This is a genomic window from Streptomyces sp. NPDC048565 (assembly GCF_040650935.1).
Lineage (GTDB): Bacteria > Actinomycetota > Actinomycetes > Streptomycetales > Streptomycetaceae > Streptomyces.
The window spans coordinates 46,842-101,527 of record NZ_JBEZIH010000021.1 but is presented as its reverse complement, the minus strand read 5'-3'; the positions used below and the strand labels follow the sequence as shown (position 1 = coordinate 101,527).

At 70.6% G+C, this 54,686-nt stretch carries 52 protein-coding genes and 7 pseudogenes; 24 read left to right on the top strand and 35 right to left on the bottom strand.

The window, feature by feature from the left end; all coding sequences use genetic code 11:
* Positions 1-42 precede the first annotated feature (42 nt).
* The 5 genes from AB0C75_RS24410 (at position 43) to AB0C75_RS24390 (ending at position 6,000) form a co-directional block, all read left to right on the top strand.
* Positions 43-687 (top strand): ScbR family autoregulator-binding transcription factor, encoded by a 645-nt coding sequence (locus tag AB0C75_RS24410; RefSeq protein ID WP_362893818.1) that lies wholly within the window; start codon positions 43-45, stop codon positions 685-687.
* A gap of 94 nt (positions 688-781) precedes the next feature.
* Positions 782-1,516 (top strand): peptidoglycan recognition protein, encoded by a 735-nt coding sequence (locus tag AB0C75_RS24405; protein WP_362893817.1) that lies wholly within the window; start codon positions 782-784, stop codon positions 1,514-1,516.
* Positions 1,517-1,734: 218 nt separating this feature from the next.
* Positions 1,735-2,586 (top strand): transglycosylase family protein, encoded by an 852-nt coding sequence (locus AB0C75_RS24400; RefSeq protein WP_362893816.1) that lies wholly within the window; start codon positions 1,735-1,737, stop codon positions 2,584-2,586.
* 196 nt (positions 2,587-2,782) lie between these two features.
* The gene (locus AB0C75_RS24395) at positions 2,783-3,544 is read left to right on the top strand and encodes an HAD-IA family hydrolase (RefSeq protein WP_362893815.1); all 762 of its coding nucleotides are present in this window, start codon (positions 2,783-2,785) and stop codon (positions 3,542-3,544) included.
* Positions 3,544-6,000 (top strand): glycosyl hydrolase family 65 protein, encoded by a 2,457-nt coding sequence (locus tag AB0C75_RS24390; protein ID WP_362893814.1) that lies wholly within the window; start codon positions 3,544-3,546, stop codon positions 5,998-6,000. Before AB0C75_RS24395 ends, AB0C75_RS24390 begins: the two co-directional genes overlap by 1 nt.
* Here AB0C75_RS24390 and AB0C75_RS24385 read toward each other — a convergent pair.
* The 3 genes and pseudogenes from AB0C75_RS24385 to AB0C75_RS24375 form a co-directional block, all read right to left on the bottom strand.
* Entirely contained in the window at positions 5,995-6,648 is a 654-nt protein-coding gene (locus AB0C75_RS24385) for a class E sortase (protein ID WP_362893813.1), read from the bottom strand. The genes AB0C75_RS24390 and AB0C75_RS24385 overlap by 6 nt on opposite strands.
* 94 nt (positions 6,649-6,742) lie before the next feature.
* Positions 6,743-8,407, bottom strand: coding sequence for an ABC-F family ATP-binding cassette domain-containing protein (locus AB0C75_RS24380; protein ID WP_362893812.1), 1,665 nt, complete (start codon positions 8,405-8,407; stop codon positions 6,743-6,745).
* Positions 8,408-8,866: 459 nt separating this feature from the next.
* Positions 8,867-9,151: pseudogene (locus AB0C75_RS24375) on the bottom strand (VOC family protein); the annotation flags it as partial.
* 3 nt (positions 9,152-9,154) lie between these two features.
* Between AB0C75_RS24375 and AB0C75_RS24370 the strand changes: the two are divergent.
* A pseudogene (locus AB0C75_RS24370) lies at positions 9,155-9,436 on the top strand (WYL domain-containing protein); the annotation flags it as partial.
* On the opposite strand, the pseudogene AB0C75_RS24365 reads toward AB0C75_RS24370, so the two are convergent.
* A pseudogene (locus tag AB0C75_RS24365) lies at positions 9,364-9,674 on the bottom strand (SDR family oxidoreductase); the annotation flags it as partial. The pseudogenes AB0C75_RS24370 and AB0C75_RS24365 sit on opposite strands and share 73 nt — an antisense overlap.
* 6 nt (positions 9,675-9,680) lie before the next feature.
* Positions 9,681-10,433, bottom strand: a complete 753-nt coding sequence (locus tag AB0C75_RS24360) for a DUF1838 family protein (RefSeq protein WP_362893811.1) — start codon at positions 10,431-10,433, stop codon at positions 9,681-9,683.
* A 237-nt stretch (positions 10,434-10,670) separates the two neighbouring features.
* On the opposite strand from AB0C75_RS24360, the gene AB0C75_RS24355 reads away from it, so the two are divergent.
* Entirely contained in the window at positions 10,671-12,797 is a 2,127-nt protein-coding gene (locus AB0C75_RS24355) for an ATP-binding protein (RefSeq protein ID WP_362893810.1), read from the top strand.
* Here AB0C75_RS24355 and AB0C75_RS24350 read toward each other — a convergent pair.
* Positions 12,768-14,039 carry a hypothetical protein gene (locus AB0C75_RS24350; protein ID WP_362893809.1) on the bottom strand — a complete coding sequence of 424 codons (1,272 nt, stop codon included), beginning with the start codon at positions 14,037-14,039 and terminating at the stop codon, positions 12,768-12,770. The two genes, AB0C75_RS24355 and AB0C75_RS24350, sit on opposite strands and share 30 nt — an antisense overlap.
* A gap of 588 nt (positions 14,040-14,627) precedes the next feature.
* Complete coding sequence (locus AB0C75_RS24345; protein ID WP_362893808.1) at positions 14,628-15,203, bottom strand: TetR/AcrR family transcriptional regulator; 576 nt, start codon at positions 15,201-15,203, stop codon at positions 14,628-14,630.
* A gap of 103 nt (positions 15,204-15,306) precedes the next feature.
* Here AB0C75_RS24345 and AB0C75_RS24340 point away from each other — a divergent pair, with 103 nt between their 5' ends.
* Positions 15,307-16,158 (top strand): SDR family oxidoreductase, encoded by an 852-nt coding sequence (locus AB0C75_RS24340; protein WP_362893807.1) that lies wholly within the window; start codon positions 15,307-15,309, stop codon positions 16,156-16,158.
* Positions 16,159-16,165: 7 nt separating this feature from the next.
* On the opposite strand, the gene AB0C75_RS24335 is transcribed toward AB0C75_RS24340, so the two are convergent.
* Entirely contained in the window at positions 16,166-16,348 is a 183-nt protein-coding gene (locus AB0C75_RS24335) for a hypothetical protein (protein WP_362893806.1), read from the bottom strand.
* 323 nt (positions 16,349-16,671) lie between these two features.
* On the opposite strand from AB0C75_RS24335, the gene AB0C75_RS24330 reads away from it, so the two are divergent.
* The gene (locus AB0C75_RS24330; RefSeq protein ID WP_362893805.1) at positions 16,672-17,430 is read left to right on the top strand and encodes a polysaccharide deacetylase family protein; all 759 of its coding nucleotides are present in this window, start codon (positions 16,672-16,674) and stop codon (positions 17,428-17,430) included.
* A gap of 7 nt (positions 17,431-17,437) precedes the next feature.
* Here the strand turns inward: AB0C75_RS24330 and AB0C75_RS24325 are convergent, their stop codons facing one another.
* The 9 genes from AB0C75_RS24325 to AB0C75_RS24285 all read right to left on the bottom strand — a co-directional run bounded on the left by AB0C75_RS24325 (position 17,438) and on the right by AB0C75_RS24285 (position 23,676).
* Entirely contained in the window at positions 17,438-18,079 is a 642-nt protein-coding gene (locus AB0C75_RS24325) for a bifunctional 4-hydroxy-2-oxoglutarate aldolase/2-dehydro-3-deoxy-phosphogluconate aldolase (protein ID WP_362893804.1), read from the bottom strand.
* An 11-nt stretch (positions 18,080-18,090) separates the two neighbouring features.
* Positions 18,091-18,411 (bottom strand): HPr family phosphocarrier protein, encoded by a 321-nt coding sequence (locus AB0C75_RS24320; RefSeq protein WP_362893803.1) that lies wholly within the window; start codon positions 18,409-18,411, stop codon positions 18,091-18,093.
* 27 nt (positions 18,412-18,438) lie between these two features.
* Complete coding sequence (locus AB0C75_RS24315; RefSeq protein WP_362893802.1) at positions 18,439-19,539, bottom strand: DgaE family pyridoxal phosphate-dependent ammonia lyase; 1,101 nt, start codon at positions 19,537-19,539, stop codon at positions 18,439-18,441.
* Positions 19,540-19,633: 94 nt separating this feature from the next.
* Positions 19,634-20,347 carry a DUF4310 family protein gene (locus AB0C75_RS24310; RefSeq protein ID WP_362893801.1) on the bottom strand — a complete coding sequence of 238 codons (714 nt, stop codon included), beginning with the start codon at positions 20,345-20,347 and terminating at the stop codon, positions 19,634-19,636.
* Between the two features lie 14 nt (positions 20,348-20,361).
* Positions 20,362-21,150 carry a DUF4311 domain-containing protein gene (locus AB0C75_RS24305; protein ID WP_362893800.1) on the bottom strand — a complete coding sequence of 263 codons (789 nt, stop codon included), beginning with the start codon at positions 21,148-21,150 and terminating at the stop codon, positions 20,362-20,364.
* A gap of 168 nt (positions 21,151-21,318) precedes the next feature.
* Complete coding sequence (locus AB0C75_RS24300) at positions 21,319-21,654, bottom strand: DUF4312 family protein (RefSeq protein ID WP_362893799.1); 336 nt, start codon at positions 21,652-21,654, stop codon at positions 21,319-21,321.
* Entirely contained in the window at positions 21,651-22,034 is a 384-nt protein-coding gene (locus AB0C75_RS24295; RefSeq protein ID WP_362893798.1) for an SFCGS family glycine-rich protein, read from the bottom strand. Before AB0C75_RS24295 ends, AB0C75_RS24300 begins: the two co-directional genes overlap by 4 nt.
* A 47-nt stretch (positions 22,035-22,081) precedes the next feature.
* A complete protein-coding gene (locus tag AB0C75_RS24290) occupies positions 22,082-22,492 on the bottom strand; it encodes a hypothetical protein (RefSeq protein WP_362893797.1) in 411 nt (136 codons plus the stop codon).
* On the bottom strand, positions 22,489-23,676 hold the full coding sequence (locus AB0C75_RS24285) for an amidohydrolase/deacetylase family metallohydrolase (protein ID WP_362893796.1): 1,188 nt from the start codon (positions 23,674-23,676) through the stop codon (positions 22,489-22,491). Before AB0C75_RS24285 ends, AB0C75_RS24290 begins: the two co-directional genes overlap by 4 nt.
* Before the next feature lie 134 nt (positions 23,677-23,810).
* On the opposite strand from AB0C75_RS24285, the gene AB0C75_RS24280 reads away from it, so the two are divergent.
* The 3 genes from AB0C75_RS24280 to AB0C75_RS24270 all read left to right on the top strand — a co-directional run bounded on the left by AB0C75_RS24280 (position 23,811) and on the right by AB0C75_RS24270 (position 26,697).
* Positions 23,811-24,587, top strand: coding sequence for an IclR family transcriptional regulator (locus tag AB0C75_RS24280; RefSeq protein WP_362893795.1), 777 nt, complete (start codon positions 23,811-23,813; stop codon positions 24,585-24,587).
* Between the two features lie 111 nt (positions 24,588-24,698).
* Complete coding sequence (locus AB0C75_RS24275) at positions 24,699-25,628, top strand: helix-turn-helix transcriptional regulator (RefSeq protein WP_362893794.1); 930 nt, start codon at positions 24,699-24,701, stop codon at positions 25,626-25,628.
* 97 nt (positions 25,629-25,725) lie between these two features.
* Complete coding sequence (locus tag AB0C75_RS24270; RefSeq protein ID WP_362893793.1) at positions 25,726-26,697, top strand: hypothetical protein; 972 nt, start codon at positions 25,726-25,728, stop codon at positions 26,695-26,697.
* 59 nt (positions 26,698-26,756) lie between these two features.
* Here AB0C75_RS24270 and AB0C75_RS24265 read toward each other — a convergent pair whose 3' ends face one another.
* Entirely contained in the window at positions 26,757-27,167 is a 411-nt protein-coding gene (locus tag AB0C75_RS24265; RefSeq protein WP_362893792.1) for a helix-turn-helix domain-containing protein, read from the bottom strand.
* 129 nt (positions 27,168-27,296) lie between these two features.
* Between AB0C75_RS24265 and AB0C75_RS24260 the strand changes: the two genes are divergently transcribed.
* Positions 27,297-28,151, top strand: a complete 855-nt coding sequence (locus AB0C75_RS24260) for an NmrA family NAD(P)-binding protein (RefSeq protein WP_362893791.1) — start codon at positions 27,297-27,299, stop codon at positions 28,149-28,151.
* Positions 28,152-28,214: 63 nt separating this feature from the next.
* Here AB0C75_RS24260 and AB0C75_RS24255 read toward each other — a convergent pair whose 3' ends face one another.
* Positions 28,215-29,048, bottom strand: a complete 834-nt coding sequence (locus AB0C75_RS24255) for a PIG-L family deacetylase (protein ID WP_362893790.1) — start codon at positions 29,046-29,048, stop codon at positions 28,215-28,217.
* 344 nt (positions 29,049-29,392) lie between these two features.
* On the opposite strand from AB0C75_RS24255, the gene AB0C75_RS24250 reads away from it, so the two are divergent.
* Positions 29,393-29,989, top strand: coding sequence for a hypothetical protein (locus AB0C75_RS24250; RefSeq protein ID WP_362893789.1), 597 nt, complete (start codon positions 29,393-29,395; stop codon positions 29,987-29,989).
* A gap of 122 nt (positions 29,990-30,111) precedes the next feature.
* On the opposite strand, the pseudogene AB0C75_RS24245 reads toward AB0C75_RS24250, so the two are convergent.
* Positions 30,112-30,213 (bottom strand): annotated as a pseudogene (locus tag AB0C75_RS24245) (TetR family transcriptional regulator); the annotation flags it as partial.
* A gap of 203 nt (positions 30,214-30,416) precedes the next feature.
* Between AB0C75_RS24245 and AB0C75_RS24240 the strand changes: the two are divergent.
* The 3 genes from AB0C75_RS24240 (at position 30,417) to AB0C75_RS24230 (ending at position 33,145) form a co-directional block, all read left to right on the top strand.
* Entirely contained in the window at positions 30,417-31,310 is an 894-nt protein-coding gene (locus tag AB0C75_RS24240) for an SDR family oxidoreductase (protein WP_362893788.1), read from the top strand.
* A gap of 98 nt (positions 31,311-31,408) precedes the next feature.
* Positions 31,409-32,074, top strand: coding sequence for a class I SAM-dependent methyltransferase (locus AB0C75_RS24235; RefSeq protein ID WP_362893787.1), 666 nt, complete (start codon positions 31,409-31,411; stop codon positions 32,072-32,074).
* A gap of 186 nt (positions 32,075-32,260) precedes the next feature.
* The gene (locus AB0C75_RS24230; RefSeq protein WP_362893786.1) at positions 32,261-33,145 is read left to right on the top strand and encodes an NAD(P)H-binding protein; all 885 of its coding nucleotides are present in this window, start codon (positions 32,261-32,263) and stop codon (positions 33,143-33,145) included.
* A 127-nt stretch (positions 33,146-33,272) separates the two neighbouring features.
* Here AB0C75_RS24230 and AB0C75_RS24225 read toward each other — a convergent pair whose 3' ends face one another.
* The gene (locus tag AB0C75_RS24225) at positions 33,273-34,214 is read right to left on the bottom strand and encodes an AraC family transcriptional regulator (protein WP_362893785.1); all 942 of its coding nucleotides are present in this window, start codon (positions 34,212-34,214) and stop codon (positions 33,273-33,275) included.
* Between the two features lie 233 nt (positions 34,215-34,447).
* Here AB0C75_RS24225 and AB0C75_RS24220 point away from each other — a divergent pair, with 233 nt between their 5' ends.
* Complete coding sequence (locus AB0C75_RS24220; RefSeq protein ID WP_362893784.1) at positions 34,448-36,409, top strand: serine/threonine-protein kinase; 1,962 nt, start codon at positions 34,448-34,450, stop codon at positions 36,407-36,409.
* Between the two features lie 59 nt (positions 36,410-36,468).
* Here the strand turns inward: AB0C75_RS24220 and AB0C75_RS24215 are convergent, their stop codons facing one another.
* From AB0C75_RS24215 to AB0C75_RS24195, 5 genes and pseudogenes are all read right to left on the bottom strand, one after another.
* Positions 36,469-37,689, bottom strand: a complete 1,221-nt coding sequence (locus AB0C75_RS24215; RefSeq protein WP_362893783.1) for a serine hydrolase domain-containing protein — start codon at positions 37,687-37,689, stop codon at positions 36,469-36,471.
* Positions 37,690-37,914: 225 nt separating this feature from the next.
* Complete coding sequence (locus AB0C75_RS24210) at positions 37,915-38,565, bottom strand: DUF4232 domain-containing protein (protein WP_362893868.1); 651 nt, start codon at positions 38,563-38,565, stop codon at positions 37,915-37,917.
* A gap of 237 nt (positions 38,566-38,802) precedes the next feature.
* Positions 38,803-39,489, bottom strand: a pseudogene (locus AB0C75_RS24205) (HAMP domain-containing sensor histidine kinase); the annotation flags it as partial.
* A gap of 23 nt (positions 39,490-39,512) precedes the next feature.
* On the bottom strand, positions 39,513-39,941 hold the full coding sequence (locus tag AB0C75_RS24200) for a hypothetical protein (RefSeq protein WP_362893782.1): 429 nt from the start codon (positions 39,939-39,941) through the stop codon (positions 39,513-39,515).
* The gene (locus AB0C75_RS24195) at positions 39,938-40,639 is read right to left on the bottom strand and encodes a helix-turn-helix domain-containing protein (protein WP_362893781.1); all 702 of its coding nucleotides are present in this window, start codon (positions 40,637-40,639) and stop codon (positions 39,938-39,940) included. The genes AB0C75_RS24200 and AB0C75_RS24195 overlap by 4 nt, the downstream gene beginning before the upstream one ends.
* A 117-nt stretch (positions 40,640-40,756) precedes the next feature.
* On the opposite strand from AB0C75_RS24195, the gene AB0C75_RS24190 reads away from it, so the two are divergent.
* Complete coding sequence (locus AB0C75_RS24190) at positions 40,757-41,488, top strand: DUF2249 domain-containing protein (RefSeq protein ID WP_362893780.1); 732 nt, start codon at positions 40,757-40,759, stop codon at positions 41,486-41,488.
* Positions 41,481-41,921 (top strand): hypothetical protein, encoded by a 441-nt coding sequence (locus tag AB0C75_RS24185; protein ID WP_362893779.1) that lies wholly within the window; start codon positions 41,481-41,483, stop codon positions 41,919-41,921. The genes AB0C75_RS24190 and AB0C75_RS24185 overlap by 8 nt, the downstream gene beginning before the upstream one ends.
* 318 nt (positions 41,922-42,239) lie before the next feature.
* Here AB0C75_RS24185 and AB0C75_RS24180 read toward each other — a convergent pair.
* From AB0C75_RS24180 to AB0C75_RS24150, 7 genes and pseudogenes are all read right to left on the bottom strand, one after another.
* Positions 42,240-42,428 (bottom strand): annotated as a pseudogene (locus AB0C75_RS24180) (hypothetical protein); the annotation flags it as partial.
* Positions 42,425-42,673 (bottom strand): type II toxin-antitoxin system CcdA family antitoxin, encoded by a 249-nt coding sequence (locus AB0C75_RS24175; RefSeq protein WP_362893778.1) that lies wholly within the window; start codon positions 42,671-42,673, stop codon positions 42,425-42,427. The pseudogene AB0C75_RS24180 and the gene AB0C75_RS24175, both read right to left, overlap by 4 nt.
* 71 nt (positions 42,674-42,744) lie before the next feature.
* Positions 42,745-43,980 (bottom strand): ABC transporter permease, encoded by a 1,236-nt coding sequence (locus tag AB0C75_RS24170; RefSeq protein ID WP_362893777.1) that lies wholly within the window; start codon positions 43,978-43,980, stop codon positions 42,745-42,747.
* Between the two features lie 35 nt (positions 43,981-44,015).
* On the bottom strand, positions 44,016-44,753 hold the full coding sequence (locus AB0C75_RS24165; protein ID WP_362893776.1) for an ABC transporter ATP-binding protein: 738 nt from the start codon (positions 44,751-44,753) through the stop codon (positions 44,016-44,018).
* Positions 44,750-46,249: a peptidoglycan-binding protein gene (locus tag AB0C75_RS24160; protein WP_362893775.1), complete on the bottom strand. Its 1,500-nt coding sequence runs from the start codon at positions 46,247-46,249 to the stop codon at positions 44,750-44,752. The genes AB0C75_RS24165 and AB0C75_RS24160 overlap by 4 nt, the downstream gene beginning before the upstream one ends.
* Entirely contained in the window at positions 46,246-47,193 is a 948-nt protein-coding gene (locus AB0C75_RS24155; RefSeq protein WP_362893774.1) for a hypothetical protein, read from the bottom strand. Before AB0C75_RS24155 ends, AB0C75_RS24160 begins: the two co-directional genes overlap by 4 nt.
* 147 nt (positions 47,194-47,340) lie before the next feature.
* Positions 47,341-48,093: a DUF3152 domain-containing protein gene (locus AB0C75_RS24150; protein ID WP_362893773.1), complete on the bottom strand. Its 753-nt coding sequence runs from the start codon at positions 48,091-48,093 to the stop codon at positions 47,341-47,343.
* Between the two features lie 338 nt (positions 48,094-48,431).
* Here AB0C75_RS24150 and AB0C75_RS24145 point away from each other — a divergent pair, with 338 nt between their 5' ends.
* The 4 genes from AB0C75_RS24145 (at position 48,432) to AB0C75_RS24130 (ending at position 52,058) form a co-directional block, all read left to right on the top strand.
* Complete coding sequence (locus AB0C75_RS24145) at positions 48,432-49,118, top strand: response regulator transcription factor (RefSeq protein ID WP_362893772.1); 687 nt, start codon at positions 48,432-48,434, stop codon at positions 49,116-49,118.
* The gene (locus AB0C75_RS24140) at positions 49,115-50,800 is read left to right on the top strand and encodes a HAMP domain-containing sensor histidine kinase (RefSeq protein ID WP_362893771.1); all 1,686 of its coding nucleotides are present in this window, start codon (positions 49,115-49,117) and stop codon (positions 50,798-50,800) included. Before AB0C75_RS24145 ends, AB0C75_RS24140 begins: the two co-directional genes overlap by 4 nt.
* An 11-nt stretch (positions 50,801-50,811) precedes the next feature.
* Entirely contained in the window at positions 50,812-51,384 is a 573-nt protein-coding gene (locus AB0C75_RS24135; protein WP_362893770.1) for a hypothetical protein, read from the top strand.
* A gap of 203 nt (positions 51,385-51,587) precedes the next feature.
* A complete protein-coding gene (locus tag AB0C75_RS24130; protein ID WP_362893769.1) occupies positions 51,588-52,058 on the top strand; it encodes a flavodoxin family protein in 471 nt (156 codons plus the stop codon).
* Between the two features lie 247 nt (positions 52,059-52,305).
* Here the strand turns inward: AB0C75_RS24130 and AB0C75_RS24125 are convergent, their stop codons facing one another.
* Positions 52,306-52,869 (bottom strand): ricin-type beta-trefoil lectin domain protein, encoded by a 564-nt coding sequence (locus AB0C75_RS24125; protein ID WP_362893768.1) that lies wholly within the window; start codon positions 52,867-52,869, stop codon positions 52,306-52,308.
* A gap of 861 nt (positions 52,870-53,730) precedes the next feature.
* Positions 53,731-54,686: pseudogene (locus AB0C75_RS24120) on the bottom strand (hypothetical protein); the annotation flags it as partial.

Here is a 54,686-nt window from a genome sequence, read left to right as displayed (position 1 = left end):
TTTTTGAAGTAGCGTCATGCAACGTTCAAAGGGGAGCGCGAGTTGGCACGACAGCAACGGGCGATCCGCACGCGCCAAATCTTCCTGCAGGCTGCTGCGGAGGTCTTCGACGAGCATGGCTACGATGCCGCCACCATCGCCGCGATCCTCGACCGGGCCGGCCTCACGCGGGGCGCCCTCTACTTCCACTTCACGTCGAAGGAGGAGCTGGCCCGCGGTGTCCTCCAGGAGGCGGTGACGTCGGACGGGGTCACCCCGCAGACCTTCAAGCTGCAGGAGTGGGTGGACATGGCACTCCTGCTCGCCTACCGGCTGCCACGGGAACCCCTGCTCAGCGCCTCGATCCGGCTGTCCGTCGACCCGCGTGCGCGGGGGCTCTTCGGTACCCGCTGGCCGGACTGGATCGCCATAGGCACGGAGATGCTGACCGAGGCGAAGGAGCGCGGCGAGCTCCTTCCGCACGTCGACCCGGAGTCCACGTCCCGGCTGGTCGTCGGAGCCTGGACGGGGGTCCAGCTGGTGACCGAGTCCATGGCCGAGCCGCCGGACCTGGTCGCCGAGATATCCGCCCTCTTCGAGCTCATCCTCCCGAACAACGCGGTCCCGGGCGTGCTGGCCAGGCTGGACACCTCCCCGCACCGCGCGGCCCGCATCGTCGAGCAGCGGCAGGCGGTCCCCGTCCCCTGACCGCACGGCCCACACCCTGGGGGGTGCTGCCGCGGGTCACCCGATCGGGTGCGGGTCGCCTGCGACGCCGCTGGTCAGCGCGCATGGTGGCCCTATGTGGCTTCGCCGAACCGCAGTGTGCGCCATGGTCGTGCCGCTGGCGTTCCTGGTACTCCGGGACGCGCCGGTACGGCTCGCCGCGCCCGAGTCGGCCACCGCGAAGCCGGCAGCGCAGTCCGGGGTCCCGCGGCCCGCGATCGTCAGCCGGGCGCAATGGCACGCGGACGAGAGCCTGGTCAAGGAGCACGCCGTGTACACGGGGACGGTGAAGGCCGTCTTCGTCCATCACACCGGTCACACCAACGGCTACGACTGCGCCGATGCCCCCAAGATGCTGCGGGCGATGGAGGAGGCGCACGTCGAGGGCGAGGGCTGGGACGACATCGGTTACAACTTCGTCGTCGACCGCTGCGGGACCATCTACGAGGGCAGGGCCGGCGGTGTCGGACGCTCCGTACGCGGGGCCCATGCCACCGGGTTCAACGCACACAGTGTGGGCGTCGCCGCCCTCGGTACCTACGACGCCGGTGTGCCGGTGCCCAAGGCGCTCATCGAGGGGATCGCGAAGGTCGGCGCGTGGAAGCTGGACCGGAGCGTCGACCCCGAAGGCATCGTGCGGATGGTCTCGACGAACGGTGACAGCCGCTACCGGCGCGGTGAGGTCGTCTACCTCCACGCGGTGGCCGGACACCGCGACACCTACCAGACCTACTGCCCCGGCGAGGCACTGTACGCACAACTCCCCACGATCCGCGCGGAGATGGCACGCATGCGGAGCCGGAAGCGGTAGGCCGGGGCGCGTGGCGCACGGGGCGGGGGTGGCCGGCGCTCCCACGGACGCCGGTGATGCCCGCGACCGCCCGGAGAGCCGGTCCGGCGGAGCGCAGGGCCCTCCACCCGGGTGAATGTGGGGGCGTCGGACGCGTCAAAGCCCATTGAAAAGAATATCGGCGGCTTATCTGTTCGTGCCCTTGCACACCTTCTGGAGCACAGCGGAGGAATACCGTCATGCCGGCATCACCCCTCGCAAAGCGGCCCGTCGAATCGGTGCTCGCCCTTCTGCTCGTCCTCCTGAGCGTGCTCGGTCTCGCAGGCCGCAGTGTCGCGGACGCCCCCGCCAAGTCCCCGGTCAAGGCACCGGCCCAGGCCGCAGCGGCCCAGGCCGCCCCCGCCCGGGCCGTCATCGCGCCGACCGTCACCGCGCCGACCGTCACGGCCGGTACGGACTGGGACCGCATCGCCCAGTGCGAGAGCAGCGGACGCTGGGACACCAACACAGGCAACGGCTACCACGGTGGCCTCCAGTTCTCCCCCTCCACCTGGCAGGCGTACGGAGGCGGGCGGTACGCACCGCGCGCCGACCTCGCCACGAAGTCCGAGCAGATCGCCGTGGGTGAACGCGTCGCCCGGTCGCAGGGCATGGGCGCCTGGCCCACCTGCGGACGCCTCGGTGCGAGCGGAACGTCGAGCTCCTCGTCCAGCGGTGGCAGCGGTGCCGGCGGTGTCGACGGAAGTGACTCGGCACAGACGGCCCCCGAGCGACAGTCGACCGGCAGTTCGAACAGCGGCTCCTCCGGTAACGCGTCCTCCGGAAGCACGGCCGGCAGCACGGCCGGCAGCACGGACGACAGCGACCACAGCGACCACAGCACCGCCGGTGACAGCGGCGTGAAGCACTACTCCGAGGACCTTGTCGACGAGGAGTCGTACGTCGTCGAGCCGGGCGACTGCCTGTCGGTGATCGCCGAGCGCGCGGACGTGCCCGGTGGCTGGACCGCCCTGTACGAGCTGAACCGCGACGTCCTCGACCACGGACCGCACCTGATCTTCCCCGGTCAGCGCCTTCAGCTGAACGCCTGAGCCATGACGGCCACGGTGGTTCAACGGCCCGTCGTCACCGGAACGTCCTCAGGGAGCAGCCGGCGCAGGGCATCGAGCCCCGGGCAGCCAAGCCCGGAGAGCCTTCGGGCCTGGTGGGTGGTCATGAGGGGAGCGGTCCCGCGCGGAACCTGGTGCCATGGAACGGGGGAACGTCTGGACGAAGGGACCACCGGTCATGGCACGTGGACCGTCACCGGCCGCAGTCCTGCTGTCCGTGCACGCCGTCGTCTTCGACACGGACGGTGTGATCACGGACTCGGCTCCGGCGCACGCCGCCGCGTGGAAGGAGGCGTTCGACGCCTGCCTGGCCGAGCACGAGGGGCAGCGGCCCTTCGACGAGGCGGACGACTACCGGCGCTACGTCGACGGCAAGGCACGCAAGGACGGTGCTGCCGCGTTCCTCTCGTCCAGAGGCCTCGACCTCCCCGAGGGCAGCCCCGACGACCCGCCGGGCACCGACACGGTGTGGGCCGTGGCCGCCGTCAAGGACGCGGCGTTCACCCGGAGCCTGCGCGACCACCCGGTCGCGGTCTGGCCGGGGACGGTCCGTCTCCTGCGTGTACTGCACGACGCACGTGTCCCGATCGCCGCCGCGTCGGCGTCCCGGCACGCGAGCGAGCTGCTGGCAGGGGCCGGTCTCCTGGACCTGTTCACGGCGGTGGTCGACGGCAACGAGGCGCGTCGCCTCGATCTGCCGGGCAAGCCGGACCCCGCCCTGTTCACCGAGGCGGTGGGGCGCCTGGGAGTCCCGGCCGGGGACGCCGCCGTCGTGGAGGACGCGCTCGCCGGGGTGGAAGCGGGCCGGCGGGGCGGCTTCGGACTCGTCATCGGGGTGGACCGGACGGACAGCTCCCAGGGCGCCTCCGACCTGCGGCGCCACGGCGCGGACCTCGTGGTGGCCGATCCGGGGGACCTGCTGATCAACGGGGAGGACTGATGGCACGCGGCTGGGTGTGGGCGTACGAGGGATACGAACCGAAGGAGGAGCGGCTGCGCGAGGCGCTGTGCACCCTGGGCAACGGCTACTTCGCCACCCGGGGAGCCGCACCCGAGACAACCGCGGGCGAGACGCACTACCCGGGTACGTATGTGGCGGGCTGCTACAACCGGCTGATCTCCTCCGTCCAGGGACGCCAGGTCGAGAACGAGGACATGGTCAACCTCCCGAACTGGCTGCCGCTGCGCTACCGCATCCGCCCCGCCGGCTCGCGCCCAGGACCATGGCTGACCCCTGACCACACCCATCTCGTGGAGCACCGGCAGGCGCTCGACCTGCGCGGCGGGACCCTGACCCGGCGCTCGGTGTACGAGGACGGGTCCGGCCGCAGGCTGACGGTCGAGCAGGAGCGCCTGGTGCACATGGGCGACCCGCATCTCGCGGCGCTGCACACGGTGTTCGGCGCGGAGGGCTGGTCGGGCGAGCTCGAGGTGGAGGCCGGGATCGACGGCGACATCCGTAACAACGGGGTCGCGCGCTACCGCGAACTGGCCGACCGCCACCTGACCGGCTGGGAGACCGGCACGGAACCCGGTTCCACGGTGTGGCTGCGCTGCCGCACGGTGGAGTCGGACATCGGCATCGCCCTGGCGGCCCGCACCGTCGCCTCCTGCGGTCCGGAGGGCAACGGCGACCACCGGGCCGAACCCGAGCAGCGGCCCCGCTCGGTCCACCAGACGCTGCTGCTCCCGATCACCCCGGACGCGGGCGCCGTCGTCGACAAGACGGTCGGCCTCTACACCTCCCGCGACCCGGCGATCGGCAGTCCGTTGCGGGCCGCGGTCGCGGCGGTGGATGGCGCCCCGGTGTACGCCCGGCTGCGGGCCTCGCACGGCAAGGCCTGGGCGGACCTGTGGCAGCAGGCGAAGCTGGAGGTGCCGGGGGAGCCGGGCCACATCCTGCGGCTGCACCTCTTCCATGTGCTCCAGACGCTGTCCCCGCACACCGCGGAACTCGACGTCGGCGTACCGGCCAGAGGGCTGCACGGTGAGGCGTACCGGGGGCATGTCTTCTGGGACGAGCTGTTCGTGCTGCCCTTCCTGAATCTGCATCTCCCCGAGGTGTCCAGGGGGTTGCTCGACTACCGTCACCGTCGGCTCCCCGCGGCCTGCGCCGCCGCGCGTGCGGTGGGCAGGGAAGGGGCGATGTACCCCTGGCAGAGCGCCGACGAGGGGCGCGAGGAGACCCAGGAGGTCCATCTCAACCCCCGCTCGGGGCGCTGGCTGCCGGACCGTTCACGGCTGCAGCACCATGTCGGCTCGGCGGTGGCGTACAACGTGTGGCAGTACTGCCAGGCCACCGGCGACACGGAGTATCTCTACTCCAAGGGCGCCGAGATGATCATGCAGATCGCCCGCTTCTGGGCGGACAGCGCCGAGTGGGACGACTCCATCGGGCGGTACCGGATCCGGGGAGTCGTCGGGCCCGACGAATACCACGACGCCTACCCGGATTCGGACGCCGCGGGACTGGACGACAACACGTACACGAACGTCACGGCGGCCTGGGTGCTGGCCCGGGCCGGTGAGCTCTGCCGCGCGCTGCCGCCCAGCCGGTGCCGGCAGCTCCTCGAACTGATCCGGCTCGACCCGGCGGAGCTCGACCGCTGGGACGACATCTCCCGGCGGCTGTACGTGCCCCACCACCGGGGCGTCATCAGCCAGTTCGCCGGCTACGAGGACCTGGAGGAGCTGGACTGGGCCGGTTACCGGCAGCGGTACGGGGACATCCGGCGCCTGGACCGGATCCTGGAGGCGGAGGGCGACACCGCCAACCGCTACCAGGCGTCCAAGCAGGCCGATGTGCTGATGCTGGGCTACCTCTTCTCACCCAAGGAACTCGCCGCGCTGTTCCGGCGGCTCGGCCACCCGCTCGACGACGAGGCCTGGCGGACCACCGTCGACTACTACGTGGGCCGCACGAGCCACGGCTCCACCCTCAGCTCCCTCGTCCACGCCTGGGTACTGGCGCGGGTCCACCGCGACGACGCCTGGGCGTACTGCGAGGAGGCGCTGATCGGCGATGTGGCCGACATCCAGGGCGGTACGACGGAGGAGGGCATCCACCTGGGTGCGATGGCCGGCACCCTGGACTTCGTCCAGCGCGGCATGACGGGCCTGGAGACCCGCGACGACGCCCTGTGGCTCGCGCCTGCCACGCTGCCGCAGCTCTCCAAATTCCGGATGCGGCTCCGCTTCCGCCGGCACTGGGACGTGGACCTGCGCCTGCGGGCCGAGCGGCTGCGGATCGCGGTGCCGGACTCGGAGCGGCCCGGGGTTCGGGTCAGGCTGGACGGCAGCGCCTATGTCATCGAGCCCGGTACGGCGCGCTGGCTGGAGCTGCCCGACGACGACGGCAACCACATGTCCGGTGACCACCCGCCCGGCGGCTCATGACCGCTTCGAGGACACCAGCACGCCGATCTTGTCGATGCGGTGCTCCGGATTGTCGTGGGCGTCGCGCCAGGTGTTCCCGGCCGCGTCGTCCTCCGGGGTCGCACAGGTGGAGAGGGTGATCATCGCCCGGGTCGGCCGCTTGCCCGGTTCGCCCGGCACCTCGGCCCGTTGCTCGGCCAGGGAGCGCTCGGACCTGAAGGACGTCCGGCGGGTTTCGGTGATCCTGTACTCGTACACCGTGCTGCCCTCCTCGACCAGGACCTTGTCGCCCTTGTCCAGGTCCGGCAGGTCGCGGAGCGGGCCCCCGGCGACGATCCGGTGGGCCGTCACGAGATAGTTCCCCACCTTGCCGGGCCCGACCCCGCCGTCCTCGCCGTACGGGCCGGCGGCCTCACCGCGGTCCTGGATCCGGGTCCCGGGCCCGTCGTCCGTCGTGCCCTTGTACGGGACCACGCGCAGGTCCTTCACGTCGATTGCCGGAAGGGTGAGCTCAGCGGTCGCGGTGCGTGGGTCGGTGCGGTCGGCCGGTGGTCCGGCGGTGGCCGCCGCCGCCGGACCACCGGCGGCCAGCAGGACGACGGCCGCGACCGTCAGGGCCCGGGGGACGACGCCCCGGGAATCGCCTCGGAATCCATGGGAAAGGTGCATGGCGGGATCCGGATCAGTAGCCGGTGATGGTGCAGTGGTGGTGCCTGGGGCGGGCCCCTCAGCGGCGACCCGCACCCTTCCAGTACACCACCGGTCACCCGATCGCGTCGGGCGCGCCGAGCAGCTCGTGCACCTCGTCGGCGCTCAGCTCCGTGAGCTCCTCGCCCACGAGCAGCCAGCGGGTGATAGCGACCGATTCCAGGAACGCCAGATCGTGTCCGGCGATCAGCAGCGCGCCCTCGTAGGACTCCAGGGCACTCGTCAGCTGCCGCACGCTCGCCAGGTCCAGATTGTTGGTCGGCTCGTCCAGCATCAGCAGCTGCGGGGCCGGTGTGGCGAGCATCGTGGCCGCGAGAGCGGCGCGGAAGCGCTCGCCGCCCGAGAGGGTGCCGGCCGGCTGCTCGGCGCGATCCCCCTTGAACAGGAAGCGGGCGAGCTGGGAGCGGATCTCGTTGTCGGTGAGCCCGGGGGCCGCGCGGGCCACGTTCGCGGCGACACTCAGCCCGTCGTCCAGGACGTCGAGCCGCTGCGGCAGGAAACGCAGCGGCACATGGGTCCTGGCCTCGCCGGACAGGGGCGCCAGCTCCCCCGTGAGGGTGCGCAGGAGTGTCGTCTTGCCCGCCCCGTTACGCCCGATGAGCGCGATGCGCTCGGGCCCCTGGACGTGGAGTTCGCTCTCGCGCAGGGTGCCGAAGCGGGGGCGGAGCCCGTGCGCGCTCAGAACCGTACGGCCCGTCGGCACGGCGGTGTGCGGGAGCCGTACCCGGATCTCGGCGTCCTCCCTGACCGCGTCCGACGCCGTGTCGAGCCGCTCTCGTGCCTCCTGGAGCCGGTCCTCGTGCAGGCCCTGGAGCTTGCCGGCCGCCTCCTGGGACGACCGCTTGTGGGCGCCCGCGACGATCTTCGACGCACGCCGCTGGACGTCCATCTTCTTGTTGTGCCGCTGGCGGCGGGCGACCTTGGTCCGGGCCTCCTCCAGCTCGCGCTTCTGACGGCGTACGTCGGACTCGGCGGCCCGCACCATACGTCCGGCCGCCTCCTGCTGGGTGGCCAGCGCCTCCTCGTAGTCGGACCAGCCGCCGCCGTACCAGCTCACCGAACCGGCGCGCAGGTCGGCGATGCGGTCCACCCGCTCCAGCAGGTCACGGTCGTGGCTGACCACGACGAGCACGCCGGTACGCCAGGACTCGACGGCGTCGTACAGCCGGCGGCGCGCGAACACGTCGAGGTTGTTGGTCGGCTCGTCGAGCAGCAGGACGTCGGGGCGCTCCAGCAGCAGTGCGGCCAGCCGCAGCAGCACGGTCTCGCCGCCGGACAGCTGCCCCACGGTGCGGTCGAGATCCACGGCGCCGAGGCCGAGCGATCCCAGGGTCGCCACGGCGCGCTCCTCGACGTCCCAGTCGTCGCCCACGGTCTCGAAGTGCGCGTCGGCGACGTCGCCCGCCTCGATCGCGCGCAGCGCCGTACGCCGCTCGGTGATGCCGAGGGCGTCCTCGACGCGGAGATCCGTGTCGAGGGTGAGGTTCTGCGGGAGGTGGGCGAGATGTCCGCCGACGGTCACCGAACCGGCGGAGGGCTTCAGCCGGCCGGCCAGCAGCCGCAGCAGGGTGGACTTGCCCGAGCCGTTGGTTCCGACGAGCCCGGTGCGGCCCCGGCCGAAGCTGAGGGACAGCCCGTCGAAGACCTCCGTGCCGTCCGGCCACCGGAAGGACAGGGCGGAACAGCTCAGACCGGCGGCGGGAGTTGGGGGATGGGACATGTGGTCCTCGCAGTCGCAAGCGTGTGAACAGGGGCTTCGTGTGCGAGCACCACGCGGCGACCGGCCGGGGGAAGAGGGGTGCGGTCCTCCGGACATCCGGGGGACGGCTCAAGCACCGAGGTCGCATGCACGCGGTGGGTCACGGGGCGGCGGGAAAGCCGACAGAGCGTGACGGGGCCCGGCAGGGGCCGTACCGCGCGATGATCGCGGACCTCAGATGCGCAACGTCCACCTCTATCGGAGACGACAGGACACAAAAACTGTACACCGATGCCGTCCTCCGGGCCGGTGTCGGCCGGCCCCCGCCCCGGGCAGCCCGCCAGACCATGATCGCGGTCCGATCTACGGACCCCCGGCTGCCTCGATGTCGACGTGACCGATGTCCTGGTCCAGGAAAACGGCCAGCGTCTCGGCCTCTTCCCCGACGGCTTCCCGCTCCTGGGGAGACAGGGGCCCGGATCAGCCGGCATACGGGGCCGCCACATCCAGGACCCAGGTCACTCCGAAGGGGTCGGTGAGCATGCCGTACAGCGGTGCCCACTGCGCCGGTTCCAGCGGCTGAACCACCTTCGAGCCCTCCGCCAGTTTCTGCCAGAGGGCAGCGATCTCGTCCGCGTCGTCGCCGCGGACGGAGACGAAGAACGGGCTGCTGCCCTGGTCCCAGGGCAGATCGGACGGCACGTCGTACGCCATGACGTGGAAGCCGTTGTCGCCCGTGACCTCGCCCCGCATCACCTGGTCCGCCAGGCCGTGGCGCCCTTCGCACGGGACGGCATCGTCGAGGAAATCGGCCCCGGCCGCTGCCGCCTCACCCTCGGATCCTGGTCGTGGACCGGACTCGTCACCACCATCGGGCAGTTCGACACCGACATCCAGGTCATCGGCCCACCGGAGCTCACCGCCGCGTTCGCCGAACTCGCCACGCGCTACGCCGATGCGGCGAAGGGCGCCGGCCGTCAGGCCGATGCCCCGCTGTCCACGACCAGGTCGGTGCCCATCACCGCACCGGCCGAGGGCGAGGCCAGGTAGAGCACGGCGGCCGCCACCTCCTCGGCCTCCGCGACCCGGCCGAGCGGTTCTGCGACTTCATCCGTTCCGCACGCGCGGCCTCGGTCTCCCCCGGGCGGAGCGACATGGGAGAGGCGGAGGCGCCAGGGCTGACCGCGTTGATGCGGATGCCCTGGTGGATGTGGTCGAGGGCGGCGGCGCGGGTCAGCGCGGACACCGCGGCCTTCGGGGTGATGTACGTGGCGGAGTTCGGGACGCGGGTCGATCAGGGCTGCTGCGGCGGATTGAGCTTGCGGAAATACGTCCAGCTGGTCTCGTTCGGCTCGCTCCACTCCTCCGGGGCGTGGGCGAACTCCGGGTGGTGGCCGGCGATGTAGGCGCGGGTGCGCTCGGGGACCTCGGCGTACGAGCCGAGCTTGCGGCCCCTGCAGTGGAAGGTGAGGCCGCCGGGCCGACGGCCGCGGGCCATCCAGGGGAGCCATGGGGACATCCGGGTCCACGACATGGTGGCGGGAACGCTGGGGGCGGGGCCGGCCAGGTCGGTCCGGTCGGCGAAGAACTGGAAGAGTTCCAGGGCCTTGTAGGTGTCTCCGGCGGAGTGGACGGGGTACTCGGCGACCGGCAGCGGCGAGGGGTAGGCGAGCGGGATCTCCAGGCTGAAACAGACCTGCCCGCCGAGCTCGGTGGTCGGGACGGGGAAGGGGCGCCACTTCTGGTTCGCCGGGTCGTTCCAGATGTGCACCACCGGCAGGTCCTGCCAGCTCTCCAGGATCTCCCGGGTGGTGGGATCCAGGTAGAACGCGGCCTCACGCGTGAGCAGTCGGTAGGCGTCAGGGCCTGCTTCGGTGTCCTGGACGAGACGGGCGACATTGAGCCCCTCGAAGCCGAAGATGCGCTGATAGGGCTCGTCCGGGGCCCAGGAGTACACATCGCCCGACCACCAGTACGTGACCTCGTCGCCGTCGAGCGAGGCGCGGGTACGGCCGAGGGAGCGGAGCAGCTCTGCGGGTGTCGTCATACGGACCACTGTGCGCGGCCGACACCCCGGCCGGGCGGAAAACGCCGCGGCCCGGGTCGAAATCGGCCGGAACGAGGCGACCGCCGAGTATGGCCGGAATCATGCCCCGCCCCCGGCTCGACCCCCATCTGGCGAGCCACGAAGCCGAGTTGACGCGCCCCGGGTGTTTCCTCGGGCCGTTGCCACGGCGATACAGTCCGGCCAGTGGCGGATCGGGGACCAGGGGAGGGGCCGACCATGCTGGAGATCGTGGCGCTGAGCGCGCTGACCGCATTCCTCACGGCCGTGGGCGACGGCGCGGCCGGCGAGATGGGCAAGCGACTGCTGTTGTCGACCGGGGCGCTGGCGAGAAGGACCACAGGGCGGGAGACACCGCTGCCGGCCACCAGGGAGGGCTGGGAGGCGCTCGCCGGCCATGTGCACGCCTGCCTGGGCGACGACCGGCGGCAGGCGGGCGAATGGGCGACGCTCCTGCGGAGCCTTCCGGAGAACGCGGCGGCCCCCGCTTCCGGAGCCGGACTTCCGCCCGCCTCCCGCCACTTCACCGACCGCAGGGATGTCGTCAAGCGGCTGAGGCGGGAGGCGACCCGCCCCGCCGCGGGGCGGCCACGGGTCGCGCTGCTCCACGGCGCTCCGGGGATCGGCACCACCGCGGTGGCACTCCACCTGGGGGCCGCCTGCCACGGCCTGTTCCCCGACGGGCAGTTCTACGTCGACCTCCGCGAGGACTCCGGTGAGCTCGGCCCGGCCCCGGCCGCCGTGCTGCTGCGCCTGCTCCGGCGGATGGGCGTCGCGCCCGACCGGATCCCGCCGACCGAGGCGGGCCGCGAGGAGCTCTACCGGCGGCTCACCAGTGGCCGCCGGGCGTTGGTGGTGATCGACCATGTGGCCTCGGTGGCGCAGGTCCGCCGCCTCGTCCCCGCCACGCCGGAGGTCTTCCTGCTGGTGGTCGTGTCCGGCCCGCCCGTCCTGCTGGAGTCGGAGACCGTCGCCGTGCCCCCGCTGCCCAGGCGGGACTCGCTGGAGATGATGAGGAAGGTCGCGGGCCGGGAGAACGTCACCCGGGCCAAGGCACAGATCCCGCAGGCACTGGCCCACTGCGCAGGCAACGCCTTCGCTTTGAAGGCCACGGCGCTGCGGCTGCTGGCAGGCGAGGAGGAGCCGGCCCACCTCGACCCGGGAGCGGAGGCGCCGGAGAGCCACCCGGTGCGCGCCGCGGCCCGGACCGCGTGCGACCGGGTCCGGCCGGCGACGGCGCGGCTCTGCCGGCTGACGGCGCTCGGCGGCTGGCCGTCCGTATCCGCCCACCTCGCATCGGCTGCCGCAGGCGTCACCGAGGACGAGGCCGCGCGCATGCTGGCCGAAGCCGCCGACGCCCAGCTGCTGGAGCCCCTTCCCGACGACCGCTACCGGTTCCGGCCCGAGGTCCGCCGCCATCTGGCGGACACGGCCGGACCCGAGCTGGGGATCCCCGAGTGCTCAGCAGCGGTCGCCCGGACGCTCGACGGCCTGCTGAACCGCGCACTGCACGCGGCGCACGCCGCCCTGCCCCAGAGCTGGCGGACCGAACCGGCGCCGGAGCGGGGGCAGGCGTACCGCGACGAGGCGGAGGGCGTGGCCGCGCTGGTGGCCGATGCGGGCAACCTGGTGCGGGCCGTGTCCGTCGCCCGGGAGTACCAGCACATCGACACCGCGCTGCGCCTGGCACGTGCCCTCTGGCCCCTCCAGCTCAAGGCGGGCCACTGGGACGAGGTGCTTCCCGCGCTCCGTATCGCGGCCCGATGCGCCGACGAGCACCGGCCGGGGTCCAGGATCGCGGGTGCGCTGCACTTCCAGCTCGGGCACTGCCTGGGCGAGGTAGGCCTCGGGGAGGAGGCGGACAGGGAGGCGGCAGCCGCCGCGAGCGCCGAGCGTGAGGCCGGCCATCTGCGCGGCGAGGCCTCATCCGTGGAACTGCGGGGGCTGCTGAGCCTGCACCGCTGGCTGTACGAACCGGCCTACGAGCGCTTCGTCGAGGCGGAACGCATCTACGGCCGCATCGCTCCGGGCCAGGAGGGCGCGGACGACCTGCCGCGCGCCTACGCCCTGGCCCGGCGCCACCAGGGGCGGGCCCTGCGCGGCATGGGCAGGCTCGACACGTCGCGCCGCCTGCTCGAAGACGTGACGGGTTTCTTCGAACAGCAGGGCGAGGCCTACAACCAGGCCCGCGCTCTCACGGACCTGGCCGAGACGCTGCACGACGCGGGCCGGAACGCCGAGGCGCTGACGCGGATCGCGGAGGCCGAACGCCTGCTCACACCCGCCGCGACCCCGCACCTGGGATATCTCGCCGCCCTACGGCTGCGCTGCGAGGTCGCCGGATAGCGGGACCACCGCCACCGGATGTACGCCCCCTGCGGTACGCGTCCGGAGCGTGACCCCCGCGGCGGGCACCCGGCCACCGGCGCCCAGCCAGGCCGCCAGGCAGGATGCGTACGCCGCCGGGTCCGCGTCCGCTCCCGGCCCTGCCGACAGCCGGAACACACCGTGCTCCCGGGTGCGGACGGTGCATGTGTTCGGCCCGGTCACATAGGCGGCGACCGCACAGTGCGGGTGGCGGTGCAGCACCTCAGCGCTCCACACCCCTGGACCGCCCAGGCGCGGATCGTCCTCCCGGCCCTCTCGCACGATCACGTCGGCGGACTCCAGGCTGCCCGGGTCCAAGGTGTCCTCGTGCACGGAGAGGTGCGCGACGCCCTCGGAGCCGTACGGGTGCTCCGTGGAGCGTTCGATCGCGACCTCCGCCCCCTGGACGTGCGTCCGCACATGCAGCGGGGCCGTACGCCGTGGCGGATCGTACGCCGGCAGGGGCAGCGGCTCCAGCAGGGCGGCGGACGCGGGCTCCGGGAGATCCATCAGCGTGTAGAAGCGCTGCCGCAGCAGGGCCGCCGAAGCGCCGGGGGCGGAGGTGGTGAACTCGGCGGGGCCGGCGAGCGGACGGTGGTCTGCCAGCGCCCGCTCCACCTGCTCCCGCAACGGGCCGTGCGGGTCGAGGCGCGGCGCGTCCCGCACGAACGAGGCGAGCGGTGCCTCGGGATCCAGCCTGTCCCGCACGGCGGATGCCAGCATCACCGGCAGGCCCAGAGCCGCGGCGTAGTAGGAGACCGCGCCGAAGTCCCCGAGGACGAGATCAGCGGCCAGGAGTGCCTGCCGCCAGGCATGCACGGGATCGATCAGGACCAGCCCGCTGCGGCGCGCCCGGTCCAGCCAGGCACGGATCTGCCCCGGCCCGTGCCCGTACCAGATGTTGGGGTGCAGGACGGCCGCGAACCGGTAGTCGTCGGCGGGCAGTTCGGCCGGCAGGCGGGGGAGCAGGCTGGGCAGGACGTCGTCCTGATCACCGCCGTTGCCGAAGAAACCCTCCGGGTTCCAGGTGGAGTTGAGGACGACGAGCCGCTGGCCACGGCGTACGCCCAGGGCGCGACGGAACCGTTCACGGTGGCGACGCGCGGCCAGCATGCGGTCGAAGCAGGGGTCCCCGGCGAGCACCGCGGCCTTCTCGGCCTCGGGGCACGCGCGGCGCAGGCGTTCGAGCTGCTCCGGGTGGGACAGCACGAGCGCGTCCACGAAGGGTTCGCCATCGGCCAGCAGCCACTCCGGCGAAAGGCCGAAGGTCGGCTCCCGGCTCCCGGCTCCCGGCTCCCGGCTCCCGGCTCCCGGCTCCCGGCTCCCGGCTCCCGGCTCCCGGCTCCCGGCTCCCGGCTCCCGGCTTGGCCAGCTTCTTAGTGTATCCAACGCCATGGGAAAGAACTGCCAATTTGCCCTGAAGGGCGCTGAGTTGACCCCCGAAGCTGGCCGACACCGCAAGGTCGACCGGCAACGCCCTGGCCTGACTCCACGGGAGTACGGGCAGCTCCAGCTCGGCGAACAGCTCACCGAGCCCCGCGAGGAAGGCGGACGACCCGGTCGAGGTCACGAGCAGCTGTACGCGGAAGTCGTCGTGGAAGAGCGGCAGGACGTCGAGGAGGCGCCCGGCGGAGGTGACGTTGTGCGCCACCAGCAGCACCCTGCGGCGGGCCGATCTGCTGGTCCACAGGTGGGAGTCCTCCCCGACCGGCACCCGTATCGCCAGGGGATCGACTGCCCCCACGTGCCACCTCCTGCTGAGCGCGCGGCGTCCCGCTGTCGCGGATCACCCTAACCGGGGGCGCGGATTCAGCTCGTGGCCGCGTCCTTCGTCAGTGCGTCCATGAGGAGGTCCACGACCGGGCGGGTCTGCTCCTCGGTGCCCTGCCGCACGGCATGGGCGATGCCGCCCATGAGGAGCAGGACGGTGTCGGGGGCGATGTCGGTCCGCAGGCTGCCGTCCCGGGCGCCGGCTGCCAGGAGGGTGGCCACGGCCTCGGTGAGGAGGGCGCGGCTGTCGGAGAACGGGTCGATTCCGGAGGCGATGGCCGCGTCGAGCGCTTCGGACATACCGCTCTTGGCCGTGGCGTAGTGGACGAAGTGTTCCATCCATAGCCGGGTGGCCTCGGCGGCCGGGTGCTGGGTGAGAAGGCCGGGCACCTTCTCGCAGACCTGGCCGAGTTGCCGTCGGTAGGCGGCGTCGATGAGTACTTCGCGGGTCGGGAAGTGCCGGTAGAGCGTGCCGACGCCCACGCCCGCCTGTTTGGCGATGGCGGCCGGTGCGGTGTTCAGCCCCTGCTCGGCGAAGACCTGCGCGGCGACTTCCAGGAGGCGCTCCCGGTTCTGCAGGGCGTCGCTCCTGGTGCGGCGGGGTGTGGCGGGCATGCGGGTTCCTTGGGTGTCAGCCTCCGGGTTGCTTTCCGGAATCCGTTCCGCTTATGTTCTAAGCGGAACGCATTCCGGTAGCACCCTACTCCAGGAGACGTCCATGCCCACTCCCGCCGACAAGGCCGTACGCCACTGGTTCATCACCGGGGCCTCCGGCGGCCTGGGCCGCCACCTCACCGAGCACGCTCTCCGTCACGGCGACCGCGTCACGGCGACGGTTCGCCGCGCCGACGCTCTGCAGGACCTGCGGGAGGTGTACGGCGACCGGCTGGCCGTGGAGATCCTCGATCTCACCCTGCCCGCCGACGTCGACCGGGTCGTCGGCAGGACGCTCGCGTCGGGCCCTGTGGACATCGTCGTGAACAACGCCGGATACGCGGTCGTGGGCGCCGCCGAGGAGATGACCGCCGATCAGGTCCGCGACCAGATCGAGGTTCTCCTCCTTGCCCCGATGGCGATCACCCGGGCCTTCCTGCAGCCGATGCGTGAGCAGGGCGGAGGCCGGATCATCCAGATCTCCAGCGTCGGCGGACAGGTCGGGATTCCCACGCACAGCTCCTACCACGCCGGCAAGTGGGGGCTGGAGGGCTTCACCGAGAGCGTCAGTCGCGAGGTCGCCGACTTCGACGTCCACCTCACTCTGGTCGAGCCCGGCGGCACGCGGACGGGCTTCGCATCGGCCCTGCGGTACACCGCCGAAACGGCCGTCTATCGCGACCATGTCGTCGGCCGCACCCGGCGCTACCTGGAAACCGCGGACGAGAGTGCTTTCGCGGGCGACCCGGCCAGGATCGCCGCCGTCGTCCACGCCACCACCCGTGACCCGAACCCGCCCCTGCGGCTGGCTCTCGGCTCCGACACCTACGGCGCGATTCACGAGGCGCTCACCGAGCGTCTCACCTCGCTCGAAAACCAGAAGGACCTTGCGGGATCCGTCGCCTTCGACCGCTGATCCGCCCTCACACGGAGTCCGCCGAGCAGGCCCGTGGGATGCCGGTGACCTCGGAGGCGTTGAGGCCGTCGGCGTAGGCGTAGGTGATGCCGCCCTCCTTGAAGGGGAGGTCGTTGGCCGGTTCGTGGCCGAAGGCGCCGTCGGCGTTCAGGGTGAACAGCGCGGGCTGCTCGTCGCGGCCGGCCGGCACAGCAGGACAGCCAGGAGCACCCGCCCTTTCGGCGTGCCCAGTTCCAGCGGTACGCCGTCCCGCCACACGGTCAGCGGGCCCGATACACCGAAGTCCACAGCCGTCCCCCGTCTTTCGACGGCCACTGTAATGGCCGTTCGCCCGTCACCAGCCTGGCAGGCCGGTGCACGTCGTGGGAGGGCTCGGCTGTCGCGGTACTCCTGCGTTTGTCGTCGGCCTCCTGCGAGTTCGTCCGAGATCGGTAACAGAGGCACCTGATCAGGGTGTTCGTGTGGCTTCATGGGGGCACGGCATCGGCGTGGGCGACAAAGGGGTGGGCGGACATGGCACGGCACAAGGGAAGGGGATGGCACACCAAGCTTCTCGCCGCGGGGCTCGGGGTGACCGCGGTGGCCGCCGCCACCTCGGTGTGGAGCGCGCAGGCCGACTCCTCCGCAGGACGCCCGCAGGCGAGTGCCACGGCACCGCAGGTCCGGAAGGTGGCGGTGGACATCGCGCACGCCTCGGACAAGGGCGACCGGGGAGTCAACATCACCATCGACGACGGACCGGACCCGGTCTGGACGCCGAAGGTACTGCAACTGCTGAAGGACAACGGTGTGAAGGCCACCTTCTGCATGGTGGGCCCGCAGGCCAAGGCGCACCCCGACCTGGTCAAGCAGGTCGTGGCGGCCGGACACCGGCTGTGCGACCACACGATCTCGCACGACACCGCCATGGACGGCAAGTCCGAGGCGTACCAGTCCCAGCAGATCCTGGACGCCGAACGCATGATCACCGAGGCCTCCGGAGGCGTCCGGCCGCAGTACTACCGCGCCCCCGGTGGTGCGTTCACCCCGTACAGCCGGAAGCTCGCCGCGTCCCACGGGATGCGGCCCCTGGGCTGGAACGTCGATTCCAAGGACTTCGAGCTTCCCGGCGTGGACACCATGGTCGCCACCGTCAAGAGCGAGATCTCCAACGGGCCGACCGTCCTCTTCCACGACGCGGGAGGGGACCGCTCCCAGACGGTGGACGCTCTGCGCGAGGTGCTGCCCTGGCTGAAGGAGCAGGGCTACTCCTTCGGCTTCCCCGTGCGGTGAGCGCGGGTCAGTCCTCCTTCCCGTCGAGTAGCGCGCGCAGCCGCGCGACGTTGGCCCCGACGTCGCCGCCCCGGTAGAGGTCACTGCCGATGCTGGCCGTGAAGGCGCCCGCCGCCAGCCAGTCGACGGCGTTGTCCACCGTCACCCCGCCGGTGGCCATGACGCGTGCGCCGGGGAGTACGGCCAGCAGCGACTTGAGGTACTGGATTCCGCCGACGTGTGCGGGGAAGAGCTTGGCCACTCCGCGGTTCGCGGAGGTACGCAGCTCGGAGGGCGTCAGCCCCCCTTCGACGAAGAGCCGGTCCGCGGCGTCGGCGACGGGCCGCACCTCGGGCACCTGGAACGGGCTGACCAGGAAGCGGGCTCCGGCGGTCAGTGCCTGCTCGGCGATGTCCGTCGATGTGACGGTCCCGAGGCCGACCATGGCCTCCGGGTGGTCGGAGGTCCAGTTGGCGACCAGCGTCTGCCAGCCCGGTGTGGTGGCGGTGAACTCGAAGGTGGTGAGGCCCGCGGCCAGGAGTTCACGGGCGAGCGCGTCGGCGGCGTCGGCGTCGGCGGCCCGCACTGTCGGCACGACGCGGGCCTCGCGCAGATGCTCGACGACCTCGTGCACGGCGGGAGTCGATGACGTGGGCACAGGCAGGGACATGCGGATCCGTTTCAGGCGGGGGCGGCGATGGCTGCGAGGGCGTCGACGACATCGGGACCGTCCGCGCCACGGGCCCGGATGATGATTTCGTCGCCGCACCGGATGTTGAGGGTCATCAGTGACAGGACACTGCGTGCGGACACCTCCCGGCCGGGGTCGGGCGTGGGGCCGGCAGGAGCCGCGGTACGGGCCACGGTCACCTCGGCCTCGTACCGTGCGGCGGTCTGCGCGAAGAGCGCTGCGGGGCGGGCGTGCAGTCCGGCTTTCTCGGTCACGACGAGTCGGCGTTCTACGGTAGAAATGTCCTGCTCCTTGAGGTCGTACATGTTCATGAGCACTCGGTGGGGCGCGGGAGGGCGTCAGGCGCGGCCGAGTATCGAAGTGAACCTGTGCACCAACTGCTCCTCCTCTTCCTCGGTGAGGGGGCGAGGGTCGACGGCCAGGCGTCCGGTGCCGGCCTGGTGGTCGCGCAGGAAGACCGGGGGGTCGCCCGCGGCCAGCTCACGCGCGAGTCCCTGCGCGTCGAGTCCGGCCTCGGAGGGGTCGACGGTCAGCACGGCACGGTGGATGTGGCGTCCCGCCTCGTCCTGTTCCACCGTCCCGGTGATGCCTGGCAGGGTCCCGAGCCGGTGGGCGAGCCGGGTCATCCGGTCCAGGCCACCGTCGCCGTCCTGTTCGCCGCCGTACTGCCGCAGGGCTTGCAGCAGCCCGAGCACGGTCTCCTTGCCGACCTTCATCGGCCGGGCGATGCCTTCGTACTGGGCGCGGCACGACTCGATCAGCGCGTGAGCACCGCAGATGATCCCGGAGGTCGGTCCGCCGATCGCCTTGCCTCCGCTGAAGACCACCAGGTCGGCGCCGGTGGCCGGCCAGTGGCGCAGGTCGTCCTCGGCTGCGGCGTCGACGATGACCGGGACGCCGTGCCGCTTCCCGATCGCGATCATCTCGCCGAGGGGAATCTGTCCCTTGTGCACGGTGTGGTGCGACTGGACGAACAGCAGGGCCGCGGTGCGCTCCGTGATGGAGCCCTCCAGATGGGCGGCGCTCACCTTGTTCACCGAACCGACCTCGGTCGCGCGGCCGCCGCCGAGCGCGACCATCTGGCGTACCGAAGCTCCGAAGTTGACGGAGTGCCCCTTCAGGAGCAGTACTTCGGACGGTCGTCCTCCCGGGTCGGGCAGCATCCCGACCCGGGCGGGGTCCGAGCCCGCGATCACCGCGGCGACGGCTATGGCGATGCCCGAAGCGGCTCCCGTGGTGGGGCAGCCGTCCTCGGCGCCGGTGGCCTCCGCGATGACCTTGCCCGCGACGCGCAGCAGGTCCTCCATGACCACATGGCTGCGGGCGGCTTCGCCCATCGCCGACACGACGGCGTCGTCCAGGACGCTGCCGCCCAGCGCGGTCATCTTTCCGCTGGCGTTGATGGCGGGCCGTAGCCCGAGTTCCTCGTACACACCCATGGGAGGGCTCTCCTCGTGTCTCACGTCTCGCGTGTGTCGTGGTGTCCCGCCGTGCGGGATAGGTCGTGGTGACGGGCCGGGTAAAGGGGCCGGATCACTTGCCCGGGAGCGGGAAGAAGACCCCGGCGGCCATCGCGCCGAGGATGGCGCCGCCGGTCAGTGGCTTCTTCCACCAGTAGAAGAGGATGGCGCCGATGGTCGATCCGAGACCGACGGGGATCGAAGCGGACGCGGCGGCGAGAATGACGAGGGGACCCAGATAGCGTCCGGCCGCGTTGCCCGCGCCCATCATCACGTCGGCGCCGAAGGTCGATCCGGCCTCCGCGGAGTTGACGGTGGCCCGGCGGATCAGCAGGACCAGCCAGCCGATGCCCAGGCCGATGACGGCACCGGTCGGCAGGGCGACCCAGAAGTGTTCGAGCGGGGCGGTGACCCCGCCGGCCAGCAGCATGGCGGGGATGCCGATGCCGACGCCGGTCTGTAGCGAGCCGCCGATGTCGAGGATGCCGACCATCGGGGCCTCGATGATCCTGGCGAAGAGGAAGCCCGCGCCGAATGCCGCGGCGGCGCCGTAACTACCGTTCTCCATACCGGCCTTGAGGAGCGCGACCACCGCGACCTCGTTGAACACACCGGTCTGGTATGTGTAGTAGAGGTGGGTCCCGGCGAAGATGCCGGAGGCGAGGGCGGCGACGAAGAGGGGAAAAGCCTTTTCGGAGAGCCAGAATCCGCCTTCCCATGGCTTGGGGTGCCGGCCTTTCCCGCCGGCCCCGGTGGCGTCGTCGACGCCGATATCCGTGGTGCTCATGTCCATTGCCTCCGTCACTGTCCGGCGGTGCCGGTCGTCTCGTGCAGGTCGTGCAGCCAGCCGGGAACGGTGATCTTCATTTCCTGGAGCAGCTGCATGTCGACGCCCCGCAGGAAGGAGCTGACCAGGAAGAGCAGGACGACCGCGGTGACCAGGCTCTTGGTGACGCGGTTCCAGCCCATGTCGTCCAGCCCCTTGCCGACGACGATGCCGAGCACGATGCCGGGGACGGCGTTGCCCATCACGATGTGGGCGAGGCCGCCGAGAACCGTGCCCCATCCCCCGGTACGGCGGCCCGCGTCGATCGCGGCCATCCAGAAGATGACCGGCATCACCGGGCTGAGCAGCCACTCGGAGGCGGGTCCGAGTACGTCGGCGGCGACGCTCTGCAGTGAGTGCGGAATGGCCGCCGCCGTGGTGTTGAGTACGGAGATCAGGACGATGCCGACCCCGGCGCCGGTGAAGGCCATGCGGCGCGGGTTGTGCAGCGTCTCGGCGAGGCTGCGGTTCTTGATCATGGAGATCGAGGCTGCCCAGTGCGGCAGGATCCGGTGGTCCACGTCACCGGAGAGCGCACCCGCTCCGACGGTGCTGGCCCAGGCGTTGAAGAAGAAGCCGAACCCGAAGGAGAAGTGCGCGATCGGGTCGTTCTCGCAGGCGTTGAGCTCGCCGAGGGTACGGAAGGCGCCCATGCCCTGGGCTTTGGGGGCATGGAACATGCGGGCGACGCCGGCGCCGGCGCCGAAGCCGACGAGCGCCCCGATGACGATCGACTCCAGCAGAACGGTGAGTGTTTCGTTCATGGATGGGTCCACTTCAGAGGGACATGGGAGTCCTCGAATGAGGGTTTTCAGGCATGGCGGTGCCTCGGTCCGGCGGGACCGCGGTCCGAGAACAAGCGGACCGTGGTCCCGCCGGACCGCCGCGCCGGGGAAGGGGGAGGGGGAGGAGAGAGCGGAGGGGCGGAGGTCCTACCTCATGTGCAGCAGGTGCTGCGTGGCGGTCAGCTTTTCCTCACGTACGGCGAAGTCGACGCTGTCGAGGTCGAGCGAGGTGATACGCACCCGCACCCGTACGGTGATCTCGAAGTGGACCCGCCTCCTGGCGAAGAGGACTCCGAGGAAGCGCTCGGTCCTGCGGTGTTCTGCGGCCGACAGCACGTCGAGGGACAGGGGCTCGACCCGGAAGGTGACGCCGCCGCCCTCACCGGTCGCCGCGGACTGCACCTGGCGCATCGCGGCACCGAAGGCCCGTTCCTTCGTCGGCCCGGTACCCGTGAGCCGCAGCGTCTGCTCCACGGTGTTCATGAGGCGCCGCCCGCCTCGGGACCGAGCTCGCGCAGCAGCGCCTGCGCGATCTTGAAGCCGAGCTCCTCGGTGTCGATGAAGCCGAATCCGAGGACCCTTTTGCCCTGCTGGACTGCGGTGACGCCGGCTTCCGCGGTGCGCATGCCGAATTCGATGCTGTGCCCGTACTTCGCCTTGGCGGTCACCGCACCGGCGCCGCCGCTGCCGCAGAAGCTGAGGCCGAGCACGGCGCCCTCCGATGCCATGACGTCACCGACTTTCATGTCGGCGCCGGGGCCCGGTATCAGCACGGGCTCGACTCCGGCCTTCCGGATGCCCTCGGCGACGGCCTGGCCCTTGCCGAGCCGGTTGCCGATGACGATCTTCACAGTGTCTGACATGGTGTTCTTTCCTGTCTGCTAGGCGGTTGGCCGCTGTCCGCGTGCGTTCAGACGCTACGACCGGGCTCCGGCAAGTCCTCTTGGAGGGCCGCTTCGAAGTGCAGCGTGAGGAGCAGCACCTCGGTGTCGCCGACGATGTGTGCGCGGCCGGCGCAGTAGGCGTCGAGCAACTCCCTGACCCCCGCGAACAGTTCTTCGCCGACCTCGTCGTAGAGGGCCCGGTCGAGCTCCGGCGGGTATTCGTGGGCGCGTACCCGCCGTACGAAGGCGAGGCCGTGTGCCGCCAGGGCCAGCCGCCGGACGTCGTTCAGCACGATGCCCCGCTCGCTCGCGTAGTGGCCGGCGAGGGTGAGGAACGCCTCCGCGTCGGCAGCGTCGGGCTCGGAGATGTGCGTGTCCTCGGCCAGCAGCGTGAGGAGCCGGCGCGGATGGGCGGAGTCCAGGGGGGTGCCGGTCATGCGGTGGCCTTTCGGGTGTCGTGGACGACGCCGGCCCGCACCACGGAGGCCGGTGCGAGCAGCCACTCGGACGTACGTGTCCTGCCTTCGGCGTCCACGAGGCCGACAGCGCCTTCTGTCCGGTCCAGGAGGGTGAGGTCCGCGACCGATCCGGCCTTGAGGTCTCCCAGTTCGCCGGCGAGGCCGATGGACTCGGCGGCGGCCGAAGTGGTGGCGCGTACCGCCTCGTTGAGGGTGAGGCCCACGGCGAGCAGTTTGGTCATGGTGGTGGTGAGGCTGTGGACCGGGCCCGCGGCGTTCTCCCGGTGGATGTCGGTGCTGATGGTGTGCGGCCTGATCCCGGCGGCGAGTGCGCGTTCCATGGTTTCGAAGGCGAAGCTGGCACTACCGTGTCCGACATCGAAGTGGACTCCGCGTCCCAGCGCCGCGAGCGCCTGTGGAACGGGCGCGTCAGCGGCTGCCGGGAAGAGCCCACCGGGCTTTCCGTGGAAGGCGTGGGTGACGATGTCACCCGCTTCGAGCAGGTCGAGCACATCGCCGAGTGCGGGGGGAGCGTTGCCGACATGCACCATGACGGGGAAGACCCGGCCCGTGGCGGCGCTGATCTCGGCGGTGACCCGCTTGGCCGCGCGCAGTGGCTCCAGGCCGTTGTCGCCCAGGACCGAGCGGCTCATCCGCACCTTCACACCGCGGATGGTCTCCGGGTTGTCGAGAATCGTGCGTACCGTCGCGGCATGCCGGATGTCATCGCTTCCGGCGAGTTCCCTGGTGCCCTGGGTCAGGCCGTGGCGCGAGATGTTCAGCCAGCTCAGGACGCGGGTGGCGCTGTTCGCGACCACGGTTTCGCCGAAGTGGGCGAAGGAGTCGGACCCGGCGCTGCCGGCGTCCACGAGGGTGGTGACGCCCGAGGCGAGACCGACCGCGTCGGCTCCCGTACCCAGTCCGGTCCGGCCGTCGTAGATGTGGGTGTGGAGGTCGATGAGTCCCGGAGCGACCAGCAGTCCCCGGGCATCGAGGAAGCGCGCACAGCGGGAGTCGGCGCTGCCCGGGGCCACAACGGCCGCGATGCGTCCGTCGCGGACGGCGACATCGCCGCCGAGGGGCTCGGACTGCTGGGGATCGACCAGGAGACCACCACCGATCACCAGGTCGTACGGGTCGGGCTCATCGTCGGATGCGGACATGAACAACCACCTTGCGCTTGGCAGGTGAGGGCCCGTCGAGTGACCGGGCACCCCTCACCCGCATTCCGTACGATAGATTGTCGTTCCGGAGGGCGGACCCGAGTGACGTTAGCTGAGAGGCAACCGGAGAAACAATGGATACCGACGAGGCAGTTTCCGGGACACGTGTCGCGGGGGGAGCCGGCAACTCCGTGGCCAAGACGCTGCGCGTGCTGGACGCGCTTGCACATCCGGACGCGCCGCATCGGCTCGGAGAGATCGGCGAGCGCTCGGGAGTCTCCAAGGCGAGCGCTCACCGGATCCTCGGCACACTGATCGAGGAGGGCTACGCCACATCGGAGGGCGAAGGCCGCTACGGCATCGGCATCCGGCTGCAGGCGATGGCCGCGCGCGTGCTGTCCGAGGACTCCGTCGGCATCGGGGCGGTGCTGCGCACGTTGCAGCAACGGCTGGGCCAGACCGTTCACCTCGCGGTCCTCAACGGTGACCACGCGATCTACACCCACAAGGTCGATCCCGACCGGGCCTACCGCATCACGACCGAGGTCGGCACGCGGCTCCCCCTGCACGGGACCGCGGCAGGCCTGGCCCTGCTGTCCCGTCTGCCGGAGCAGGAATCATCGGCCCTGCTGGACACCACGGCACTGACCGCTCTGACGACGCGGACGGTGACCGACCGGCGGACGCTGGAGAAGAGGCTGATGTCGGCACGCGCCGACGGTTACGCGACCGACTACGAGGAGCACGAGCATTCGATCTGCTCGCTCGCGGCTCCGGTACTCGACGCGGAGGGGTACCCGGTGGGCGCCGTCTCCGTCTCCGCGCTCACGTTCCTGGTCGGCCCCGAGGAGCTGCGGGCCTTCGCCCCCGAGGTGCGGCAGGCCGCATCCGACGTGGCGAAACGCCTCTGACGAGCCGTCCGGGAGGCCCCGGGGGCCGGGATCCAGGAGCACCAGGAACCCGCGGATCCACACCCCGGCAGGGTGAGGCGCGGATCCGCCGAGGTGCGCATACTCGGTGCCATGGACGACAAGCACGGGCGACTCGCCGACTTCCTCCAGGCCCGCCGGGGCCAGTTGCGGCCCGAGGACGTCGGACTGCGGACCTACGGTGAGCGGCGCCGCGTACCGGGGCTGCGGCGGGAGGAGCTCGCGCTGCTCGCGGGCATCAGCGCCCCCTACTACGCCCGCCTGGAGCAGGGCCAGTCACGCAACGCCTCCCCCGAGGTGCTCGACGCCATCGCCGGCGCCCTGCGGCTGGACGACTTCGAGCGTGCCCATCTGCATGCCCTGGCCCGTGCGCCGAGAGGAGGCAGACCCGCGGGCAGGCCGCGGGCGGAACGCCTGCCCGAGGCGACGGGTGTCCTGCTGGCAGCCATCGAGGGCACCCCGGCGATCGTCATGGGCCGCCGCAGCGATGTCCTGGGCTGGAACAGCCAAGGTCACGCGCTGTTCGCCGGGCATCTCGACCGCAGCGGGCCCGAAGACCCGCGCCGGCGGCCGAACATGGCGAGGCTGGTGTTCCTCGACGCGCACACCCGCGACCTGTACACCGACTGGCCGGCCAAGGCCAGGGCCGTGGTGGGCAACCTGCGCCTGACCGCCGGCCGGTATCCGAACGATCCGCTGCTGGCCGGTCTGATCGGCGAACTGACCATGAAGAGCGCTGAGTTCGCCAGGATGTGGGCCGATCACCGGATCCAGGCCTGTGACACCGCCGACTACGAGATGCGCCATCCTCTGGTCGGGACGCTGACCGTCACCCAGCAGACGCTGCAGAGCCCGCAGAGCGACGGACCGGCGCTGGTGGTGGCCACGGCGGCCCCCGGCTCCCCTTCCGCGACGGCTCTGACGCTGCTCGCCCAGGCCCTCACCCCGGGGGTCGCACCGGTTGCAGTTCCGCAGGAGGCGGCCGGGCCGCAGCGCGACGCCCACCCCCTGCCCCGGCCTTGACCACGGGCGCCCCGCGCCCGCCTCACCACATCACCACGGCACGCACCGCCCACCGTGGCTACCGCATGCCCGAAACCAGAGAAGGAACGAACGAACCATGTCCAAGCGACCCATCATGACCACCGTGGCTGCCCTCCTCATGGCAGCCGCATCCCTCACCGCGGCCGCTCCGGCCGGCGCGACGCCCGTGTCCGGCAGGCCGCTGACCGACGCGCGGATCGCCGTCCACTTCGACCTGGACGCAGGCCAGATGCCGGAGAACGTCGCCCTGCTGCCCGACGGCACGGCGGACGTCACGTTCGCCGGGGCTCGTCAGGTGGCCAGGATCGACCGGCACGGCGCGACCCGCGTCCTGGCGACGCTGCCCGCACCCGCCGACGAAGGAGCCGGCGCGCCCGTCCTCGGCTTCCCCCTGACCACCGGCATCGTCCGCACCGCCGACGGCACGGTGTACGTGCTGTACGCGACCGGTACGGCCGACCTGACCGGGCTGTGGCGGATGCGCCCCGGGCAGGCCCCGCAACGTATCGCCGCACTGCCCGCGGACGGCCTGCCCAACGGGCTGGCCGTGGACGAGCGCAGCCGGCAGTTCTACATCACCGACTCGGTGCTCGGCACCGTGTGGACCGTGCCCCTCACCGGTGGCACACCCACCGCATGGTCCACCGCCCCGGAACTCGCCTCGACCGGCTTCCTCGGAGCCAATGGCGCGAAGGTCCACGACGGAGCCCTCTGGGTGAGCAATCTCGACCGGGGCACCCTCCTGCGCATACCGGTTCTCCCCGGAAACCGCGCGGGAGAGCCGCAGGTCAAGGCGTCCGGCCTGGTCGGCATCGACGACTTCACGTTCACCGGCCGGGGCGACCAGGTCATCGCCGCGATCAACGGCACCAACCAGGTCGTGCGCATCCGGCCCGACGGCACCAGCACCACCCTCCTCGACGCCACCGACGGACTTCAGGGCCCCACCTCCATCGCCCTGCGCGGCGACGAGATGTACGTGTTCAGCGCCGCCTACACCTCCACGGACCCCAACCTGCTGCGTGCCCGCCTGCACAGCCACCGATGACACCCGGCACGCCATGAGGCGTCTCGCCACGGGCGTAGTGCTGCGGCCGCTCCAGCCGTTCAGGTCCGGTGTTGCTGTCCGGCCCGGTCGTCGTACTCCTCGCGGGAGGTGAGCACTTCCTCGATGTGCCGCACCGACCAGTCCGTGAGCGCCTTCAGGGGGCCGCGCAGTGTCTGGCCGAGCGGCGTCAACGCGTACTCCACGCGGATCGGTGCCTCCGGGTACACCGTCCGCAGGACGAGCCCGTCGCGTTCGAGTGTGCGCAGCGTCTGGGTGAGCATCTTCTCGCTCACGCCCGCGAGCCGCTGCCGCAGCTGGGTGAACCGGCACGCCCCTTGCCTGGCCAGCTCGCCCAGCACGAGCACCGCCCACTTGCTGCCGATCTGGTCGAGCAGGTCACGCGAAGGGCAGCCGCGCGCGTACGGGTCCCATGACGGTGTGGGCTCGGCCACATCCCCGACGGTCGACATGAACCCTCACCTCGATGCTTTCGTCAGGGTGGCCACCTTACCTCGAAGTGGGTCCTTACTAAAGGAGAGTGACCAGGTCATCCTGGATCCATCGCCGCGGAAGGTCCGCGGTGGAAAGGGGCCACCACCATGTCGATCGTTGTCACCGCAGCTTCCGGACAACTGGGCAGGCTCACTGTCGAAGCGCTGCTGGCCCGTGGAGTGCCGGCCTCCGGCATCGTCGCGACCAGCCGTGACGTCACAAGGATCAAGGACTTCGCCGACCGCGGTGTCGTGGTGCGCCGGGCCGACTTCGCTGAGCCGGACAGCCTCCCCGCGGCCTTCGACGGCGCGGACAAGCTCCTGCTGATCTCCACCACGACCGTGGACGAGCGTGTCGCCAACCACCGCCGCGCCATCGACGCGGCGGTGGTGGCAGGCGCGTCCTCGGTCGCGTACACGAGCATGCTGCGTGCGGACACGTCCACCACACTCCTCTCGGCCACCCACCACGCCACGGAGCAGTACCTGCGGGAGCACGCCCCCAGCGTGATGCTGCGCAACGGCTGGTACCTGGAGAACTACACGGCCCAACTTCCCCAGGTACTGAGCGGCGGGACCGTCGTCGGGGCGGCCGGCCAGGGAAGGATCAGCGCAGCGACCCGGGCCGACTACGCCGATGCCGCAGCGGTCGTGCTGACCACGGACGGACACACCGGCAAGGTGTACGAACTGGGCGCGGACGAGGCGTTCACCCTGGCCGGGCTGGCCGCCGCGATCTCGGCCGCCACCGGGAAGCGGATCGAGTACACCGACCTCCCGGCCGACGGGTTCGCCCGGGTGCTGGCCGATGCCGGTGTGCCCGCAGAGCTGGCACACGTACTCGTCGATGCGGACCTTGCCATGGGCCGCGGCGAGTTCTTCACCGGCTCCGGTGACCTGCGGCGCCTGATCGGACGGCCGACGACGACCCTCGCCGAAGCGATCGCCGCCGCGCTCGGCTGACCCGGCTGTTCAGCGCGGTCCGGCTGTTCAGCGCGGTCCCGCCGTTCAGCGCAGTCCGGCCGTTCAGCGCAGTCCGGCGAAGAGATCGGTCTCGGGGACGGCGGCGCCGGTGGTGTCCTTGACGCGTACGAAGGTCTCCATGCCCATGAACTCGGCGAACCTCTCCTTGCCCATCTTGAGGAAGAAGATGTTCTCGCCCTGACTCGCGTGCGCGGCCAGCGCGTCGAACTTCTGACCGCTGAACGGGGTGGTGTCCACCCAGGTGGTGACCTCGTCGTCGGGGAGGCCGATCTCCGCCATCGCAGCGGCCTCGACGGGGTCCGGCTCCGGCATGTCCTCATGGAACTCGCGCATGGTCTCCCCGAACCGCTGCATCATCGAGCGGGGCATCGTCGTCCAGTACACCTTCGGCGTCAGCTCGGTCATTTCCAGCGCCGCCATCGTGATGCGGTGGGCCTGGATGTGGTCGGGGTGGCCGTAGAAGCCGTTCTCGTCGTAGGTCACGACCACATCGGGCCGGTAGTGCCGCATGAGTTCCGCGAGCCGGGCGGCGCCTTCCTCCACGGGGGTCCGCCAGAAGGATCCGGGGGCGTCGTTGCTCGGCCAGCCGGTCATCCCGGAGTCGGCGTAGTCCAGCATCTCCAGATCGCTGACCTTCAGTACGTCGCAGCTCGCCTCGAGTTCGTGGCGGCGCATCGAGGCGACGGCCGCCGGATCGTGGCCGGGGTCGCCTGGCTTGACACCCCCCGGCCCGTCTCCGCAACCGCCGTCGGTACAGGTCACGAGCACCGTGCGGATGCCTTCCGCCGCGTACTGGGCCAGGATCCCGCCGGTTCCGGTGGCCTCGTCGTCGGGGTGGGCGTGTACTGCCATGAGCGTCAAGGGTCGGTCGGTCATGAGAAGCAGTCCTCCTGCAGAAAATCACGTCGTGGTCCGAGCGCGCGCCGGTCCATCGGGTGCAACCTTTTCGGCCGTGCCGGGTGTTCCCGGCGCGGCCGCTCGGCTTTTCGGGCGTGGGCGGTCACACACCCGAACGAGGAACAGGTCAGGCCCGTACGCATCGGAGTCTATTCGGTCGAAATCTGTGCGCATTCCACTTGACGACCGGTTTGGTTTCCGAAATGTTCGTGTCCCCGCCTCCTCTCTCCCGTTCTCCCAAGGTGGGCTGAACGGGGGTCGGTTGACCATTCTCGTGGTAGAATTCAGTGAATTCACAGAGCGTCGCAAAAAAGGGGAATGGCGTGAATACCGAGAAGGTTACGGCTCGACGTCTTACGGTCGAAGAGGTTTCGGAGCTGGGCATCCAGGACGGAATCTTTGTGTCGGCAGAGATGGATGGCCTTCCTCTCGACTGCTACGCCCCGGCTTTTCTCACGAAGCCGGGTAAGGATTTTGAGGGAGGGTCCTTCGTCGCGAGGACGGCCTTCGGCAGGGAAGTCCATGTCCTCCCGGGCAATGACGAAGAGCGCGGCATCTGGGTCGCCGACAAGGCGGGGGAGGGGATCGAGGTTCTTCAGAGTGCCGGCGTTCTCCTGAACCTCGCACTCTTCGTGCCCAACGGGACCAAGGAATCTCTCGATTCGCTCTACTCCGCCGCGCGGGACGCCTTCGGTGCGGGGATCGTTCAGCGCTGGAGCGAGGAAGTCGCCGAGGTGCCGGATGTCAAGGTCGACCTGTTCGAGGAGCCGGCTCGGGGGCGGAAGAGCAGCAGTCAGAACCGCGATCGCCGCGCCTTGGACATCTACCCGACCCGAGTGCGATTCCTGGAGCCCAGCGATGGCTGGAAGTTCGTTGTCGAACCGCACAAGGAGGTCGTCGACGACACACCGACGATCTGACCGGATGGCAGGTTGGTCCCGGTCTTTCGCAAGAGCCCGTCAGATTGCTGACGGGCTCTTCGGCGTTTGTCGGGAGGCGGGGCGGTCCGTCCGCGCTGCGCCCGGACAGGATGTGGAGAAAGGCGGTACACGGTCCGACGGCCCACGCCCGCCCGCTCGGTGATGCCCTTCACGGTCAGGGCCGCGTACCCGACCTCGACGAGAAGGTCGTCGACGGCGTGCAGCGCGGCGGCGCGTGCGCTTTCGCTGCGGGGTCGTCCGCGGCCGCCTCCATCCGCGGTGCCGTCAACACATGCGAGACACGGTGTCTCGCATGTGTTAGCTTTGCGGTGCACGGTGACTCGTAAATGAGTGTCCGGGCCGTGCGTCGTGTGCAAGCGATCCGCGCTTCATCCACACGCCCTTCGGGGCGAAGGAGGTCACGTACATGCGTGCTTTTGTCACCGGAGCGACCGGCTGGATCGGATCCGCCGTTGTCGACGAACTCGTCTCGGCGGGCCACCACGTCATCGGCCTGGCCCGATCCGACCTGGCCGAGCAGTCTCTCGCGGCCAAGCGCATCGGCGTCGTCCGCGGTGACCTGGACGATCTCACCTCGCTGCGGCGGGGCGCCGCCCAGGCGGACGCGGTCATCCACATGGCCAACAAGCACGACTGGGGCAACCCCGCCGAGTCCGACCGCTCCGAACGCGCCGCGATTCGCACTCTCGGCGACGTACTGGCAGGAACGGGCCGCCCGTTCGTCGTCGCCGCGCCGCTCTCCGGCATCGTCGAAGGCCGGCCGGCCACGGAGGCCGATGTCTCTCCGGCCGTCGGCCCGGACTCCAACCGGGGCGGCAGCGAGAACCTCGCCCTGGACTACGTGGCCCAGGGCGTGCGGACCGTGATCACCCGGTTCGCGCCGAGCGTTCACGGCCGCGGCGACTGGGGGTTCGTCAACTTCCTCACCGAGGCTGCCCGTAAGCAGCAGGTCTCCAGCTATGTCGGCGACGGCTCCGCGGCCTGGTCGGCGGTGCACCGCGACGACGCGGCCCGCCTCATCCGCCTCGGCATGGAGCAGGCACCCGCCGGAACGCGCCTGCACGCCGTCGCCGAGGAGGCCGTGACCACCAAGGCGATCGCCGAAGCGATCGGCCGCAGCCTCGGTCTGCCGACCGGATCCGTCGCCCCGCAGGACGCCGGATCCCATTTCGGCTTCGTCGGCGGCTTCTTCGCCTCCACCATGACCGCGTCCAGCGACGCCACCAGGCGGCTCCTCTCCTGGGCGCCCGCCGGGCCGTCCCTGCTCGCGGAAATCGACGCGGGCGCCTACACGGCCTGACGAGGAGGCAGCCCAAGCAGGGGAGGACGCCCCCCCCGGGGCCACCCCTCCCTCCTCTCCGTGCGCCCACCATGTCCCACACCCGAAGGAGCCACACTGTGCCCACGCACCCCTACACCCTCGCGGAACCACGTGTCGCCGCCGCCCTGACCCGCATGTTCGAGGCCGCCGACCGTGACGAGGAGACCGAGGAACGCCACCGGGCCGTCCGGTCCTACGACCGGGCGACGCTGACGGCGCAGGAACTCGCCGACGTGGCGCAGGAGATCTACATGCCGATCTCCGCCGCCGGCGGCAAGCTCCTCTACAACCTCGTCCGCGCCACCAAGCCATCCGTCGTCGTCGAGTTCGGCACCTCGTACGGCATCTCCACCCTGCACCTGGCCGCCGCCGTTCGCGACAACGGCACGGGCCAGGTCATCACCACGGAGATGAACAGGACGAAGGCGGCCGCCGCACGCGACACCTTCGCCGCCACCGGCCTCGACGACGTGATCTCCGTGCTGGAGGGCAACGCCCTGGAGACGCTCGCCGTACTGCGGCAGCCGGTGGACTTCTTGTTCCTGGACGGGTGGAAGGACCTCTGCCTGCCCGTCCTGCAGCTCCTGGAGCCGGACATCGCCCCCGGCACCCTCGTCGTCGCCGACGATGTGAACCTCTCGAGCCTCGGCCCCTACCTCGACCACGTACGCGACACCGCCAACGGCTACCACAGCGTCACGTTCCCCGTCGAGGACGGCCTCGAAATCAGCTGCCGCCTCTGACCAGCCCTGTCCGTGATCGCTCCGGCAGCTGGGGCGGGCACGGACAGGACACGGTGCGGTGATACGACCCGCGTGGCGAACGGTGGCGCCGTTCGCTCCTCGCCCGCCCTTCGCACCGGACGCGCGGACATCCCTTGCGGACGATGAATCATGGTCGTGGGCCACCGGTGCGGCCAGGCTTGCGGCATGACAACACAGAACGACGCGACACGTACGGACTCGAAGAGCAGCCGGAACACGGTGCTGGTGACCGGCGGCACCGGTAAGACCGGCCGTAGGACGGTGGCCGGGCTCCGCGAACTGGGCGTGGAGACCCGGGCGGCCTCACGGTCGGGGGAGACCCCCTTCGACTGGGCGGACCGGACGACCTGGCGGGCAGCACTCGACGGGGTCGACGCCGTCCATATCGTCCCGCTGGACACCTCCCCCTCCCCGACGCCGGCCTTCGTCGAGCAGGCCGTCGCGAGCGGTGTGCGACGGCTGGTGCTGCTTTCGGCCCGGGGCGTGGACGTACCCGGTTACTTCGGCACCTCCTTCGAAGGCGGCAGCCCGCAGACGGAGGGCGAAGCGGCCGTACGGTCGTCCGGCGTGGCCTGGACGATCCTGCGGCCCGGCTGGTTCCTCCAGAACTTCAGCGAGGGTGTCTTTCTCGACGACGTACGCGCCGGCGAACTGGCCCTGCCCACCGGCAGCGGTGCCGCGGCGTTCGTCGATGCCGACGACATCGCGGCGGTCGCCGTCGCGGCCCTGACCGAGGACGGCCACGACGGCCAGGTGTACGAACTCTCCGGCCCCCGCGCGCTCGGCGTCGCCGACGTGCTCGACGAAATCGCGAAGGTGACGGGCGTGCGCGCCGCCTACGTACCGGTGGAGGAGTCCGCCTTCCGGGCCGGGCTGGTGGCACAGGGACTGTCCGCGGAGGAGGCCGCGCTGTGGACCGACGCGATGAAGCCGATCCGTACGAGCCAGGAGGCCCCCGTCACGGACGGCGTACGGAGGGCACTCGGCCGCCCACCGCGCGACATCGCCGACTTCGTCCGCGCCGCGTCGGCCGCGGGGGCCTGGCGCTGAGGGGGACCCGGGGCCACGGGCAGGGCGGTGCCGCATGGGGGCGGCGCCGTACGGGGCGGGGCGGCGCCCGAGGGGGCCCGGGCGCCGCTCCGTCTGCTCCCACGCGCGCGGTTCGGCCCGCCGAGGTTCAGCCCGCCGGTACGGCGCCGTCCGGTACGCGGGTGGTGCCGGTCTCCTGCCGGTACGTGCTCGGGCTCTCGCCCCGGAGCCGCTTGAACGCCGTGCTGAAGCCGAACGCATCGGCGTAGCCGACCCGCCGGGCGACCGCCGCCACCGTCAGTTCCGGGCGGGTCAGCAGATCGGCGGCGAGCGTCATCCGCCACTCGGTGAGATACGCCACCGGTCCGTTCCCGACCAGTTCCGTGAACCGCTTCGCCAAGGTCGTCCTCGACACCCCCGCCAGGCTCGCCAGCTCCGCCGTCGTCCACGGATGCGCCGGATCCTCATGGATCGCGCGCAGGGCCGGCCCCGCCACCTCGTCGCCGAGTGCGCCGTACCACCCCGGAGGTTCGGCCTCGGGACGGTCGAACCAGTCCCGCAGTGTGCACACCAGCAGCCAGTCCAGAAGCCGGTCGAGCACGGTCTGATCTCCCGGCCGGCCGCCGCCGATCTGCGCCTCCAGGTAGTCCCGCATCGTCGAGCAGCCCGGTTCGTCGGGTACGACCAGCACCGGCGGCAGAGCACGGAGGAGCCGCTGCGGAACCTGCTCCCGTACGTCATACGCGGCGGCCAACAGCACGGTGGAGCCGCTGAGTTCGAGCTGCCGGTCCGCGGGGCCCGGCGCGCCCTCCCGTGGTCCGGTGGCCGTCCGCTCCGCCGCCGTACCGTTCGCGGGGTCGTCGGTGAAGCGGAACGGTGCGGGCCCCCGGACGATCGCGGCCTCGCCGAGCGCCAGCTGCCGCGGCTCCCCGGCCTCCGGCACGATCCATCCGGCGCCGCGCAGCGGCATGCACAGGGTCAGGTACGCGCCGTCGGCGAACCGCAGCGACCACGGCGGCCACAGCACCGAACGCCCGAACACGGCACACCTGCCCCGCACGCCCCACAACAGCTCGTCGAACACGTCCATGCGGCCAACGATAAGCAGGGCGCAGGGCGTACCGGACTATCACCCACGCACGACGGACGGACGGCCATGCCGCCGTGCGTTCTCCAGCGGACGGAGTACGCGCCCGCGCCGTGCGTGTGGGGGGTCCGGGCGGGTGCGCGCGAAGTTCGGTGAAAGGGATCACCGCCAAGTGCCGGATGGGTACACTCCGTCACCTGTAGCGGCTGATCGGCTGTGGGGCGAGGGGTGGCGCGGTGCAGGTGACACCGGAGGCCGGAGACAGGATCGCCGGCCGATATCTCTTGCAGGAGCCCATCGGCAGAGGCGGAATGGGTGTCGTCTGGTTGGCCTGGGACGAGCGGCTCGAACGGTCGGTCGCGGTCAAGTGCGCACGCCTGGACGACGATCGGGCCGCGCGACGGCTCATGAGCGAGGCACGCAACGCCGGGCGGCTGCACCACCCGAACATCGTGGGTGTCTTCGACTTCGTCGACGAGGGTGCCACCTGCTGGATCATCATGGAGTACGTCCCCTCGCGCAGTCTCGCGCAGATCGTGGCGGAGGGTGGGCTGCTCACGCCCGAGGAGGCCGGTTCGATCGGCTGCCAGATCGCGGCCGCGTTGACGAAGTCGCACAACGAGGGCGTGGTGCACGGCGACGTGACGCCGGAGAACATCCTCGTGACCGACGAAGGCATCGCGAGACTGACCGACTTCGGGATCTCGCGGGCCCTGTGGAGCGACGCCACACACAGCATCACGGGCGGTGTGAACGGCAAGCCACGGTATCTGGCCCCGGAGGTGGCCAGGGGGGAGCCCGCGGGCGAGAAGTCCGACGTGTTCTCCCTGGGTGCCTCCCTGTTCGCGGCGATCGAGGGTCAGTCGCCGTACGGTGAGGCCGAACACCTCATGGCGTATCTGGCCCGGGCTGTCGAGGGACACATCGAGCCCATGCGCCGGGCCGGCCCGCTGCACGGGCCGCTCACCGCTCTGCTGGAGGTGGCGCCCCGGACCCGGCCCGACGCCCCCAGGGCCCAGAAGCTGCTGACGCGCGCCGCACCCCCGCCCCCGCACGTACAGGAGCAGTTGCACGACGGCCGTACGCGGGACTTCGCGTCCCGCACGCTCCGGCTGTCGCGGATCCTGCACCACTCGCGGAACTTCACGCCCTTCATGCTTCAGCCGCCACAGCCCGCACGCCGACGCCGCCACCCCCTGGCGATCACGGTGGTGACGCTGGCCGCGGTCTGTGCGATCACGGCCGGTCTTGTCCTCTTCGGCCCATGGGGCTCGAACGACGAGGGCGGCAAGGGCGGCCGTGCCGGTGGGGACGACGCCGGACCGTCGGCCACGGCACAGGTCGGTGCCATGGGCGACGAGCGTACGGCTGACCCGTGCGGGCTGCTGCGCGCAGCCTCGTTGAGCCGCTTCGGCGGCACAGCACTGGACCCTGACTACGGAGAGGTCGACCGGTGCGACGTCCTGGTGCACAACGGCAGCGGTGACGACACCGCGGACGTCGAGGTCAACCTCGACTCGGACCGGGACGAATTCGACGAGGTCCTGTCGACCCGGGTGGTCGGCAGCGTCACGGTCGTGACGCTCAGGCGTGACGGGAAAGCCTGCGATCGGGCCGTCCTGACCCCCGACGGCAAGCAGATCCGGGTCAGAGGGAAGCAGCTCGACAAGGCGGCGCCCGACCCGTGCCGGATGGCCGACGCCGCAACGGATCACGTGGTCGGCGTGCTGGCCGAGGGCCCGGTGCCCCGGCGCTCGCAGCCGTGGGCGGCGAACTCCCTGGCCCGGCTCGACACCTGCACGCTGCTCGGCGCCGGCGAGCTCAGGCTGCTTCCCGGCGTCGAGGTGGACAACCGGGACCGCGGCTTCGGTTCCTGGGACTGTGACTGGTCCAGCGACGACGGCAACCGTGCGGTGGAGATCCAGATCAGCCGGGACAACTCGCTGGACGCCGACGACGGGACGCCGGTGAACGTGGCCGACACGAAGAGCTACTTCATCGCGGATGAGGCCGAGGACGACAGCTGCACCGTAAGGACGCCGCACCGCACCTACACGGACCAGGTCGGCGAGCGCACCACCGAACTCGTCCAGCTGACCGTGTACGCCCCGCAGCCGTCCGAGCAACCGTGTGACACCGCGGCCGAAATCGCGGCAGCCGTCGTACGGAACATCGCGAAGCGACTGCCGGAGGCGTGACGTGGCCTGACCGCCTGACCGCCTGACCGCCTGACCGCCTGGGGTGGGGCGACGAGCGGCTACTTGCAGATGGCCGTGTCCACCAGGTCCTGCACGTGCTGGTGCGCATCCAGGATCCCTTCGGTATCGGCAGCCACCGCGCTCGACAGCGCAGTGACCGCCACCGTCGCGGCGCGTCCGTCGTCCGTGACGCCGCTGAAGGTCTCGTAGCCGTGGATCGAGCCGCCATGGCCCCACAACTCGGCACCGCAGGTCAGCGGGGTACGGAAAAGGCCCAGGCCGTACTCGGTGTTCGGTGTGGTGGAGCCCTCGGCGGCCGGGACCGTGGTCTTCATCTGCTTGAGCTCGGCCGCGTCCAGCACCTCGCCGCCGAGCAGGGCGGAGAAGAAGCGGTTGAGGTCGCGCGGGGTGGTGACGAGCTGCCCGGCGCTCGATGCCTGCGACGGGTCGAGCCGGGTGATGTCCTCCAGCGGGCCGCCGGGAGTCGTGGATGCGTAGCCCTTGGGGTGGGCGCCCCGGATGCCGCGCTCTCCCGCGTTCGGCCAGTAGGTGTCCTTCAGACCGAGGGGGCGGATGATCCGGTTCGTGATCTCCTCGCCGAAGGGCCGGCCCGTGACCTTTTCGACGAGCAGGCCGGCCAGGATGTAGTTGGTGTTGCTGTACTGCCACTTCGTGCCGGGTTCGAACAACGCCTTCTCGCTCAGGGCGAGGTCGAGCATCTCGCGCGGGTTGTAGTACGTGTCGCGGATCTCGAAGGGGTTCGGGGGAAGCGACTGGACGTAGTCCGGCAGCCCACTGGTGTGCTGGAGCAGGTTCCGCACGGTGATCCGCGCCCCGTCGATGCCGTCGCCGTGCACCAGGCCCGGCAGGTACGTCTCGATCGGTTCGTCCAGATCCACCTTGCCCTCACCGACCAACTGGAGCACGACCGCCGAAGTGAAGGACTTGGTGTTGCTGCCGGCCCGCACCTGGCCGTTCACGGGCACGGCCGCGCCGGTCTCCAGATCACCGGTGCCGGCCGTGTAGTCGCGGACGCGTCCACGGGAGTCCTCGACTGCGGCCAGGGCGCCGGGGAAACCGTCCTCGCGCACCAGGTCCTGCGCGCCCTTGCTCACGGCGTCGCGGCTGCCGGCACGGTCCTGGGCGCCGTAGGCCAGGGAGCCGCTCACAGCGAGGCCGCCGCCGCCCAGGACCGCCAGCGCGGCGACCACCGACAACGCGCGGCGGCCGTGCTGCTTCTTCTGCTTGTTCCGGGCGGAGGTGTGAACACGAACGGACACGGGGTTTCCTTCCAACAGCGCTGTTTTCGCGGCTCCTTGAGCATGTCGCGGACGGGCCGCCCGTTCGATGGCCCCAGCCTGCTGAAACGGGGTACACCCAGCACCACCCCGACCATGAGGATTTCCCTGCCGGCGGGCCGTACGTGCCCGTACACCAGAAAGGCCCAGGTCGTTGACCTGGGCCTTCGGAGTCCCCCGGTGCCTGATGACGTGCCGGCCGGTTCGTCAGGCGATGGCGGGGACGGCCTCGCCGCGGTCGGTGGCCCAGTTGGTGACGATGGGCTTGTCGACGGTGGCGGTGTCGGGGAGCTTCAGTTCGGCGGGGTCGGGGTCGTCGTTGGTGATCGCGATGATGACGTTCTCGAATTCCTTGCCGCCATCGCTGTTGGTGCTCTTGGGGCTGATACCGGTGAACGCGACGGTGGAGCCGCTGAGCTTGATGGGGTCTTCACCACCCTGTCCGACAGGGGAGGCAAGGCCGTCGGCACCGGAGCCGAAGGACACGCTGGGGGTGTTGACGTCCAGGTAGCAGGTGATCCCGGACTTGGCCTTGGCGGTGACGAGGTAGTAGCCGCCGGCCTGGGTCTCGGAGGTGACCGTGAAGTCCAGGTCGTTGGTGCCGCAGGACTGCCCGTAGCCGCTCTTCGCGCCGTCGGCGGAGTCGTTGGTCTTGACTTCGGAGTTGCTGGAGTCGCCGGAACCGGAGCCGCTGGTGGAGGGGCTGCCGCTCGCGTCCTTCCCGGCGGAGGAGGCCGAGGAGCTCTTGGCATCCGCGGCGTCGTCGGCGCTGCAGGCGGTGGAGGTGGCGGCGAGGGCCGTCACAGCCGCGGCGGCGAGGACGAGGCGGGCGGAACGGGTGGCGAGGCGCGTACGCATCATGATCTCCAGCGGCTTGCGGTTCGGTGCTTCCTGCTTGCACCGATGACACTAGGACCTGACCGATCTCGAAATGATCCTGTGCATGTCCGGGTTCTGTTTCAGCGACATGGACCTCGGAGAACGGAGTTGGGACGCAGGCCGCATCGCCTCCGGTCGAGGGGAGCGTCGTGTCGCGCCGACGCGACCGTCCTCCAGCAGTCGACCGAAGCCCGGCGGCAGCGTGCGTCGTACGCGTCAGTCGGCCACCGGGAGGCGCAGAGTGGCGACGGCCCCGCCGTCGGGCGCGTTGGCGAAGGACAGCGATGCTCCGATGACCTGGGACTGGCCGAGTGCGATGGTCAGCCCGAGGCCGAGGCCGAGGCCGTGGCCCCGGCCGCGTTCCGAGGCTCCGGTGCGGAACCGCTGGGGCCCGTCGGCGAGCAGCCCGTGGGGGAAACCAGGGCCGTGGTCCCGTACGGTCACGCAGGTCCCCGTCACCTCGACCTCGACCGGCGCGCGACCGTGCCGGTGCGCGTTGACGACCAGGTTGGCGACGATCCTGTCGAGCCGGCGCGGGTCGGTATCCGCGGACAGGGCGCAGGCCGTGGTGAGTTCTGCCGTCAGCCCGGTGCGGACCAGCGACTCCCCGACCGCCTCGGTGAGCGGAACGGGTCTGAGATCGGCCCGCTCGGCGCCCGCGTCGAGCCTGGAGATCTCCAACAGGGTTTCCACCAGGGCCCGTAGCACCCCCACCCGGTCCCTGACCATGTCCGTAGCCTCCCCTTCGGGGAGCAGCTCGCTCGCGGTGACCAGACCCATCAGCGGGGTCCGCAACTCATGAGCGACGTCGGCGGTGAAGCGCTGCTCGGACCGGAGCCGCCCGAGCAGGCTGTCGGCCATCGGATCGACGGTGGCCGAGATGTCCGCGATCTCGTCGCTGCCGTCGCTGTGAACTGCCCGGACCGTCAGGCGGACAGGAGCGCGGTGCCGAGGGAGATCAGGGCGAGGACCTTGGCGGCTTCGAGCGCGATGTAGTACAGATGCGTCGTCGAGCGCGGAAGGTCCTCGCCGGCCAGGACGCGGTCGGAGCGCCGGTTCAACCGGGGGCGGACGACCGCGAGCTGGGCGGCCAGTACGCACACGGCTACCGCGGTGAGGACGACGAGGGCGACCGTGGGTGTGCCGACGGCCACCGCGGCGATCAGCACCAGCGCCAGGGCGGCTTCGGCGAGGTTGAGTGCACGGAAGACGAGCCGGCCGATGCCGAGCCCGATGGGGATGGTCACCCCTGGCGCCCGGAACTTCAGCGGCGCCTCGATGAACGAGATCGCCAGCACCATCCCGAGCCACACGAAGGTCACGGCACCTGCCGTGGCTGCTGCTTCCGCGTTCATCGTGGCGATGCTGCTTCCTCGGATGCGGCGTCGGCCGGGGCGAGGTGGGCCAGGCAGGCGTCGGGTTCGGCGAACGGTTCGAGCCGGGTGGCCCGGACGGGGGCGTCCAGCTCCGTCAACGCACCCTGCATCAGGCCGAGATGGAGCGGACAGACTACCGGCCCGTGCTCCTCCGCGAGTTCGAGGAAGGGGCAGTGGCGCAGCCGGATCAGGTCGGGCGCCGCCTCGTCGTCCCCCGATGCTTCGGGAGCGAAACCGAGGTCGGTGAGCATCGCGGTCAGCCGGGTGACGGACTCGCCGTGGGCCGGCCGGTGGAACGGGGGCACCCGGTCGATCAGATGCTTGCCCCAGGCGCGGCCGGTCCGGGTGGCCTTCACCCCGGCGTCCGCGCCGGACGCGGCCAGCTCACTGACGAGCATCTGGGCGAGCAGGCGATAGCCCCGGATCCCGCCACGGTCCATACCGGGCCGGGGTGCGTAGACCGTGCGGGGACGCCCGGGCCCGGAGGACTCCCGCCGACTGCACTCGACGGCACCCTCCGTCACGAGGGCGTCCAGGTGGAAACGCACCGTGTTGGGGTGGACGCCGAGCTGTCCGGCCACCTCGGTGACGCCCAGCGGGCTGTCGGAGGCGCGCAGCGCGTCGAGGACTGCCCTGCGCCGCGGTGTCTGCGGCGCAGCCGTGTCGTCACGGGTCATGTCGGTCACCCTTTCCGGCTCCCCGGGCAGGGACGCGCCGACGGAGGAATATTTTTCCAAATTGTACATGTAATAATCGTGACCCGAGTTCCGGAAGGCGAACAGGAGCACTCAGCCATGGCACCGTCAGACGACATCCACATCGAGGCCACCGGGACCGACCCCGCTGTCCGTGCCCGGACCGCGGTCCATCGCGGACACCGGGAACTGCTCGCCGGGCTCGCCGCATTCACCGGGCCCGAACCGGCCGCGGGGTACGGGGACTCCGTACACGCGGAACTGACCGGCTTCTGCACCGGCGAGCTGCGCCGCTACCTGGCCGCCGCCGACCGGACGCTGTACGCCGCCGCGTCCGGAGCCGGTGATACGCGCCTGCTTGTACGGGCCCTGCGCGGCGGCCTCGACGCGCTCAACGTCCGTATCGACGGAGTCGCCGCCACCGGCGACGCCACGGCCGCCGTGCCCCTGGCGCGGGCGGTCGAGGCTGTACTGGCGGTCCATCTGGAGGCCGAGGGGACGGTTCTGCTGCCCGCGCTCGCCACGCTGCCCGGCGCGGACCTGCCGACCCTTGTCGCGGACATGCGCACCCTGCTGGACGGCGGACAGTTGGACACCCCCGCGGTCATCGACGTCCGTGAGATCCCGCACGGACGCAGGCACCCGCGGATTTTCGCCCGCTTCGGCCGGCTCGGCCCGGGGGAGGCCTTCACCCTGGTCAACAACCACGACCCCAAGCCGTTGCGCCGCGAGTTCGAGGCAGCCCACCCCGGCACGCACACCTGGGACTACGTCGAGTCCGGTCCCGACATCTGGCGGGTCCGGATCGGAAGGGTGACGGCGGATGCCTGACGTACACCCCGGCCGTCCGGGGTCGGCGGGCGGCGCAGCCGCTGCGGGGAGCCCGCCCGGGCCGACGCCGAGCCTGCTGTGCGACGTTGCCGCCATCGCGGGACGGGCCGGTGAGGGCCCGTCATCTGCGGGCGCACGTTGGAGGCTTGCGGAGCCGGGACGCCAGCTCGACGCCAACGTCGTGCACCTGCCGCCCGGTCAGCGGGTCGAGACGCACACCGAGCCCGACCTCGACGTACTTCTGCTGGTCGTCGCCGGTCGCGGCACCCTGGAGGGAAACGACAGCGCCGAACAGCTCGCCGAGAGTGGGCTGTTCTGGCTGCCGCACGGGTCGACGCGTCGCATCACGGCAGGTGCGGACGGGCTGTCCTACCTCACGGTCCACCGCCGGCGCCCCGGCATGACCATCCGCTCGCGCCGGGAGCGGCCCTGAGGGCTGTCCCGGCGCGGTACTTGGCGTTTCGTCGAAGAAGCGTTCCCGGACTTCACGGAGATCACGACTGATCGCGATCGAACGTGGTCGGTCCCGCCACGCTGGATGGATCGGCGGGCTCGCTGTGCCGTGCTCGGGGCTGGCGGGCAAGGGTCTCTGCCCTGCGCCTTCCCCGCCGAGCGGGGTGTAGGGCTACGGGCTCCGGGAACGGCACCTGACCGGTGTTGCCCGCTCTGCCGGGCACGGATGGGGCACGAGGGCTGGCAGTGCGACGGAACCCGCCGACGTGCGCGCTCCGGGCGGGCCGACTGGTCGGAAGGGGATGATGCGGACCTGACTGCCGCAGAACTTGGCCGTGTCTTCGCTGTCGGAGGCCAGGAGGGCGATCGCCAGGTCGGCGCCCATGTCGTGGAAGACCCGCAGCATCGCGAGGAGCTCGCGGTCCTGCGCGATCCAGGCGGCGAGGCCTTCCGAGTCCAGGACGACGGTCTCGATGCGCTCGCTCACGCGGCGTGCGCGCCCTTGGCGGAACCGTCGCCGCCGTAGATCTTCGCGCGGGCCTCGGCGACTTCCTCGTCGCTGAAGGGTCCGTGCTCCTCCTCGTAGCGCCGGAGGTCCTCGCCCAGGAGCTGGTGCCTGATCTGGCGGGCTACGGCTTCCGCCACGTAGCCGGAGACGTTGTCCGTGAGCTTGCGGAGCTCCGCCACCTGGTCGCTGTGGAGCGTTACGGTGATTCGAGTCGTGGAGGACATGCAGCAAGCGTGCTGAAGTATGCGTGGAAGGGCTTGGGGCTTCCCCTCGTACGGGCACGCTGCGGCTCCGACTACGAGCGCAGGGCGTCGACCGGTTCCATGCGGGAGGCCCGCAGCGACGGATAGAGGCCGGCCAGGAGTCCCACCAGGGCTCCGGCGACCGGGGCTCCGAGGGCGAGGCGCACGTCCAGGACCGGGGTCCACTCCTTGACGGCGGCGACGATCACCACGACGACCATGCCCAGGGCGGCACCTACGACACCGCCGAGAAGTCCGATCGTCGTCGACTCCACCAGGAACTGGCCGGCGACATGACGCCGCGAGGCCCCGAGGGCGCGGCGCAGGCCGATCTCCCCGATCCGCTCGACGACCGTCACCAGTGTCACATTGGCGATACCGATGGCCCCGACGACCAGCGAGACCAGGCCGAGGACCAGGAACAGCCCGTTGACGTCGCCCTGCACTCCCTTGCGGGCCTTGGCCGGATCGGCCGGTGCCGTCACGCTCAGGGAGGCCTCGGCTCCTGGGGAAAGCGCGATCGGCGCCTGGCGGGCGACCTGGCTCGCCGCGCCGAGCGAGGTGTTGATCAGTACCCGGGTCACGGTCCCCAGCCCCATCCGGTCGGCGGCCGTCGTGGGCGGCAGGATCATCGCGGTGGCGAGCTGCTGTTCCCGCTCCACCGAGCCGAGTATCCCGATCACCGTGTACGCCTGGCCCTTCAGGAAGACCGCAGGGGCGTTCTCCACCGAGCTGATGCCGAGGAGCAGTGCCGCCTGGTCGCCGAGGACCGCCACCCGGTCGTGCCGGGCGATGTCCCCGTCATCGAAGAAGCGCCCGGCGGTTATCCCGCCCCGTACCGCGGCCGGCAGCGTGGGAGACGCGGCAACGACCGCCATGGTCTGACCGCTGACCTCGCCGGGAGCGACCACGTCGTTGGCACGCACCTCGACGCTCGCGGTCGCCTGCGAGTCCGCGAGCGCCGCCACCGACTCGACCCCGGCCAGCCGGCGCACCGCGTCCACATCTGACCAGTCCACCAGTGGGCCGGATCCGGCCGCCACCACGGAGGGCACCCCCACCGTGACCGAGGTGGCGGTCAGGGCGTCGAACCGGCCCACGATCTGATTGCCGGCCGTGGACGAGATCCCGATGGTGATGACCAGGGTGGTGATGCCCAGAACGGTGCCGAGCGTGGTCAGGGCGGATCGCATCGGTCGGGCGAGCACCCCCGCCAGTGCCTCGGACCACAGGTCCCTGAAGTCCATCCAGGGGCGCTCGACGTTCCCTCCGGCTCGTGTGGTGTCCACGGAAGCCGCAGCGTGCGGGACGCGTGTCCGGGATCTCATAGGTGCTCCTCGGTGAGTCGTCCGTCGCTGATCCTGACCCGCCGATGGGCCCGCCTGCTGACCGCCTCCTCGTGGGTGATCACCACCAGGGTCATGCCCTGCTCGCCCAGCCGGCCGAAAAGGTCCAGCATCGACTCGGTGTTCTCGCTGTCGAGGTTGCCGGTGGGCTCGTCGCAGAGCAGCAGGGCGGGCTCGCTCATCAGAGCTCGGGCGATCGCCACCCGCTGTTTCTCGCCTCCGGAGAGCCGGCCCGGCCGGAAGCCGGCCCGGTGCGCCAGGCCCACCCGGTCCAGTGCCTGCCGAGCCCTGGCGAGGCGGCCGGCCCGGCCGCGCCCGGGGCGCGGCCGGCGGTAGGCCTCGGCCAGGCTGACGTTCTCCTCCACGGTCCGGTGCGGCAGCAGGTGGAAGGACTGGAAGACGAACCCGATCCGGCTGCCGCGCAACGAGGTGCGCTCCAGGTCACCGAGCCCGTTGGCCTCCACCCCGTCGAGCCAGTAGGCGCCCGAGGTAGGGCGGTCCAGCAGCCCCAGGGTGTTGAGCAGCGTCGACTTGCCGGATCCGGACGGGCCGACGATCGACAGGTGCTCGCCGCGCCGGACGGTCAGGTTCACGTCGCGCAGGGCGTGCACCGGCGGTTCGGTGTCGAAGGTCCGGTGCACGGCGATCAGCTGGATGACCGTGTCCGCGTCGGGCGCGACGGAGAACCGCGGACCAGCTGGCGTCGGACCGCTCATCGCCCGACCACCACATGGTCGCCGGGGGCCAGGGTGGCACCGGACGAAGGAGTGACCTCCACCTGACCGTCCGCGGAGAGACCGGCCTCGACGGGGACGTCCACCGTCTTACCGCCGCGCACGACCTGTACCCGGGCCTTCCTGCCCGCGGAGGTATGCAGCGCGGCGACAGGTACCGTCAGCACCTTGCCGTCCGACGAGCCCACCTCAATGGTGATCTTCGCGGATTCGGCGGCGCTCTTGGTCAGTTTCCCTGCCGGTACCGAGATCTGCACGGGTACGGGAGCCGAGGTGTCGCCGCTTCCGCCGTCCGGAGTCCCCTGCTGTTCGTCGGTGCCGGCCGAATCGTCCTTCGGCACGTCCCCGCCGAGTGCCACTACCTTTCCGTCGGCCTTCGTGCCGTCGGTGGTTTCCACCTGGGCCCGCATCCCCTTGTGGAGCAACTTGGCATCGTCGGCCGGAACCACGGCCCGCACCACGACCTGGGAGCTGGTCACCGTGGCGACCGGTCCGGAAGGGGTGTCCCCGGTCTTCACGGACACCTTGCCCAGCCGGGCCGGGAGTTCCGGCAGGAAGACCACCTCACCGGCGGGAACCTTGGTGCCGTACCCGGCCTGGAAGTCGGAGAGTGCGGCGTTGGCCGCGTCCAACTGCTGCCGCGCAGACTTGAGTTGCAGCTCGGCGGTGGCGCCGCCACCCGCGCCCGTGCCGCTGCGGGCTTTTTCGGTGGCACCGGAACCCGCGGTGGCACCGGAACCCGCGGTGGCCCCGGAACCCCCGGAGCCGTCGCCCGGGCTCTGCGCCTCCAGGAGGGCCTGCTGCGCGGCGGTCACCGCCGCCTCCAGCGTCCCCAGTTGCTGCTTGTCGGCAACCGTGGGCTCCATGGGGCTGTAGCCCGTGTCCTTGTACCAGCGGCTTACCGCCGCGGCGTCCGGCTGCCCGTACGTCCCGTTGACCGACCCGGGGTTGAAGCCCAGCCGGGTCAGCGCCCTCTGGAGCTGCCTGACATCGTCCCCGGAGGCGCCGGGGCCCAGCGTGCGGTACATCGGCACAGTGCCCCGCAGCACCAGGACCGGCCGGCCGCTCACCTGCATCAGCACATCGCCCTCCCGTACCTCCGCCCCGGCGGCCGGTGCCTTGGTGACCCGCTGGGCAACGCCGTCGCCTTCCCCCGAAGCACCCGAACCGGAGTCCGGAGCGCCGACGAGCCCGGCCAGGGTCACGCTCTGCGGCGAGTCGAACTCCACCGAGCCCTGGGCCACCACACTCGCGGTCAGCGAGCGCCGCTCGGCCGCGACGGTGACCGGACCGGCCTTCGGCGGCTGGTGCGCGGCGGCGGCATCCGCGGGCGACTGCATACGCGATCCGGCGAACCAGCCGCCCGCTCCGACCAGCCCCACCGCGACGACGACGAGCGTCAGCTGCCCGGAACGCGTTCTGATCAGCCTGCGGAGCCGACCGGGACGGGTGCCGACCGGCTCGGGACGCTCTCTCATCCGGCACCGCCACCGCTGGTGTTGGTCGGGGCCTTCAGGAACTTCGGGAAGTAGGCGGCCCGGAACTTCTTGCCGCACTCCAGATCTCGCGTCGCCAGCTCTATGTCCTTGGTGAGCAGAGGAAGAGCCTCCTCCTTGCTCAGGGACTTCTGGGTGGTCCCGTCCGCCTCGACCGCGATGGCACCGGCGCCGGCCGGAGCGGACCCGAGGGCCTGGAGCTTGACCATCTCTCCGATGCCGGTCGGCTGCGTGGTCGTGACCGGGATGCCCTCGTTCTTCAGGCACGAGGCGTACGACTGCGCCAGCGCGACGAGCTTCGGATCACCGTTGAGCGCCTGCGCGTTGGTCCGGTTCTGGTTCTCGGACGTGGTGCTCCGTTCCTCGGCAGACGTGGAGCCGTACACCTTCTTGTCGGCTTCACCCGTGCAGCCGGTCCAGTCCTTGACCCCGACCTTCGGGTCGGGTGGACTGCCCAACGCCTTGTTGTACGCGGTCTTCTGCTCGGCAGTGAGCGTGTTCACGTAGGTGCTGTTGGGCGTCTTGTCCGGGTCCCGTCGGGCTGCCGTGCCGCGCGACGTACCGGCGTCGTCGGGGTAGACGATGCCCGCGTAGATACCGAATCCGTACTTCTGCCGGTACTTCTTCGTCAGCGCGTAGTCTGCCCCGTCGGTGGCCCAGGAATCGGCGGGGTCCTCGGGGGCCACGGGGGTGTAGGTGAACCCCTGCTTCGTCATGCAGGCCGCGATGGCGTTCTCCATGAGGTACTGCTTCTTGAGATCGGCGTTCGAGTCGGCGGGAATGTCGAGCTGACCCGACGATCCGGCCGTGGTCTTCTTCCCGTCCGCCGAGCGGGAATCCGGGCCGGCGTCGGTGCCGCAAGCTGCCAGCAGCGGCAGGAGGCTCACCGCCGTGACCAGTCTCCGGAGAGTGCGGGATCGAGTCATGTACTTCCATCCGATCGAAAGGAGGGTGTGCTGCGGGGACGGGGGAATACGGAGTTCACGGTGGCGCAGGCAGTTCATGGTCATGGGCTCGGCAGATGACCGAGCTGTAACGGCCCCCGTGGCGACCGGCCTCGGGGACCGGTGCCGTCACGCGGACGGCCCGGTGACGAAGTCGCCGTTCTTGTCGTAGGGCCAGGCGTTGGCCACGCAGCCGTGCAGGCCCTTGATCTGTTGCATCATCACGGGGGCCAGTTGTCCGGCGCCCGCGCAGGTGACGTGAGAGTGGCCGAGGTAGTGCCCCATTTCGTGATTGATGATCAGCGCCCGGTAGTCATGGATCGGCCCGTCGAACGTGGGCGAACCCTTGACCCAACGCTTGAGGTTCACCACCACCCCGCCGGGAACCTCGCAGTTGTATTCGCCTCCGGTGTCCTGCTGGATGCCCGCCCAGCACAGGGAGTCCGCCGTCCCCGGTGTCGCGATCTGCACCGTGAGGTCGTGCGGTGCTCCGGCGCTCACCAACTGGAACGCGTTGTCCGGGTCGTGGGTCCAGCCACGCGGGGCAGCGAGTATCCCGGCGATCTCGTTCGCCGCCTGGGACGGTGAGAGGTCGAGGCCGGTCTCGACCTGCACGACGTAGCGCAGCGGGTGGGAACCGCTGCCCACCGCCGCGCCACCGGCCTGCGCGGTGACGAACGTCCCACTGCCCGTCGGGGGGACGTCGATCTCGGTCCGGCTCGGGCTCGGGCTGGGGGACGGTGTGGGACTGGCAGTCGGGGTGGGGGCGACGTGCGTGCTCCGCGGGTGCGTCGCACCGCTCGACGCGTCGCTCCGGCTCCCTCCCGGGAGGTATACGGCTCCCAGGAGGTACGCCGCCGTGCCCAGCACGCCGACGGCCATCAGCACGCGGGTCAGCAGGCCCAGGCCCCGGCGGCGCGGGCGTCCCCGGCGATGGGAGGACCGGCGCCGACGGCCGCCACGGTGAACGGCCGCGGTGCTGTCTGCGGGGGATGTGGATCGCCGCTGTCGTGCCGAGTGCATGGCAGCTCAAGCTGGTCATTTCAGATGATGGCCATGAGCCGGAGCCATCACGAACGGGTAACGGTGCGTGCTTTCCTGGAAAGGCCCGCGGAACGGACCGCAGGCGCCCCCGGTCGGTTGTGATCGTTGTGTAACGGCGCCCGGAGAGCGGCCTTTCCCGGGACGGTCGCGTCGTCCGACCCGCATACACTGCCGAAATGCCACGGGTCCTGATTGTCGAAGACGACCAAGATGTCCGCAGAGCAGTCCAATTGGGCCTGCGGCATCAGGGGCACGAGGTCGTCGCCGTGGAAACGGGTGAAGAGGGGCTGGAACAGCTCCGCCCCTTCAGGCCGGATGTCGTCATACTCGATCTCATGCTGCCCGGCATCTCCGGCCTGGACGTGTGCCGTCGGATCAGGGACCGCGACCAGGTGCCGATCATCGTGGTGACGGCCCGGGGGGACGACATCGACGTGGTCGTGGGGCTGGAGGCCGGCGCGGACGACTACGTGGTCAAGCCCGTGCGCGCCCGGGTGCTCGACGCACGTATACGGGCCGTACTGCGCAGACAGGACGCGGCGCTGCCGGACGGCGCACGTCCCCGGGCAGAGACACACGGCGAGCTGGTCATAGACCGAGCCGGGCTCGAGGTGGCGCTCCGCGGCGAGCCTGTCGCCCTCGCGCCCTCGGAACTGCGGCTGCTGCTGACCCTGTCGGTGTCGCCCGGCCAGGTGTTCAGCCGCCAACAACTGCTGCAGTCCGTCTGGGAACACAGCTACCACGGCGACATACGGCTGGTTGACGCCTGTGTGAAGCGGCTGCGCAACAAGCTCGGCGAGGGCCGGAATCCCCGATACGTGCAGACCGTACGCGGGTTCGGATACCGCTTCGGCGCCTCATGAGCGACCGGACGTCCGCGCGGACGCGGAAGACCGGCGGAACGCACGGAACCACCCGGGGCGGCAAGGCCGGACGCCGGGGCGAGGCCGAGCACCTGGGCAGGACAGCCACGGCCGACGAGGTCCCCGCCACCGTCCCGGGAGCCGGCCCCCTGCGGTCCCTCCCAGCGGCCTTGGCGCGCATTCCGCTTCCCCTGCGCGGCCTGCGCCCCCGCCTGCTGGCGGCCTTCGTCCTGGTGGCCATGGCCAGCGCCCTGGGCACGGGGGCCCTTGCCTTCCGCGAGGCGCGCACGGGGGTGCTCCAGCAGAGCCAGGACTCCGTCATCCGCCAGTTCCGTACGAGCGTCGACTCCATCGCGCCCGGCCTCTCCCATGCTCCGGACCAGTCGGATCTCCAGTCCGCGGTGAATCAGGTGCTGTACGCGAACCAGTCGTCGGGGTGGCGGGTCATGGCCACGTACGGCAGCCTCCACGCCTACGCGCCGAGCCCCGGATTCGTCGAGCTGAGCCCCGAACTGCGCCGGTCCGTGCGGGACAGGCGGGCCACGGTGTTCCAGCGGGTGAACGTCGACGGTCGTCCTCATCTCGTCGTCGGCATGCCCGTCACGTACACCTCCGGCGAGGGCACGGAGTCGAGGCTCTCCGGGATGGTGATGTACCTGGAGGTACCGCAGAAGACCGAAGAAGCCTATGTCAGGGCGATGGTGAGCGGCATCGAGCGCGCCACCCTGGTTGCCCTGTGCCTCGCCGTCATCCTGGCACTGCTCGCCGCGAGCGGCGTACTGCGCCCCGTACGGGCGCTGCGCCGGGCGACGCGCCGGATGGCCGCGGGGCACCTCGACGTCCGGCTGGCCGTCACCGGCTCCGACGAACTGGCCGACCTTTCGTGGTCCTTCAACGAAATGGCGGCCGAACTGGAGCGAACCGTCGCGGAGTTGCGCCGCCTGGAGGCCCAGGGGCGTCGTTTCGTGGCGGACGTCTCCCATGAGCTGCGCACACCGCTGGCGGCGATGTCCGCCGTCACCGACGTGCTGGACCTGGAGGGCGAGACCGGTGACGCGCTGCAGCTCATCAGCGAGGGAACGGGCCGGCTGAGCGGACTGGTCAACGACCTGATGGAGATCTCCCGCTTCGACGCGGGGGCGGCCGAACTCAACCGTGACGAGATCGACCTGGCCGAGTCCGTACGGCGCACCCTCGCCTCCCGGGGGTGGCAGGACCAGGTGGAGGCCCGGCTGCCCGGGCCGGGTGCGCTCCGCACAGGCGTCGATCCTCGAAGAATCGATGTGGTGACGGCCAATCTCATCGGCAACGCGCTACGACACGGGGCGCCGCCCGTGCGGCTGACGCTGGGGGTACGGAAGGAGGAGGCGGACATGGCATGGGCCGTCATCGAGGTCGCCGACAACGGACCGGGCATCGCCGAGGAGGCCATGCCGCATATCTTCGAACGGTTCTACAAGGCGGGCACCTCACGGACCAGGAGCGAGAGCAGCGGCCTCGGCCTGGCCATCACGGCGGAGAACGTGCGCCTGCACGGCGGGCGCATCCGGGCGGCGAACCTGCCCCGAGGGGGCGCGGTGTTCACGGTCGAACTCCCACTGCACGGCGCCGGCACCGACAGCGAGACCGATACGGAGGGCGATGCTGATATGGATGGCGACGCCGGCGGGGGTGCACGGTGAGGGGCTCCAGGGTGGCAGCGCTGTTGTCCGGCCTCATGGCCGCGGCCACGCTCACGGCGTGCGGAGTCCCTCCGTCCGGTGTCATCGAGGCAGGTGAACCGGCGAGCGGCATGTTCTCCCCCACCCCGAGGCCCACGTGGTTTGTCACCACCTTTCTCTTCTTCCTGCACGACGGGGACCTGACGGCCTATCCCCGCAGGTCGGACACCGCGAGCCCCGCGGTAGCCGTACGCATGCTGTTCGAGGGACCGACCGCGCGCGAGTCCGCGACAGCGACCACAGAACTGCCCCGCATGTCGCAGGCGTCACGGGTGAGGATCGGCGACGACGGCATCCTCGTCGTCCAACTTCCGGATGAAACTTCCCCGCTGAGTCACCGGGCCATGCTTCAGCTGGTGTGCACGGTGGCCCCGGTGGCTCCGTCGCTCCCCGTGCCCCTGGCCGACGCGGAGGCCGCCGACGGTGCTGCGCGCAGTTCCTCCGTGCCCAGCGGCGTCCGTGTACGCGGAGACGGATGGACCATGACGCAGTCGGACGACGCATGCCCCCTCCCGCCCCAATGGCAGGCACAGCCGGAACCCTGATCCAGGCCTACTGGTGCCGTACCAAGGCCGGAAGGCTGAGGGCGGACGCCGGGGCAGAGTGCGTCCCGCCGGGAGGGGGCTGTTCTGGCTCCACCGCCGGCGTGATCGCCTGCGAGGTGTGGCCGTCATCACACTCGGATGGTGTCAGATCTGATGCCGCTGCCCTGTCCTCTTTACGGAAGCCGAAGAAGGGATCGCGAGAAATGAAGGTCGTCATCGTGTGCGCCTCCGTGTCGCACGGAAATACGCGTCGTGTCGCCGACAGTATGGCGCAGGTGCTGGGCGCGAAGGTCGTCTCCCCTGGAGACGCTGACCTGGCGGAGCTGGCCGACGCCGACCTTGTCGGATTCGGCTCGGGTGTCTTCTATCAGAGGCTCCACCCTCGCCTGACCGACTTCGTCAAGGCCCTTCCCACAGGAGGGGGCCGGGCTTTCGTGTTCGCCACCAGCGGGCTTCCCGAGCTGCCGCTGGTGCCTTTCACCCGCTCCTTGGTCCAGCTCCTCGAAGGCAAGGGCTTCGAGGTGGACGGGAACTTCTCGTGCCGGGCGTTGGACACCATGATGCCCTTCAGGCTGGTCGGCGGTATCCAGAAACAGCGGCCGAACGACGGGGACCTGGCCGCTGCGCGGGCGTTCGCCACGCGACTGCGGGACGGGCGAGGGCCAGTGTCCTGACCTATGCCGCCCGGGGGCTCTCCCGCATCCCCGACCGGCGAGATCAAGAGCGACAGCTGGAGCACAAAGGAGCCCCTGCTCATCGAGCAGGGGCTTCTTCGCTGCAACGCGCCGAGGCGCAGGGCCTCCTGACGCTCGAGTGGGCTTCACCACCCATGAGCGAGACTCGCTTCTGCAGGTCCCGCGGACGAGACCTCACCTTGCTGAGGGCTTGCGCGCTGCGGCGTGTCCTACGTATCGGCCCAGGTCAGACACCCGTGTACTGATGCCAGATCTGGTTGTTGGAGCCAGTGCAGGCCCAGATCTCTACCCGGGCCCCCGAAAGGGACCCCTTCGGGTCGTTGAGGCACTTGTTGGAGTGAGGGTTGTACCGCATGGTCGGGGCCCCCGGCTCCGTCTCGAGTTGCAGCCAGACCTGCGCCTCGCTGCCGTTGCAGTCGTACATTTGCACCTTGGAGCCGTCGGCTGTGGCGCCGCCTGCGACATCCAAGCACTTGCCGGTGGCTGCGGACCGCATGGTGTTCTCGGTGGTGATGATGAACAGCTGGTTGGGGGTGTCGTTGCAGTCGTAGACCTGGACCGGGGCGCCGTTCGCCGTGGAGCCGCCCACGACGTCCAGGCAAGCCAGCGGGGTAGTCCCACCGCCAGGCCTTACAGAAAGCACGGTTGGCCGCGTGTCCGCGTTGGCGGTTGCGGCGGCGCCTATGGTGAGCGCGAGTGCGGCGGCCGACACCGACGCGAGCGCCAGCTTGGACCGCTTGCCTCGCAGCCACGAGAATGCGTTGCCTGATCGTGCAGGTGAGATGGTCAACTGAACCATGCCTTCCGGAACGGGGTGCCGCCTTCGATGTGGCGAGGACGCCAGTGGGGCGGCGCCTTGCAAGATGAGGCATCCAGCGGTCTGGTTCACTCCGTCCGCCTGCCTTCGGGTAAGCATCGTGTGAAGAGTTACCCCGAGTATGGGGCGGGACGCAGTGGCCTATGGCTGTCAGCGAAAGTAGAGAGTGAACCATCCGCAACCAGCGCCCGCGTGCTCGGGCCGACTGAGTGCGTTGTGGCAGACCGGATCTCGTTCGACGTGTGCGGTAGCGGGCTTGAAGGAACGGCCCCTTGGTAGTTGAGCAGTACCACTGTGCCTGCATCCACCACGGTCACCCCTGAGCGAGACATCGGCGTCGATTCCCCGGAAGTACGGATCTTCGGCGGTGAGTCAGTTCCGCACGAGCACTCATGACCAGGTCACTGCCTTCGACAGGCCACCTTGGCCTGGCTTGCTGAAGAGGCGGCCGGAGTGGTTCGTCGATCACTCTCCGGGCTTCCTCCGTCCCCTTGCGCAGGTCGATGGTGACGAGAATCGAACTCGCGCTCTGAGCTTGGGAATCACCGTTCGCATGGCCAGGATGGGCACCTGAACTGCGAGGAAGCTAGTCTGCGATGCACCTACTTCGGAATCGGCGATCTGGTGTTGACCGTGGTTAACCGCTCGTTCTGGTGCGGTCAGATGATGAGGCCGACGGCCCATGTCGCACCCCGGGTCCCGCCCTTTACCGTGGCTGTCGGCGGCGGCGTTCATCGGCGGCAAGCAACTTAAGTGCCTCGCCCGCACGGAGTGGCGAGCGGCGCAGGCGGCGTTGATCTGAGTGAAGAGAGCGTCTGGCCGACATTGAGCGAGTCACTGCCATTGGGATGTTGGAGTGCCATCGGGATCAAGTCCGAAAGGCCAGCGTGTTGCTAGCAGATGCTTGCTTAGGGCGTGTGCATGGCCGGCATCGGCGGCTTGGCGGGCCAGGGCTTGTGCCTCCATAAGGTCTCCGGCTCCTTCGCGGAAGGAAACCAGGCGTGCCAGAGGACTCGGAACACCAGCGTCGGCGGATTGCCAGGCCAGGGCTTCAGCCGCGTTGCGGTCTCCCGCTTCCTCCCGCCAGCCAGCCAGGACGGCCAGAGCGTGCACATCGCCGGCGTCGGCGCCCTGCTGGATCAATGCTGCGGTTCTCTCCTGGTCTGCGGCTCTTTGCCCTTGCATGGCCTGGAAGCCCAGCCACGTCAGTGCGTTCGGATTGCCGACGGAGGCCTCCCGGGCTAGCGTTTCCGCCCCCTCATGGTCTCCTGCGGCGTCTCGCTGGACAGCCAGGAGTGTCAGAGCGTTCCAGTTGCCGGCGTCAGAGGCTTGCCGAGCCAGGGCTTCTGCCCGCTCGCGGTCTCCTGCTTCCTCTCGTCGGAAGACCAGGGCTTCCAGAAATGTCGAATCAAGTTCGGCGGCTTGCCGGGCCAGTGCCTCGGCGCTCTCCAGGTATCCGGCTTCCTCATGCCGGCGAGCCAGGAGTAAAAGAGCTCGTGGATCTCCTGCGTTGGCGGCTTGCTGGGCCAAGACCTCGGCCTCTTCAGGGTCGCCCGCCTCCACACACCAGCCGACCAGGAGCCTCAGACCTTCTGTGTCGCCTGCGTCGGCGGCTTGCCGGGCCAGGGTTTCGGCCCCTTCATGGTCGCCGGCTTCCCTGCGCCAGTCGGCCAGAGTTCTCCAGGCCGACGGATGGCCTGCGTCGGCGGCTTGCCGGGCCAGGGTTTCGGCCCCTTCATGGTCTCCCGCTTCCCTGCGCCAGTCGGCCAGAGTTCTCCAGGCCGACGGAT

Bases quoted from the DNA above. Each gene is read 5' to 3' on its own strand.
- AB0C75_RS24405 (WP_362893817.1), top strand. From the start codon at position 782: ATGTGGCTTCGCCGAACCGCAGTGTGCGCCATGGTCGTGCCGCTGGCG.
- AB0C75_RS24400 (WP_362893816.1), top strand. From the start codon at position 1,735: ATGCCGGCATCACCCCTCGCAAAGCGGCCCGTCGAATCGGTGCTCGCC.
- AB0C75_RS24395 (WP_362893815.1), top strand. From the start codon at position 2,783: ATGGCACGTGGACCGTCACCGGCCGCAGTCCTGCTGTCCGTGCACGCC.
- AB0C75_RS24390 (WP_362893814.1), top strand. From the start codon at position 3,544: ATGGCACGCGGCTGGGTGTGGGCGTACGAGGGATACGAACCGAAGGAG.
- AB0C75_RS24385 (WP_362893813.1), bottom strand. From the start codon at position 6,648: ATGCACCTTTCCCATGGATTCCGAGGCGATTCCCGGGGCGTCGTCCCC.
- AB0C75_RS24380 (WP_362893812.1), bottom strand. From the start codon at position 8,407: ATGTCCCATCCCCCAACTCCCGCCGCCGGTCTGAGCTGTTCCGCCCTG.
- AB0C75_RS24360 (WP_362893811.1), bottom strand. From the start codon at position 10,433: ATGACGACACCCGCAGAGCTGCTCCGCTCCCTCGGCCGTACCCGCGCC.
- AB0C75_RS24355 (WP_362893810.1), top strand. From the start codon at position 10,671: ATGCTGGAGATCGTGGCGCTGAGCGCGCTGACCGCATTCCTCACGGCC.
- AB0C75_RS24345 (WP_362893808.1), bottom strand. From the start codon at position 15,203: ATGCCCGCCACACCCCGCCGCACCAGGAGCGACGCCCTGCAGAACCGG.
- AB0C75_RS24340 (WP_362893807.1), top strand. From the start codon at position 15,307: ATGCCCACTCCCGCCGACAAGGCCGTACGCCACTGGTTCATCACCGGG.
- AB0C75_RS24330 (WP_362893805.1), top strand. From the start codon at position 16,672: ATGGCACGGCACAAGGGAAGGGGATGGCACACCAAGCTTCTCGCCGCG.
- AB0C75_RS24325 (WP_362893804.1), bottom strand. From the start codon at position 18,079: ATGTCCCTGCCTGTGCCCACGTCATCGACTCCCGCCGTGCACGAGGTC.
- AB0C75_RS24320 (WP_362893803.1), bottom strand. From the start codon at position 18,411: ATGAACATGTACGACCTCAAGGAGCAGGACATTTCTACCGTAGAACGC.
- AB0C75_RS24315 (WP_362893802.1), bottom strand. From the start codon at position 19,539: ATGGGTGTGTACGAGGAACTCGGGCTACGGCCCGCCATCAACGCCAGC.
- AB0C75_RS24310 (WP_362893801.1), bottom strand. From the start codon at position 20,347: ATGAGCACCACGGATATCGGCGTCGACGACGCCACCGGGGCCGGCGGG.
- AB0C75_RS24305 (WP_362893800.1), bottom strand. From the start codon at position 21,150: ATGAACGAAACACTCACCGTTCTGCTGGAGTCGATCGTCATCGGGGCG.
- AB0C75_RS24300 (WP_362893799.1), bottom strand. From the start codon at position 21,654: ATGAACACCGTGGAGCAGACGCTGCGGCTCACGGGTACCGGGCCGACG.
- AB0C75_RS24295 (WP_362893798.1), bottom strand. From the start codon at position 22,034: ATGTCAGACACTGTGAAGATCGTCATCGGCAACCGGCTCGGCAAGGGC.
- AB0C75_RS24290 (WP_362893797.1), bottom strand. From the start codon at position 22,492: ATGACCGGCACCCCCCTGGACTCCGCCCATCCGCGCCGGCTCCTCACG.
- AB0C75_RS24285 (WP_362893796.1), bottom strand. From the start codon at position 23,676: ATGTCCGCATCCGACGATGAGCCCGACCCGTACGACCTGGTGATCGGT.
- AB0C75_RS24280 (WP_362893795.1), top strand. From the start codon at position 23,811: ATGGATACCGACGAGGCAGTTTCCGGGACACGTGTCGCGGGGGGAGCC.
- AB0C75_RS24275 (WP_362893794.1), top strand. From the start codon at position 24,699: ATGGACGACAAGCACGGGCGACTCGCCGACTTCCTCCAGGCCCGCCGG.
- AB0C75_RS24270 (WP_362893793.1), top strand. From the start codon at position 25,726: ATGTCCAAGCGACCCATCATGACCACCGTGGCTGCCCTCCTCATGGCA.
- AB0C75_RS24265 (WP_362893792.1), bottom strand. From the start codon at position 27,167: ATGTCGACCGTCGGGGATGTGGCCGAGCCCACACCGTCATGGGACCCG.
- AB0C75_RS24260 (WP_362893791.1), top strand. From the start codon at position 27,297: ATGTCGATCGTTGTCACCGCAGCTTCCGGACAACTGGGCAGGCTCACT.
- AB0C75_RS24255 (WP_362893790.1), bottom strand. From the start codon at position 29,048: ATGACCGACCGACCCTTGACGCTCATGGCAGTACACGCCCACCCCGAC.
- AB0C75_RS24240 (WP_362893788.1), top strand. From the start codon at position 30,417: ATGCGTGCTTTTGTCACCGGAGCGACCGGCTGGATCGGATCCGCCGTT.
- AB0C75_RS24230 (WP_362893786.1), top strand. From the start codon at position 32,261: ATGACAACACAGAACGACGCGACACGTACGGACTCGAAGAGCAGCCGG.
- AB0C75_RS24225 (WP_362893785.1), bottom strand. From the start codon at position 34,214: ATGGACGTGTTCGACGAGCTGTTGTGGGGCGTGCGGGGCAGGTGTGCC.
- AB0C75_RS24210 (WP_362893868.1), bottom strand. From the start codon at position 38,565: ATGCGTACGCGCCTCGCCACCCGTTCCGCCCGCCTCGTCCTCGCCGCC.
- AB0C75_RS24200 (WP_362893782.1), bottom strand. From the start codon at position 39,941: ATGAACGCGGAAGCAGCAGCCACGGCAGGTGCCGTGACCTTCGTGTGG.
- AB0C75_RS24195 (WP_362893781.1), bottom strand. From the start codon at position 40,639: ATGACCCGTGACGACACGGCTGCGCCGCAGACACCGCGGCGCAGGGCA.
- AB0C75_RS24190 (WP_362893780.1), top strand. From the start codon at position 40,757: ATGGCACCGTCAGACGACATCCACATCGAGGCCACCGGGACCGACCCC.
- AB0C75_RS24185 (WP_362893779.1), top strand. From the start codon at position 41,481: ATGCCTGACGTACACCCCGGCCGTCCGGGGTCGGCGGGCGGCGCAGCC.
- AB0C75_RS24175 (WP_362893778.1), bottom strand. From the start codon at position 42,673: ATGTCCTCCACGACTCGAATCACCGTAACGCTCCACAGCGACCAGGTG.
- AB0C75_RS24165 (WP_362893776.1), bottom strand. From the start codon at position 44,753: ATGAGCGGTCCGACGCCAGCTGGTCCGCGGTTCTCCGTCGCGCCCGAC.
- AB0C75_RS24160 (WP_362893775.1), bottom strand. From the start codon at position 46,249: ATGAGAGAGCGTCCCGAGCCGGTCGGCACCCGTCCCGGTCGGCTCCGC.
- AB0C75_RS24155 (WP_362893774.1), bottom strand. From the start codon at position 47,193: ATGACTCGATCCCGCACTCTCCGGAGACTGGTCACGGCGGTGAGCCTC.
- AB0C75_RS24150 (WP_362893773.1), bottom strand. From the start codon at position 48,093: ATGGCCGTCGGCGTGCTGGGCACGGCGGCGTACCTCCTGGGAGCCGTA.
- AB0C75_RS24145 (WP_362893772.1), top strand. From the start codon at position 48,432: ATGCCACGGGTCCTGATTGTCGAAGACGACCAAGATGTCCGCAGAGCA.
- AB0C75_RS24140 (WP_362893771.1), top strand. From the start codon at position 49,115: ATGAGCGACCGGACGTCCGCGCGGACGCGGAAGACCGGCGGAACGCAC.
- AB0C75_RS24130 (WP_362893769.1), top strand. From the start codon at position 51,588: ATGAAGGTCGTCATCGTGTGCGCCTCCGTGTCGCACGGAAATACGCGT.